General features: G+C 69.9%; 48 protein-coding genes, 1 tRNA gene and 8 pseudogenes (1 of these 57 only partly in view). 24 read left to right on the top strand and 33 right to left on the bottom strand.

From position 1 onward, the window contains the following. Both EFK10_RS39370 and EFK10_RS39365 read left to right on the top strand, forming a co-directional pair. A protein-coding gene (locus EFK10_RS39370) for an esterase-like activity of phytase family protein (RefSeq protein WP_322973460.1) crosses the window boundary here: on the top strand, positions 1-132 show its 3' end. Its footprint begins 798 nt before the window's first position; only the last 132 of its 930 coding nucleotides appear in the window; its start codon lies off the left edge, out of view; its stop codon occupies positions 130-132. 144 nt (positions 133-276) lie between these two features. After that, positions 277-4,086 carry an ABC transporter ATP-binding protein gene (locus EFK10_RS39365; RefSeq protein ID WP_127360440.1) on the top strand — a complete coding sequence of 1,270 codons (3,810 nt, stop codon included), beginning with the start codon at positions 277-279 and terminating at the stop codon, positions 4,084-4,086. Positions 4,087-4,118: 32 nt separating this feature from the next. Here EFK10_RS39365 and EFK10_RS39360 read toward each other — a convergent pair whose 3' ends face one another. The 3 genes from EFK10_RS39360 to EFK10_RS39350 all read right to left on the bottom strand — a co-directional run bounded on the left by EFK10_RS39360 (position 4,119) and on the right by EFK10_RS39350 (position 6,711). After that, positions 4,119-4,754: a hypothetical protein gene (locus tag EFK10_RS39360; protein WP_127360439.1), complete on the bottom strand. Its 636-nt coding sequence runs from the start codon at positions 4,752-4,754 to the stop codon at positions 4,119-4,121. A gap of 89 nt (positions 4,755-4,843) precedes the next feature. Further along, positions 4,844-5,788 (bottom strand): hypothetical protein, encoded by a 945-nt coding sequence (locus tag EFK10_RS39355; RefSeq protein ID WP_127360438.1) that lies wholly within the window; start codon positions 5,786-5,788, stop codon positions 4,844-4,846. A 17-nt stretch (positions 5,789-5,805) separates the two neighbouring features. Beyond that, entirely contained in the window at positions 5,806-6,711 is a 906-nt protein-coding gene (locus tag EFK10_RS39350) for a LysR family transcriptional regulator (RefSeq protein ID WP_127360437.1), read from the bottom strand. A 160-nt stretch (positions 6,712-6,871) separates the two neighbouring features. Here EFK10_RS39350 and EFK10_RS39345 point away from each other — a divergent pair, with 160 nt between their 5' ends. Next, positions 6,872-7,846, top strand: coding sequence for an EamA family transporter (locus tag EFK10_RS39345; RefSeq protein WP_127360449.1), 975 nt, complete (start codon positions 6,872-6,874; stop codon positions 7,844-7,846). Here the strand turns inward: EFK10_RS39345 and EFK10_RS39340 are convergent. From EFK10_RS39340 to EFK10_RS39330, 3 genes and pseudogenes are all read right to left on the bottom strand, one after another. Then, positions 7,839-8,504, bottom strand: a pseudogene (locus EFK10_RS39340) (sugar phosphate isomerase/epimerase family protein); the annotation flags it as partial. The gene EFK10_RS39345 and the pseudogene EFK10_RS39340 overlap by 8 nt on opposite strands. Before the next feature lie 10 nt (positions 8,505-8,514). After that, positions 8,515-9,444, bottom strand: a complete 930-nt coding sequence (locus tag EFK10_RS39335) for a bifunctional helix-turn-helix transcriptional regulator/GNAT family N-acetyltransferase (protein ID WP_127360435.1) — start codon at positions 9,442-9,444, stop codon at positions 8,515-8,517. Between the two features lie 57 nt (positions 9,445-9,501). Continuing rightward, entirely contained in the window at positions 9,502-10,569 is a 1,068-nt protein-coding gene (locus EFK10_RS39330; protein WP_127360434.1) for a LacI family DNA-binding transcriptional regulator, read from the bottom strand. 228 nt (positions 10,570-10,797) lie between these two features. On the opposite strand from EFK10_RS39330, the pseudogene EFK10_RS39325 reads away from it, so the two are divergent. The 6 genes and pseudogenes from EFK10_RS39325 to EFK10_RS39300 form a co-directional block, all read left to right on the top strand. Further along, positions 10,798-11,479, top strand: a pseudogene (locus tag EFK10_RS39325) (Gfo/Idh/MocA family protein); the annotation flags it as partial. Positions 11,480-11,483: 4 nt separating this feature from the next. Then, positions 11,484-12,404: pseudogene (locus tag EFK10_RS39320) on the top strand (DUF6807 domain-containing protein). Continuing rightward, positions 12,398-13,125: pseudogene (locus EFK10_RS39315) on the top strand (cupin domain-containing protein). Before EFK10_RS39320 ends, EFK10_RS39315 begins: the two co-directional pseudogenes overlap by 7 nt. A 179-nt stretch (positions 13,126-13,304) precedes the next feature. Then, complete coding sequence (locus tag EFK10_RS39310) at positions 13,305-14,471, top strand: Gfo/Idh/MocA family protein (protein ID WP_127360433.1); 1,167 nt, start codon at positions 13,305-13,307, stop codon at positions 14,469-14,471. Next, a complete protein-coding gene (locus tag EFK10_RS39305; RefSeq protein WP_127360432.1) occupies positions 14,468-15,625 on the top strand; it encodes a dihydrodipicolinate synthase family protein in 1,158 nt (385 codons plus the stop codon). Before EFK10_RS39310 ends, EFK10_RS39305 begins: the two co-directional genes overlap by 4 nt. A 2-nt stretch (positions 15,626-15,627) precedes the next feature. Continuing rightward, positions 15,628-16,470, top strand: coding sequence for a sugar phosphate isomerase/epimerase family protein (locus tag EFK10_RS39300; protein WP_127360431.1), 843 nt, complete (start codon positions 15,628-15,630; stop codon positions 16,468-16,470). 232 nt (positions 16,471-16,702) lie between these two features. Here the strand turns inward: EFK10_RS39300 and EFK10_RS39295 are convergent, their stop codons facing one another. The 4 genes and pseudogenes from EFK10_RS39295 to EFK10_RS51400 all read right to left on the bottom strand — a co-directional run bounded on the left by EFK10_RS39295 (position 16,703) and on the right by EFK10_RS51400 (position 18,355). Next, positions 16,703-17,104: a DUF937 domain-containing protein gene (locus EFK10_RS39295; RefSeq protein ID WP_127360430.1), complete on the bottom strand. Its 402-nt coding sequence runs from the start codon at positions 17,102-17,104 to the stop codon at positions 16,703-16,705. A 90-nt stretch (positions 17,105-17,194) separates the two neighbouring features. Further along, a complete protein-coding gene (gene rbsD, locus EFK10_RS39290) occupies positions 17,195-17,584 on the bottom strand; it encodes a D-ribose pyranase (RefSeq protein WP_127360429.1) in 390 nt (129 codons plus the stop codon). Continuing rightward, positions 17,581-18,028, bottom strand: a pseudogene (locus EFK10_RS51405) (PfkB family carbohydrate kinase); the annotation flags it as partial. The pseudogene EFK10_RS51405 and the gene rbsD, both read right to left, overlap by 4 nt. Positions 18,029-18,103: 75 nt before the next feature. After that, positions 18,104-18,355 carry a LacI family DNA-binding transcriptional regulator gene (locus EFK10_RS51400; RefSeq protein WP_127360428.1) on the bottom strand — a complete coding sequence of 84 codons (252 nt, stop codon included), beginning with the start codon at positions 18,353-18,355 and terminating at the stop codon, positions 18,104-18,106. 315 nt (positions 18,356-18,670) lie between these two features. Here EFK10_RS51400 and recD2 point away from each other — a divergent pair, with 315 nt between their 5' ends. The 4 genes from recD2 to EFK10_RS39260 all read left to right on the top strand — a co-directional run bounded on the left by recD2 (position 18,671) and on the right by EFK10_RS39260 (position 24,720). After that, positions 18,671-20,872: an SF1B family DNA helicase RecD2 gene (recD2, locus tag EFK10_RS39275; RefSeq protein WP_127360427.1), complete on the top strand. Its 2,202-nt coding sequence runs from the start codon at positions 18,671-18,673 to the stop codon at positions 20,870-20,872. A 132-nt stretch (positions 20,873-21,004) separates the two neighbouring features. Continuing rightward, complete coding sequence (locus EFK10_RS39270; RefSeq protein ID WP_127360426.1) at positions 21,005-22,294, top strand: citrate synthase; 1,290 nt, start codon at positions 21,005-21,007, stop codon at positions 22,292-22,294. 727 nt (positions 22,295-23,021) lie between these two features. After that, on the top strand, positions 23,022-23,768 hold the full coding sequence (locus tag EFK10_RS39265) for an SDR family NAD(P)-dependent oxidoreductase (RefSeq protein WP_127360425.1): 747 nt from the start codon (positions 23,022-23,024) through the stop codon (positions 23,766-23,768). A 211-nt stretch (positions 23,769-23,979) separates the two neighbouring features. Beyond that, a complete protein-coding gene (locus EFK10_RS39260) occupies positions 23,980-24,720 on the top strand; it encodes a DedA family protein (RefSeq protein ID WP_240677756.1) in 741 nt (246 codons plus the stop codon). 19 nt (positions 24,721-24,739) lie between these two features. On the opposite strand, the gene EFK10_RS49060 is transcribed toward EFK10_RS39260, so the two are convergent. The 4 genes and pseudogenes from EFK10_RS49060 to EFK10_RS39245 all read right to left on the bottom strand — a co-directional run bounded on the left by EFK10_RS49060 (position 24,740) and on the right by EFK10_RS39245 (position 26,280). Next, on the bottom strand, positions 24,740-25,192 hold the full coding sequence (locus EFK10_RS49060; RefSeq protein ID WP_206305774.1) for a ketopantoate reductase family protein: 453 nt from the start codon (positions 25,190-25,192) through the stop codon (positions 24,740-24,742). Then, positions 25,084-25,625 (bottom strand): annotated as a pseudogene (locus EFK10_RS53615) (ketopantoate reductase family protein). Before EFK10_RS53615 ends, EFK10_RS49060 begins: the two are co-directional and overlap by 109 nt. A gap of 117 nt (positions 25,626-25,742) precedes the next feature. Continuing rightward, positions 25,743-26,174: a hypothetical protein gene (locus EFK10_RS53610; protein WP_407647236.1), complete on the bottom strand. Its 432-nt coding sequence runs from the start codon at positions 26,172-26,174 to the stop codon at positions 25,743-25,745. Then, positions 26,077-26,280: a MarR family transcriptional regulator gene (locus EFK10_RS39245; RefSeq protein ID WP_127360424.1), complete on the bottom strand. Its 204-nt coding sequence runs from the start codon at positions 26,278-26,280 to the stop codon at positions 26,077-26,079. Before EFK10_RS39245 ends, EFK10_RS53610 begins: the two co-directional genes overlap by 98 nt. A gap of 398 nt (positions 26,281-26,678) precedes the next feature. Between EFK10_RS39245 and EFK10_RS39240 the strand changes: the two genes are divergently transcribed. Next, a complete protein-coding gene (locus tag EFK10_RS39240) occupies positions 26,679-28,718 on the top strand; it encodes a M3 family metallopeptidase (RefSeq protein WP_127360423.1) in 2,040 nt (679 codons plus the stop codon). A gap of 151 nt (positions 28,719-28,869) precedes the next feature. After that, positions 28,870-28,953, top strand: a pseudogene (locus EFK10_RS53605) (nuclear transport factor 2 family protein); the annotation flags it as partial. A 63-nt stretch (positions 28,954-29,016) separates the two neighbouring features. Here EFK10_RS53605 and EFK10_RS39230 read toward each other — a convergent pair. The 3 genes from EFK10_RS39230 to recQ form a co-directional block, all read right to left on the bottom strand. Beyond that, positions 29,017-30,126 (bottom strand): winged helix DNA-binding domain-containing protein, encoded by a 1,110-nt coding sequence (locus tag EFK10_RS39230; protein WP_127360422.1) that lies wholly within the window; start codon positions 30,124-30,126, stop codon positions 29,017-29,019. Positions 30,127-30,149: 23 nt separating this feature from the next. Continuing rightward, a complete protein-coding gene (locus EFK10_RS39225; RefSeq protein WP_127360421.1) occupies positions 30,150-30,356 on the bottom strand; it encodes a hypothetical protein in 207 nt (68 codons plus the stop codon). 255 nt (positions 30,357-30,611) lie between these two features. Next, positions 30,612-32,429 (bottom strand): DNA helicase RecQ, encoded by a 1,818-nt coding sequence (gene recQ, locus EFK10_RS39220; RefSeq protein ID WP_127360420.1) that lies wholly within the window; start codon positions 32,427-32,429, stop codon positions 30,612-30,614. A 117-nt stretch (positions 32,430-32,546) separates the two neighbouring features. On the opposite strand from recQ, the gene EFK10_RS39215 reads away from it, so the two are divergent. Further along, positions 32,547-33,593: a cytochrome c oxidase assembly protein gene (locus EFK10_RS39215; RefSeq protein ID WP_240677755.1), complete on the top strand. Its 1,047-nt coding sequence runs from the start codon at positions 32,547-32,549 to the stop codon at positions 33,591-33,593. A 37-nt stretch (positions 33,594-33,630) separates the two neighbouring features. On the opposite strand, the gene EFK10_RS39210 is transcribed toward EFK10_RS39215, so the two are convergent. Next, positions 33,631-33,816 (bottom strand): hypothetical protein, encoded by a 186-nt coding sequence (locus EFK10_RS39210; protein ID WP_127360419.1) that lies wholly within the window; start codon positions 33,814-33,816, stop codon positions 33,631-33,633. Between the two features lie 86 nt (positions 33,817-33,902). On the opposite strand from EFK10_RS39210, the gene EFK10_RS39205 reads away from it, so the two are divergent. Then, a complete protein-coding gene (locus tag EFK10_RS39205; RefSeq protein ID WP_127360418.1) occupies positions 33,903-36,644 on the top strand; it encodes an MGH1-like glycoside hydrolase domain-containing protein in 2,742 nt (913 codons plus the stop codon). Continuing rightward, on the top strand, positions 36,641-38,116 hold the full coding sequence (locus EFK10_RS39200; RefSeq protein ID WP_127360417.1) for an alpha-amylase family protein: 1,476 nt from the start codon (positions 36,641-36,643) through the stop codon (positions 38,114-38,116). The genes EFK10_RS39205 and EFK10_RS39200 overlap by 4 nt, the downstream gene beginning before the upstream one ends. Positions 38,117-38,136: 20 nt before the next feature. Here the strand turns inward: EFK10_RS39200 and EFK10_RS39195 are convergent. Together EFK10_RS39195 and EFK10_RS52390 are read right to left on the bottom strand one after the other, a co-directional pair. Next, a pseudogene (locus EFK10_RS39195) lies at positions 38,137-38,651 on the bottom strand (ATP-binding protein). Between the two features lie 92 nt (positions 38,652-38,743). Beyond that, entirely contained in the window at positions 38,744-38,878 is a 135-nt protein-coding gene (locus EFK10_RS52390) for a hypothetical protein (RefSeq protein WP_265737594.1), read from the bottom strand. Between the two features lie 85 nt (positions 38,879-38,963). Between EFK10_RS52390 and EFK10_RS39185 the strand changes: the two genes are divergently transcribed. Then, positions 38,964-39,878 (top strand): LysR family transcriptional regulator, encoded by a 915-nt coding sequence (locus tag EFK10_RS39185; protein WP_127360416.1) that lies wholly within the window; start codon positions 38,964-38,966, stop codon positions 39,876-39,878. A gap of 114 nt (positions 39,879-39,992) precedes the next feature. Further along, entirely contained in the window at positions 39,993-41,174 is a 1,182-nt protein-coding gene (locus EFK10_RS39180; RefSeq protein ID WP_127360415.1) for an NAD-dependent formate dehydrogenase, read from the top strand. A 404-nt stretch (positions 41,175-41,578) separates the two neighbouring features. Here the strand turns inward: EFK10_RS39180 and EFK10_RS39175 are convergent, their stop codons facing one another. From EFK10_RS39175 to EFK10_RS39120, 12 genes are all read right to left on the bottom strand, one after another. Next, positions 41,579-43,036: a purple acid phosphatase family protein gene (locus tag EFK10_RS39175; protein WP_240677754.1), complete on the bottom strand. Its 1,458-nt coding sequence runs from the start codon at positions 43,034-43,036 to the stop codon at positions 41,579-41,581. Positions 43,037-43,608: 572 nt separating this feature from the next. Beyond that, the gene (locus EFK10_RS39170; protein ID WP_127360413.1) at positions 43,609-44,142 is read right to left on the bottom strand and encodes an alpha/beta fold hydrolase; all 534 of its coding nucleotides are present in this window, start codon (positions 44,140-44,142) and stop codon (positions 43,609-43,611) included. Further along, a complete protein-coding gene (locus EFK10_RS39165; protein WP_240677753.1) occupies positions 44,139-44,483 on the bottom strand; it encodes an alpha/beta fold hydrolase in 345 nt (114 codons plus the stop codon). Before EFK10_RS39165 ends, EFK10_RS39170 begins: the two co-directional genes overlap by 4 nt. Positions 44,484-44,737: 254 nt before the next feature. Further along, positions 44,738-45,184 (bottom strand): hypothetical protein, encoded by a 447-nt coding sequence (locus EFK10_RS39160; protein ID WP_127360412.1) that lies wholly within the window; start codon positions 45,182-45,184, stop codon positions 44,738-44,740. Positions 45,185-45,492: 308 nt separating this feature from the next. Continuing rightward, the gene (locus EFK10_RS49045; RefSeq protein WP_206305771.1) at positions 45,493-45,705 is read right to left on the bottom strand and encodes a DNA glycosylase AlkZ-like family protein; all 213 of its coding nucleotides are present in this window, start codon (positions 45,703-45,705) and stop codon (positions 45,493-45,495) included. Positions 45,706-45,942: 237 nt separating this feature from the next. Next, positions 45,943-46,578, bottom strand: coding sequence for an LLM class flavin-dependent oxidoreductase (locus EFK10_RS39150; RefSeq protein WP_164836323.1), 636 nt, complete (start codon positions 46,576-46,578; stop codon positions 45,943-45,945). A 50-nt stretch (positions 46,579-46,628) separates the two neighbouring features. Beyond that, positions 46,629-47,066, bottom strand: a complete 438-nt coding sequence (locus EFK10_RS39145) for a nuclear transport factor 2 family protein (RefSeq protein WP_164836322.1) — start codon at positions 47,064-47,066, stop codon at positions 46,629-46,631. Next, on the bottom strand, positions 47,060-47,605 hold the full coding sequence (locus tag EFK10_RS39140; RefSeq protein ID WP_240677752.1) for a VOC family protein: 546 nt from the start codon (positions 47,603-47,605) through the stop codon (positions 47,060-47,062). Before EFK10_RS39140 ends, EFK10_RS39145 begins: the two co-directional genes overlap by 7 nt. Before the next feature lie 287 nt (positions 47,606-47,892). Beyond that, a complete protein-coding gene (locus EFK10_RS39135; RefSeq protein WP_127360409.1) occupies positions 47,893-49,434 on the bottom strand; it encodes an acetolactate synthase large subunit in 1,542 nt (513 codons plus the stop codon). Between the two features lie 50 nt (positions 49,435-49,484). Then, positions 49,485-50,123 (bottom strand): TetR/AcrR family transcriptional regulator, encoded by a 639-nt coding sequence (locus tag EFK10_RS39130; RefSeq protein WP_127360408.1) that lies wholly within the window; start codon positions 50,121-50,123, stop codon positions 49,485-49,487. A 191-nt stretch (positions 50,124-50,314) separates the two neighbouring features. Next, positions 50,315-51,181, bottom strand: a complete 867-nt coding sequence (locus tag EFK10_RS39125; protein WP_127360407.1) for a fumarylacetoacetate hydrolase family protein — start codon at positions 51,179-51,181, stop codon at positions 50,315-50,317. 4 nt (positions 51,182-51,185) lie between these two features. Continuing rightward, positions 51,186-51,497 (bottom strand): hypothetical protein, encoded by a 312-nt coding sequence (locus tag EFK10_RS39120; protein ID WP_127360406.1) that lies wholly within the window; start codon positions 51,495-51,497, stop codon positions 51,186-51,188. 540 nt (positions 51,498-52,037) lie between these two features. Between EFK10_RS39120 and EFK10_RS39110 the strand changes: the two genes are divergently transcribed. Then, positions 52,038-53,096, top strand: coding sequence for a sulfite oxidase (locus EFK10_RS39110; protein WP_240677757.1), 1,059 nt, complete (start codon positions 52,038-52,040; stop codon positions 53,094-53,096). Between the two features lie 509 nt (positions 53,097-53,605). Continuing rightward, entirely contained in the window at positions 53,606-54,301 is a 696-nt protein-coding gene (locus tag EFK10_RS39105) for a tyrosine-type recombinase/integrase (RefSeq protein ID WP_240677751.1), read from the top strand. A 201-nt stretch (positions 54,302-54,502) separates the two neighbouring features. Here EFK10_RS39105 and EFK10_RS39100 read toward each other — a convergent pair. Continuing rightward, a tRNA-Arg gene (locus EFK10_RS39100) sits at positions 54,503-54,575 on the bottom strand. A 298-nt stretch (positions 54,576-54,873) separates the two neighbouring features. Between EFK10_RS39100 and EFK10_RS39095 the strand changes: the two genes are divergently transcribed. Further along, positions 54,874-56,463, top strand: coding sequence for a dynamin family protein (locus EFK10_RS39095; RefSeq protein WP_127360405.1), 1,590 nt, complete (start codon positions 54,874-54,876; stop codon positions 56,461-56,463). Beyond that, the coding region (locus EFK10_RS39090) for a GTPase (RefSeq protein WP_206305768.1) at positions 56,454-57,465 on the top strand (1,012 nt) is incomplete at its 3' end. The genes EFK10_RS39095 and EFK10_RS39090, both read left to right, overlap by 10 nt.

The following is a 57,465-nucleotide window of genomic DNA, read 5'->3' as shown; positions in this document are numbered from 1 at the left end:
GGCCTCGCCGTCACCGGCCACACCCCGGGCGGCGGCCTGCGCCTGCTGCTGGTCAGCGACGACAACCAGAACGCCGTCCAGATCACCCGGCTGTACTCGCTGACCGCCCGTCTGCCCCGCCGCCTGTCCTAGGTCCCAAAGTTATCCACAGGCCTAGGTCCATGGACCGGCCGCTGTCGGACCTCTGCCCTAGCTTTGTTGCAGCAGGATGAAATCCGCACGCCAGCGCGTTGCCACATGCTGCGGTGACAGGCGTACAGAGCGGGGAGGTTCCGGGTGGCGGGGACGGGCAGTGACGGGAAACAGAGCGGCTGGCTGAGGCGGCTCATCGGCTACTGCTGGCATTACCGGCGCAATGTGCTGCTGGCGCTTGGGGCGTCGCTCGGCGGCATGGCGGTGACCGCCCTAGTGCCGCTGGTGCCCAAGGTGATCATCGACGATGTGATCCTCGCGCACGACCGGCCGCTCGCGCCCTGGGCCTTCGCGCTGCTGGCGGCCGCCCTCGTGGTCTACGGGCTCACCTATGTGCGGCGCTTCTACGGCGGCCGGCTCGCCCTCGACGTGCAGCACGACCTGCGCACCGACATGTTCCGCTCGCTGACGCGGCTGGACGGGGCCCGGCAGGACGAGCTCAACACCGGGCAGATCGTCGGCCGCGCGACCAGCGACCTGCAGCTGATCCAGGGGCTGCTGTGGATGTGGCCGGTCATGCTGGGCAATTTGCTGCTCTTCGTGATGTCGCTCGTCGTGATGCTCGTCCTGTCGCCGCTGCTCACCCTGATAGCGCTGGCCGTCGCCCCCGCCCTGTGGTTCCTGGCCGACCGCAGCCGCGACAAGCTCTTCCCCGCCACCTGGTACGCGCAGGGCCAGGCGGCCGCCGTCGCCGGGATCGTCGAGGGATCGGTCACCGGGGTTCGGGTCGTGAAGGGCTTCGGGCAGGAGCAGCAGGAGATGACGAAGCTGGAGGGCGTCAGCGGCAAGCTGTTCGCCGGCCGGCTGCGCACCATCCGGCTGAACGCCCGCTACAGCCCGGCCCTGCAGGCCGTCCCGGCGCTCGGCCAGGTCGGGATGCTGGCCCTGGGCGGCTGGATGGCGACACGCGGCCAGATCAGCCTGGGCACCTTCGTCGCCTTCTCGACGTATCTTGCCCAGCTCACCGGGCCCGTACGGATGCTCACGATGATGCTGACCCTCGGACAACAGGCCAGGGCCGGCGTCGAGCGGGTTCTCGAACTGATCGACACCGAGCCCACGCTGGCCGAGGGGTCGCGGGAGCTGCCGCGCGAGGCCCCGGCGACGGTCGAGTTCGACCATGTCAGCTTCGGCTACGACCCCGAGCGACCCGTGCTCGACGACTTCTCCCTGCGGATCGAACCCGGCGAGACCGTCGCCGTCGTCGGCGCCTCCGGCAGCGGCAAGTCGACGGTCTCTCTGCTGCTGCCGCGCTTCTACGATGCCACGGGCGGCGCGGTGAAGGTCGGTGGCGAGGACGTCCGCGAGCTGACTTTCGATTCGCTGCGCGACGCCACAGGGCTGGTGCCCGAGGACAGCTTCCTCTTCTCGGACACCGTCCGCGCCAACATCGCGTACGGCCACCCGGACGCCACGGACGAGCAGATCCTCACCGCCACCCGGCACGCGCAGGCCCACGAGTTCATCACCGCCCTGCCCGACGGGTACGAGACCGTCGTCGGCGAGCAGGGACTCACTCTCTCCGGCGGCCAGCGGCAGCGCATCGCCCTGGCCCGCGCCATCCTCACCGACCCGCGCCTGCTGCTCCTCGACGACGCCACCTCCGCCGTCGACGCGCAGGTCGAGGCCGACATTCATGACGCCCTGCGCGAGGTCATGGCCGGTCGCACCACCCTCCTGATCGCCCACCGCCGCTCCACCCTGGCCCTGGCGGACCGGATAGCCGTCATGGAGGCGGGACGGCTGGTGGACTTCGGCACCCATGAGGAGCTGGAGGCGCGCTGCTCGCTCTACCGGCGGCTGCTCACCGACCCGGACGAGCTGGGCGCGGACGTCGTGACCCACGACCCGGCAGGTCTGGTCGCCTTCCGGGACGGCGAGGCATCAGCGACCGGACTGGCCGTCGCCCCGGCCACGACGGACGGCGGCATCACCCCCGAGCTGTGGCCGCGCGACCGCCGCGAGGCACATGCCGACCAGGACCGAGGCCAGGGGACGGCTGCTGCCGCGGCCGCGACCGGCGGACCCGGCGGGATGGCAGCCGCCATGGCCGGCATGCCCGCCACACCTGAGCTGCTGGCCAAGGTCGCCGCGCTGCCGCCGGCCGCCGACACCCCGGAGGTGGACGCAGATGCGGCCCGCACCGCTGACCAGGACTTCGGCCTGCGCAGCCTGCTGAGCGGCTTCCGCCAGCCCCTGCTGTTCAGCCTGCTCCTGGTCGCCGCCGACGCCCTCGCCGGGCTGCTGCTGCCGGTCCTGATCCGGCACGGCATCGACTCCGGAGTACGGCAGGCCGCGCTGGGCGCGGTCTGGGCCGCATCCCTCCTGGGCCTGCTCATCGTCATCGGTCAGTGGGCTGCGCAGTGGGGTTCCACCCGGCTCACCGGCCGCACCGGCGAACGCGTCCTCTACACCCTCCGCGTCAAGATCTTCGCTCACCTGCACCGGCTCGGACTCGACTACTACGAGCGTGAGTTGAGCGGCCGCATCATGACCCGGATGACCACCGATGTGGACGCCCTGTCGACCTTCCTGCAGACCGGCCTCGTCACCGCCCTGGTCAGCCTGCTGACCTTCTTCGGCATCCTCGTCGCGCTGCTCGCCATCGACATCCAGCTCGCGCTGATGGTCTTCGCGACCCTGCCCGTCCTCCTCGCCGCCACCTGGGTTTTCCGCCGCAAGTCCCGGCAGGCGTACGAACTCGCCCGCGAACGGGTGAGCATCGTCAACGCCGACCTGCAGGAGCACGTCGCCGGGCTGCGCATCGTGCAGGCCTTCCGCCGCGAGGAGGGCGGCGCCGAGCGATTCGCAGGACGCAGCGACGCCTACCGGCAGGCCCGCCTCCGGGGGCAGTTCCTGATCTCGGTCTACTTCCCCTTCGTCCAGTTCCTGTCCAGCGCCGCCGGTGCCCTGGTGCTGATCGTCGGCGCCAACCGGGTCGGCGCCGGCACCCTCACTGCGGGCGCCCTGGTCGCCTATCTGCTCTACATCGACCTGTTCTTCTCCCCCGTGCAGCAGCTCTCCCAGGTCTTCGACGGGTACCAGCAGGCATCGGTATCCCTCGGCCGGATACGCGAACTGCTGCACACCCCGACCACGACCCCGATCGCCGCAGAGCCGGACGAAGTCGGTGAGCTGCGCGGCGAGATCGCCTTCGACGACGTCCACTTCCGGTACGCCGAGGACGGCGCCGAGGCCCTGTCCGGGGTCAACCTCCGCATACCCGCCGGGCAGACCGTCGCCTTCGTCGGGGAGACCGGCGCGGGCAAGTCCACCCTCGTGAAGCTGGTCGCCCGTTTCTACGACCCGACCCAGGGCGCGGTCCGCGTGGACGGCCACGACGTGCGGGACCTGGACCTCACCGGATTCCGGCGCCGGCTCGGCGTCGTACCGCAGGAGCCGTACCTCTTCGCCGGGACGGTGCGCGATGCGATCGCGTACGGGCGGATGGACGCGACCGACGCGGAGGTCGAGGCAGCCGCGCGGGCGGTCGGCGCCCACGAGATGATCGCGACGCTCGACGGTGGCTATCTCCACACCGTCGCCGAACGCGGCCGCAATCTCTCCGCCGGGCAACGGCAGTTGATCGCCCTCGCCCGCGCGGAGCTCGTCGACCCGGGCATCCTGCTGCTCGACGAGGCCACGGCCGCCCTCGACCTCGCCACCGAGGGCCTGGTTAACCAGGCCGCCGACCGCCTGGCGTCGCGCCGCACGACGCTCGTCGTCGCCCACCGGCTCACCACGGCCGCCCGGGCCGACCGTGTCGTCGTCCTCGACCACGGCCGCGTCGTCGAGGACGGCACGCACGAGGAACTGCTGGCGCGCGAAGGCCGGTACGCCTCGCTCTGGCGGGCCTTCGTCGGCGAGGACGAGAGCAGCGAGGCGGTCGCCTAGGCGGGGCCCCGCCGCCGTAGGTCCTGGGCCGGTCAGAGCCGGCGGGCGCAGCCCACGCCCGCCGGTCCGAGGCCGACGTAGAGCGCCGTCCCAGTCGGGCAGGCGGAGCGCTTCCAGGTGACCGCGACGATCCGGTACTGCGGCTTGTGCTGGTGGGAGCCGTCGCAGGAGGTCTCCCGCACCTCGCCCTCGCGGGAGGTGTAGACGCAGTCGCCGGTGACGGTGCGCGGGCCGCCGCCTGCGCCGGGGTCGCCGGGATGCGGGGGGCCGAGGTTGCGCATGCAGGCGTAGCCCTGGGGGCTGCCGGCGGAGACGGTGAGGACGAAGTCGGTGTTCGCCGGGCAGCGGTCACCCGCCCGGGCGACGGCGGCCGGGGCGGAGGGAGTGGGCGAGGCGGGCAGCAGCCCGTACAGCCGGGACACCACGCGGGCGGTCGCCGCCGGGTCGGAGCAGTCGGTCTCCCGGTACGCGCCGACCGGATCCGCAGTCGCGCACTCGCCCCTGGCCAGGAAGACCCCGTCGTCCGTGGTACGTGAAGGGCTGCCCGTAAGCTTGGTGGCGCCCCCGGTGTCGTCGGTGCCGTCGGAGGCCGGTGTGCAGGCGGTCAGCAGCAGCGCGGCCAACCCCGCCGTCCCCAGCAGCTGCCCGGAAACCGCATATATGCGCATGACCGTCCCCCATTGCATCCCCAGGAGCAAAATGCGCGGCTGCGCCCCTTTCGCGAGGATAGGGGACGCGGCCGGGCCCCGTCACGTGATCAGAGCAGGCCCCCGGCGACGCCGACCACGGCCGCGTAGTGCTGCGCCTGGATGCAGCGGATGTTCTCGTCCCCGGTCGGCACGGCGTTCACTGCCGCCTGCCCCGGACTGATCAGCAGAGCCGCGCCCGTGGGCCTGCAGCCGGACAGGATGTACCCGAAGCGCCGCTCCCCAGCCCGCACCGGATGCGCGGCGAGTTGCTTGCGTACGGTGGCTGGGCCACGACCGGACAACTGGGCGAGGAACGCGTCCAGTTCGCTCGCCCGGGTGACCTCGGTGCCGCCGCCGTCCCCGCCGCCCTTCACCGTGTCCTTCGGCACCGTGTCCAGATGGGTGAAGGCCACGGTCGTACCCGGCCCCGGCGGATCGGCCTCCTCGCTCGCCTCCTGCGCGAAGCGCGGGTGGTCCGGCAGGCTGCCGCGCGGCACCTCGAAGAGCGTCACCACGTGATTCGCCACGAAGCACTCGCCGGGAGGCTTGGGCTGCGCCACCCCGAGGTGCAGTCGCTTGCCCGCGTCGAGACGCAGAACGGCGTCCGTCGCCGTGCTGCAGCCCGTGGTCCTGGACCAGCCCACCAACACGCTGCGCGAGAAGTCGGTCCTCGCCGCCTTGGCCGTGATCTGCTGAGCGATCTCCGGCGCGGATCTCGCGAAGTAGCCCGGGAATCTGGCCAGATCACCCTCGCTGCCGAGCACCGTATGCACATCGGGCACCCCGCGCGTCGTTGCCGCCAGATGAACCAGGCGGAAGGCTACCCGCGAGGAGGAGGAAGAGGGGCCGCCACCGGCGCCGTCAAGGGGGGGCGCGCCGGTGGCGGACTGCTGCCGGCCGCAGGCGGCGGAGAGGGTTGTCAGCGACGCAGCCAGCAGCGCGACCAACACCACCCTGCGGAGACTCACCAGCAGCATGGCGGTTGGACGGGGGCGGCTCCTGGTCGGTTCCATGTACCCATGGTCGGATATCAGCCGGTTTCCGGCGCCCAGTGAGCGCGCAACACGCGGACGGTCTCGGTGATTGCCGGGCGCCTCGCCGCTCCCGTACGCCATACGGCGTAGAGCCGCCGCACCGGCATCGGGTCGAGTCGCACCGCCGCGACCCCCTCCGGCACCACCCCGCGCCCGAGCCTCGGCACGAGCGCGATGCCCAGCCCCGCGGCCACCAGCGCCAACTGGGTCCGGTACTCCGCCACCTGGAAGGCCAGCTCCGGCTCCGAACCGGACTCGCGCAACGTACGCACCAGCCAGTCGTGGCACACCGTCCCCGGCGGCTGGCAGATCCAGCGCTCGTCGGCCAGATCCTCCCGTACGACCGACTCGCGCGCCGCCAGCCGGTGTCCGGCCGGGACCAGCACATCGCACCGGTCGTCGCCGATCACCGCCCGCTCCAGGCCTTCGGGGGCAGGCAGCGGGGCGATGTCCCAGTCGTGGGCCACGGCCAGGTCCACCACGCCCCGCGCCACCAGGTCCACCGACAGATGCGGGTCGACCTCCACCAGCCGCAGCTCCAGCGTGGGATGAGCGGCCGTCAGCTCGGCCAGCACCCCGGGCAGCAGCCCGCACGCCGCCGTTGGGAAGGCGGCCACCGTCAGCCGCCCGGCGGGCCGGCCGCGCTGCTCCTCAAGCGCCACCTCCGCCTCCTCCACCAGCGACATCAGCTGCTGCGCGGTCGCGACCAGCAGCTGCGCGGCGTCGGTCAGTGCGACCCCGCGCCCGTGCCGCTCCAGCAGCCGGGTCCGGGTTTCGCGCTCCAGCTTGGAGATCTGCTGCGAGACGGCGGACGGCGTGTATCCCAGTGCGGCCGCGGCGGCGCCCACCGATCCGTGAGCATGCACCGCGTGCAGGGCACGCAACCGGGCCAGATCCAGCATCGGCTCATCACCACCAGGTAGACCATGTAGACCGTGTAGATCATGTAGACCGTGAAGCAGACCATGTAGCAGACCTGAATCCGACGATGAAGAAGACATCGCTGGTGCTAAACACTACGCGGCCCCGAAGCTGAGTCACATGCGACCGCCAGCCGCCGCCATGCGCCCCTCCCACCTAGCCCTCGCCGTCCTCGTCGCCGCCCTTTGGGGCGTCAACTTCGTCGTCATCGACGTCGGACTCGAGCACTTCCCGCCGCTGCTCTTCTGCGCCCTGCGCTTCCTCGTCGCCGCCGTGCCCGCCGTCTTCTTCGTCCGCCGCCCCAAGGTGGCGCTGCGCTGGGTCGTCTCCGTCGGACTCACTCTCGGCGTCGCCAAATTCGGCCTGCTCTTCATCGGGATGAACCAGGGGATGCCCGCTGGGCTGTCCTCCCTCGTCCTGCAGATCCAGGCCGTCTTCACCGCCCTGCTGGCGATCACCCTGCTGGGTGAACGCCCTGGCCGCGCCCGCCTCGTCGGCATGGCCGTCGCCTTCGGCGGAATCGTCCTCGCCGCCATTGACGAAGGCGCCTCGGGCCCGCTCGGGGCCTTCGCCCTGGTCATCGCAGCCGCCGCCTTCTGGGGCGTGTCCAACATCCTCACCCGCAAGGCCTCCCCGCCCGACGCGCTGAGCTGGATGGTCTGGGTCAGCCTTGTCCCCCCGCTGCCCCTGTTCGTCCTCTCCCTGCTCTTCGAGGGCCCCGGCGCCGACCTCGACGCCCTGCGCGCCCTCGACTGGAGCGGCGCCGGCGCCATCGTCTACGTCGCCTGGGTCACCACGGTCTTCGGCTTCGGCGTCTGGGGCTTCCTGCTGCGTACGTACGACGCCTCCGCCGTCGCCCCCTTCTCGCTCCTCGTCCCCGTCTTCGGTATGTCGTCCGCCGCCCTGCTGCTCGGTGAGTCCGTCAGCCCGCTCCGCTGGGGCGCGGCCGTCCTTCTCGTCGGCGGTGTGGCGGTCACGTCCCTCACGCCGAGTCGTCGAGCAGCCGCAGCAGATACTCCCGCCCAGGCCCCAGCAGTTCCGGCAGCTCCCGGGCCTGCGGGTACCACCGCTTCTCGTACTCCCAGCACAGCCAGCCGTCCCAGCCCGCTCGGCTGAGCACCTCCACCGTGTCCGCCAGCGGTAGCGCCCCTGCCCCCAGCGGCAGGGGCGTCGTGTCCTCGGCGGAGGCGATGTCCTTGACCTGTACGTAGCCGAGGTAGGGGGCCAGCGCCTTGTACGACGACGCCGGTTGCTCGCCGCCGAGCCAGGTGTGCATCACATCCCACAGCGCACCCGCGTTGTGGTGCCCCACCAGCCCTAGGACCCGGGCCACGTCGGCGCCGGTGCGGTGCGAGTCATGCGTCTCCAGCAGCACCCGTACGCCCCGGTCCGCGGCATGCTCCGCCCCTGCTGCCAGCCTGCGCGCCGCGACGACGTCCCTCTCCGGACCCTCACCGCCCGGGAACACCCTGACGTACGAACTCCCCAGGTCGGCGGCGAGGTCCACATGCGCGCGGAGGTCGGCGAGCACCGGCTCGTCCGCGCCGGGCGCCGCCACCTTCGCGTACGACGCGATGCCCGCGACCTCGACGCCTGCCGTGTGGAATTGGTCGGCCACCTCGGCTCTGTGATCCGCCGTCAAGCCGATGTGCACCGGCTCCTCGTCCGCCGCCGCCCGCAACTCCACACCGTGGAAGCCGTGGTCGGCGGCGAGCCGCACCACCTCCGGAACGGGCAGGCCTGGCACACCGAGAGTCGAGAACGCGAGCTTCATCCTTCGGACGCTACAACAGCAACCGCCAGTCCTGACCCACCAAGTCCCTGCCGAAGCTGTGGTGCGGCTCCTGCCTCACCAGCTCGAAACCGGCCCCCTGATAGATCCTCCGGGCCGCCACCAGCACGTCATTGGTCCACAGCACCAGCTCCCGGTACCCGGTGGCCCGCGCGAAGTCGACGCACTGGTCCACCAGCCGCCTGCCGATCCCATGGCCCCGAGCGCCCGGTTCGACCAGCAGCAGCCGCAGCCTCGCCGCCCCCGGCGCCTCGTCCTTCACGCACATGACCCAGCCGACGGGCTCGCCGTTCAACTCGGCCACCCACGCCGCCTCGTGCTCCGCGTCGAACCCGACCGCGAAATCGGCCAGGATGCGGGCGACCAGCGCCTCGTACTCCTCGTTCCAGCCGAACTCGGCCGCGTACACTTGCGCGTTGCGCTGGATCACCCAGCCCAGATCCCCGGCGCGCGGCCCGCGCAGCCGGACCTCCGCCCGGGGCTCCTGCCCGTCGCCCAGCACCTCCCGCACCGTGCGCATCGCCTCGGTCAGCCGCCGCCGGTCCTCCGCCGCCACGCCGCTCAGCATCTCCCCGACCGCCTCCCGCGCCCGCTCCTCCAGCAGCGCCGCCGCCTCCCGCCCCGCGGCCGTCAGCTCCACCCGCTGCCGCCGCACGTCCCGGTCCGACGGGGCCCGGCTCACCAGCCCCCGCTCCTCGAACTTCGCCAGCATCCTGCTCAGCTGCCCCGCGTCCACCGACAGCTCCGCCCGCAGGTCGGCGGCGTCCGTGCGGCCGGTGTGCGCCAGCTCGTAGAGGACGCGCGCCTCGGTCAGCGTGTACGGCGTGTGCAGCCGGCGGCTGTAGTCCAGCGCGCCGATGCGGTTCGTGTAGAACCGGTTGAACGCGCGGATCTCCTGCGCGGGGTTCGTCTCCGTCTGCACCTGGCACCTCCGAATACCTTTGACTCCGTCAAAGGTATTCCTCCCGGCCGGGCCCCGCTAGCGTCCCGTGCGCGGCGCGCCCGTGGACGCCCGCACCATCAACTCCGTACGGATCGTGGCCAGGCTGCCCGGGGGCGGCGCCTGGCGGCCCATGACGAGCCGGCCCGCGCGGGCGCCCGCCTCGTGCAGGGGAATCCGTACGGTGGTGAGCGCGGGCACGGCATCGACGCTGAACGGAAGATCGTCGAAGCCGGCCACCGACACGTCCTCCGGAATCCGCAGCCCCTGGTCCCGCAGCGCGGCGCAGACGCCCAGCGCCACGGTGTCGTTCGCGGCGACGACCGCAGTGAGCCCGGGCTCGCGGCGCAGAAGTTCGAGGGCGGCGTCGTAGCCGGAGGAGCGGTCGTAGTCGCCGTGCACCGTGAGGCGTTCGAGCTCCTCGGGGGAGCCGCCGAGCCCGGCCGCGGTGAGCGCCGCGCGGTGGCCCTCCAGGCGGTGCCGGGTGGTGGTCCGCTCGGCCGGGCCGGTGACGTAGCCGATCGTGCGGTGGCCGAGGGCCAGCAGATGCTCGGTGAGCCGCTGCGCGCCGCCACGGTTGTCGAAGGCCACGGTTATGACGGCCTCCGCCAGCGGTGACAACGGCGGCCGCCCGCACAGCACGATCCGCGTCCCGGACGCCGCGAGCCGGGCCAGCCGCACGGCGACGGCCTCCGTGTGCTCGGTGCCCTCGACCGCGCCGCCGGTCAGTACGACGCCTGCGGCCCGCTGCCGCTCCAGCAGGGTCAGGTAGTTGAGCTCGGCCTCGGCGGAGCCGCCCGTGTTGCAGACGACGGCGAGCTTGCCGCCGCCCGGCACATCGTTGTCGCTGATCTCGCCCTGGACGGCGCTCGCGATGAGGCCGAAAAAGGGGTCGGCGACATCGTTGACCAGCACGCCGACCAGGTCGGAGGTCGAGGCGGCCAGGGCCCGCGCGTGCCCGTTCACCACGTAGTCCAGGTCCTCGACGGCCCGGAGTACCCGCTCCTTCGTACTGCCCGCCACGGGATAGTTGCCGTTCAGCACGCGGGACACGGTCGCGGCCGACACTCCGGCGCGCGCCGCGACATCGGCCAGGGTCACTGCCATCGGTTCTGATTCCTCCGGGTCGGTCTCACCCCCGGGCCCTCCGCCCGTATAGCGGCACATGCTCTCACCCAGGGCTCGCCCGGTCGATCTCCGTGTGAGCGGCCCGGCGGCTGGGCCTTGTCGGACGGGCCTACCGCGCCTAGGGTCAGTCTACGTGCAAGCGCTTACTGCCGAGGTCGAGGAGCCGCCCGTGCCCGCCGCAGACCCCGCCCCCGCCTCCGCGCCGCCGTGGTCGGCACCGGCGCCATCGTCGCCGGATCCCACATCCCGGCGCTGCGCGCCCACGGCGACCGGGTCGAACTCATCGCCGCCGTCGACGTCGACACCGACCGGCTCAAGGCCTTCTGCGAGACGGCCGGCCCCGACGTCACCGGGTACTCCACTCTCGATGCCATGCTCGCCGCCGAGCGCCCCGACCTCGTCCTCATCGGCACCCCGCCCGCCTTCCACCGCGACCAGACCGTGGCCGCGCTGGGCGCCGGGGGGGGGGCTGTGCGAAAAGCCGCCCTGCCTCTCGCTCCAGGAATACGACGAGGGTGAGTCGCATCCAAATCGACTGCGCCGAAGCGACCCTGGAACTCACCCACCTCTACGGCCATAACAACCACCACTGGCGTTCCCGGCCCCCACCGACACCGGGCGCGTGGACCGCCGGCGCACCCCGGCCAGCGACGTCCCGAGCTCGCACGTCGCCCAGATAGGTGAATTTCTCGACGCCATGGCCGAGGGCCGCCGCCCCCGCGCCTCCGGCCCGGACGGCCGGACCAGCCTGGAGTTCGTGTCCGCGCTCTACAAGTCCGCCTTCACCGGACAGCCCGTGTTCGCCGGCGAGATCGGCCCCGGCGACCCGTACTGCAGCCACCTGCACGGCGGCCACCCGCAGTGGGCCCCAAGGGGACCGGAGAGAAGACCGGCTGGGCGGCCCGATCACCGTCACGCACGTCCACGGCGACCGCATCCGCGTCGCGTCCGGCGGCACCGAGCTGCTGGCCTACGTCTACCGGCCCGACCCCGATCCGTACGAGTCCCGCAAGCCCTACGCCCACCCACTGCGCACCCTCGCCGGGCACGTCGTCACCGGCTACCGCCCCAACGACCACCGCTGGCACAAGGGCCTGCAGATGACCGCCAGCCACCTGTCCGGGCAGAACTTCTGGGGTGGCAACTCCTACCTCGGCCCCGACCGGGGCTACCAGCGGGTCGGAGCGGGTCGGCTCGATGCGGCACGACGGCTTCGAGACACTCGACGTCACGCGGGACCGCCTGAGCTTCACCGAACGCCTCAGCTGGCTCTCCCACCACGGCGAGTACTGGTGCGACGAACGCCGCGAGATCGCCGCCCACTCCGTCGAAGCCGCCGCAGGTGCCGGGGCCCTTGACTGGTCCATCCACCTCACCAACGTCCGCGCCGAGCCGCTGCGCTTCGGCAGCCCCACCACCGCCGGCCGCGAACTGGCCGGCTACACCGGTCTCCACTGGCGCGGCCCCCGCGACTTCAACCAGGGCACCGTCCTCGCCGACGGCGGCCTCACCGGCGAGGCCGACACCATGGGGCACCAAGCCCCCTGGCTCTCCTTCAGCACGCTCCACGACGAGGTCGACGCCTTTTCGACCCTCGTCTTCGCGCACGCCCCGGAAAACGCGGACGCGATCCACGAATCCCACTGTTCGTACGCGAACAGCCCACGCCCACCGTCGCCTTCTCCTGGGCTTCCTACGACGAGTTCGAGCTGCCGCCCGGCGAGTCCTTCGCGTACCGCTATCGAGTGATCATCGCCGACGGCGCCTGGAACGCCGGGCGCACGGAACGCCACCTCAAGGGCATCCCGTGGTGACCCCGCCACTGCCCGGCGCCATCGGCCTCTCCCACCTGCGTCCGTACGAATGGGAAGCCGCCGACGGCCTCTGCGGTGGCAGCCCGCACATGCATCTCGCCTGTACGGAGGCGTACGTCGTGACCGGCGGCCGCGGCGCCATCCAGACCCTGACCGTCGCCGACGGCCACCGCGACACTCCGCTGGAACCCGGTGCCCTGGTCTGGTTCACCCCCGGCACCGTCCACCGCATGGTGCAGGGCGACGACCTCCGTGTCACCGTACTCATGGAGAACTCCGGCCTTCCCGAAGCAGGCGACGCCGTCTTCACCTTCCCGGCCGCCGTCCTCGCCAACCCGGACGACTACGCCCGCGCCGCCGCACCCCGGTCGACGAGCGGGCCGCCCGCCGCCGCCGCGACCTGGCCATGGAGGGCTACCTCCCCCTCCGCGAGGCCTCGGCGGCCGGCGACCCCAAGCCCCTTCTCGACTTCCACCACGCCGCCGCCCGCCCCGTGGCCCCCAAGGCCCGGACCTGGCAAGCCCCTTGGCGCGCCGGCCCTCTCGCCGCCGCCCACCGCACCGGGGAACACCTCACGGCTCTCGCCTTCGCCGACCAGACCCACCTCACCGAGGCGACCGTCACCGCGACAACCCCCTCCCGCCGCTCCGGCTACGGCATGCGCGGCCGACGCGACGAGTACGCCCTCGACGGCACGACGCTTCCGTACGGCGGCGAGTAGCGGCACTGCCCCGGACCAGGGAACCCCAGGCGCCCCGGGCCACCCGCGAAGCGGCAAGCGCTTACGTCACCCCGCCCGCACCCTTGTCGAACTCATTCGACTCCAGCTACGCTGAGCAGCGAGAAAGCGCTTGCTATTGGGAATCGTACGCGCGGCCGGTCGATCGAGAGGAACCCCACGTGACACGCAAGACAGTGCGGATCGCCATGAACGGCGTGACCGGCCGCATGGGATACCGCCAGCACCTCGTCCGTTCGATCCTCGCGATCCGCGAGGAGGGCGGGCTCGACCTGGGCGACGGCACGACGCTGTGGCCGGAGCCGATCCTCCTCGGCCGCCGCGAACACGCCCTTCGCGCGCTCGCGGACAAGCACGCACTCGACCCGTCCCTGGTCTCCACCGACCTGGACGCCGTCCTCGCCGACCCGACCGTCGACATCTACTTCGACGCCCAGGTAACCGCCGCCCGCGAGAACGCGATCCGCAAGGCCATCGCCGCCGGCAAGCACATCTACACGGAGAAGCCCATTGCCACCGGCCTCGACGGCGCCCTCGACCTCGCCCGCCTCGCCACCGCCGCAGGCATCAAGCACGGGGTCGTGCAGGACAAGCTCTTCCTCCCCGGCCTCCTCAAGCTCAGGCGGCTCATCGACGGCGGGTTCTTCGGGCAGATCCTTTCCATCCGCGGTGAGTTCGGCTACTGGGTCTTCGAGGGCGACTGGCAGTCCGCCCAGCGCCCGTCCTGGAACTACCGCGCCGAGGGCGGCGGGGGCATCGTCGTCGACATGTTCCCGCACTGGGAGTATGTGCTGAACGAGCTGTTCGGCCGGATCCGCACCGTGCAGGCGCTCACCGCCACGCACATCCCGCAGCGCTGGGACGAGCAGGGCAAGCCGTACGACGCGACCGCCGACGACTCCGCGTACGGCATCTTCGAGCTCGAGGGCGGCGCGGTCGCCCAGATCAACTCCTCCTGGGCCGTCCGCGTCAACCGCGACGAGCTCGTCGAGTTCCAGGTCGACGGCACGCACGGCTCGGCCGTGGCCGGCCTGCGCAACTGCCGCGTGCAGCACCGCTCCGCCACCCCCAAGCCGGTCTGGAACCCGGACATTCCGGCGACCGAGGCGTTCCGCGACCAGTGGCAGGAGGTCCCGGACAACACCGGGGACGAGGGCTTCACGAACGGCTTCAAGGCGCAATGGGAGCTCTTCCTGCGCCACGTCCACCGGGACGAGCCCTACACCTGGGACCTGCTGACCGGTGCCCGCGGCGTACAGCTCGCCGAACTGGGCCTGAAGTCCTCCGCCGAGGGCAGCCGCCTCGATGTACCGGAGCTGTCCCTGTGACCGCGAAACCGCTCCTCCTCCCCGACACGCAGGGCGAGCTGTACGCGTACAAACCGCGCACCGCCCCCGTCACGTATGGAGCCGAAGGCGCACTCCGCAGCCGCATCGTCTATTCGGCCGCCCACGTCGTCGCCGACCCCTTCCGCAGCGCCCCCGACGTGCCGGCGGCCGTGGACTGGGACGCCACCCTGGCCTTCCGCCGCCACCTCTGGTCGCACGGCCTGGGCGTGGCTGAGGCGATGGACACCGCGCAGCGCGGCATGGGCCTGGACTGGGCGGGCGCGGCCGAGTTGATCCGCCGCTCGTCCGCCGAGGCGAGGGCGGTCGGCGGCCGCATCGCCTGCGGTGTCGGCACCGACCAGCTCAGCGCACCGGCGACCACCCTCACCGAGGTCATCAAGGCCTACGAGGAACAGCTCGCCGTCGTCGAGGAGTCCGGCTCGCAGGCCATCCTCATGGCGAGCCGCGCCCTCGCCGCGCTCGCCAGGGGCCCCGAGGACTACCTGGAGGTCTACGGCCACCTCCTGCGCCGGTCCGCCGAGCCGGTGATCCTGCACTGGCTGGGCCCGATGTTCGACCCGGCGCTCACGGGCTACTGGGGCAGCGAAGACCTGGATGCGGCGACCGACACCTTCCTGGAGGTCGTCGCAGCCCACCCGGACAAGGTCGACGGCATCAAGATCTCCCTCCTCGACGCCGAGCGCGAGATCGACGTCCGCCGCCGCCTGCCCAGGGGTGTGCGCTGCTATACCGGGGACGACTTCAACTACCCCGAGCTGATTGCGGGCGACGAGCAGGGCTTCAGCCACGCCCTGCTCGGCATCTTCGATCCCCTGGCCCCCCTCGCCGCGGAGGCGGTGCGCACGCTCGACACCGGTGACAAGGACGGCTTCCGGGCCTTGCTCGACCCCACCGTCGAGCTGTCCCGGCACCTGTTCGGCACCCCCACCCGCTACTACAAGACAGGCGTCGTCTTCCTCGCCTGGCTGTCCGGCCATCAGTCGCACTTCACGATGGTCGGTGGTCTGCAATCGGCACGCTCCCTCCCGCACCTGGCCCGGGCCTACGAACTCGCCGACCGCATCGGCCTGTTCCCCGACCCGGTGCTCGCCGAATCCCGAGTCCGCAATCTCCTCTCCGTATACGGAGTGTGACAGTGACCACTGACAACGCGGGTCCGACTCGGCTCAGCGTCAACCAGGAGACGGTCAGGCAGCTCTCCATCCCCGCCCTGGTCCAGGGCGTCACCGCCCTCGGCATCACCGGCATCGGCCTGTGGCGCGCCCCCGTCCAGGAGTACGGCGTCGAGGCGGCGGCGAAGCTGGTGCGCGACGCCGGTCTGACCGTGACCTCGCTCTGCCGGGGCGGCTTCTTCACCGCCGCCGACCCGGACGATCGCAAGGCGGCCCTGGCGGACAACCGCACCGCCATCGAGGAGGCCGCCACCCTCGGCACCGACACCCTGGTCCTGGTCTCCGGCGGCCTGCCGGCCGGTGACCGCGACATCGCCGCCGCGCGCGCGCGCGTCGCCGACGCCATCACGGAACTCGCGCCGTACGCGGGCGAGCGCGGCGTACGGCTGGCGATCGAGCCGCTACACCCGATGTACGCCTCGGACCGGTGCGTGATCTCCACGCTCGGCCAGGCGCTGGACATCGCCGAGCGCTTCCCGGCCGAGCAGGTGGGCGTGGTCGTGGACACGTACCACATCTGGTGGGACGACCAGGTGGGCGCGCTGATCGACCGGGCGGGGGCGGCCGGCCGGATCGCGTCCTTCCAGGTCGCGGACTGGATCACCCCGCTCCCGGAGGGGGTGCTGCTCGGCCGTGGCCAGCTCGGTGACGGCAGCATCGACCTGCGCTGGTACCGCGAACGAGTGGACGCCACCGGCTTCGACGGGGCGATCGAAGTGGAGATCTTCAACCCCAGGTTGTGGGCGAAAGAGGGCACCGAGGCGCTCGCCGAGATCGCCGACAGATACGTCCGGCACGTTTTCTGAGAAGTTTTTCAAATTTCTTTCGCGAACCGTGCAACCTTCTTGCGTGGACGTGGGTCGTACATGTCATCAGGCCCCGGAGGGGGCTCGCAGGGGCCTGATGATGGGGGGAAACGCGGTGGCCGGAGGGGGGCTCGGGGCACCGTAAGGGGAGGGAACGCTTAAGGGGTCCGGCTTGCCGGACCCCTTTCGCCTGCCCTGGGGAAGCAGGGCAGGGGACGCAGCGGGACAGGGCCTACGCGCGGGCGCGCCGGGCCAGCACGGTCGCCGTCACCGGGACGACGATCTCCAGCGCCCCCGCGACCGCCTCCACCGGCAGCCCCTGCCGCTTGGCCACCGCCTTCGCCGCCGGGTCGGCCACCTTGCCGAGCACCGCGGCCACCAGACCACCCCCGGCCGAGACGGCACCGTGGTGCGGTTCGGGCTCCATGGCGGCCTGGGCGATGGCCTGGCAGAGCTCGGCCGTGCCGCCGGGGGTCAGGGAGTCGTCGGTCAGTACACCGGTCAGCGAGGCGACCGAGCCGTTCACGACGTGCCGCGCGGTGTCGGCGTCGCTATGGAGCAGCCCGGCGATCTCCTGGAGCCGGTCGTCACCCAGCTCGTCCAGCACCTCGTCCTTCAGCGGTCGGTCGGTCATGTTCCGGACGGTACGCGCCAAACGCCCGCTCGTCCTGCCGACCGGCCCCGTAAGGATGTACGAGGCCGGTCGCCAGGCCCACGGCTCGCCTCAGAACGGCACGCCGCAGCGGAGGATGACGTTCGCGTACGGCCGCGCCTCACCGGTTCGTACGACGAGCCGGGCGGCCCGGGTGCGGGCTTTGAACTCCTCGTGCGGGACGAGCTCCAGTTCCGGGAAGCGGTCGTCCAGGAGCGCGGCCGCGCCGGGGTTGGCGTCCCGGATCTCCGTGGCGGCGACGGCGCCCTCCACGACCAGCTCGTCGAGCAGGCCCTCGAAGACCTCGGCGAAGGACGGCGTCCCGGCCCGGAAGGCCAGGTCGACGACGATCGGGCCTTCGGGGATGGGCAGCCCCGCGTCGCAGACCACCACCAGATCGGTGTGGCCGAGTACGGCCAGCGCCCCGCTGAGGTGGCGGTTGAGGATTCCGGCCTTCTTCACAGAGCTGCTACCTCTTCCAGGGTAGGGAAGGACTCCTGGGCCCCGGCATTGGTGACGGCCGCCCCGACCCGTACGGCGAAGCGCACCGCTGTCTCCAGGTCGTCGCCCGCGCCCAGCCGCCAGGCCAGGGCGCCGGTGAAGGCGTCTCCCGCGCCGGTCGTGTCGACGGCCTTCACCGGGAGGCTGGGGATACGTACGTTGCCGGCCGGATCCGCGACCAGCGCCCCGGCCGCGCCCAGGGTGACGTCCGGGGGCGTGGACAGGTCCAGGAATCGGGCGGTGGCCGCTGGCGGCCTGGAAGTCGCCCTGGCCGATGTGGTCGTCGGGCAGCGGCAGTGCGTGTTCCTGCAGCGCGTCGCGGAATGACTCGACGCGCTCGCTGCCGGTGGTGGTCGCCGCCGGGCCCGCGATGATGGCGAGCCGCCGGTGGCCGAGCGCGTACAGGTGCGCGACCAGATCCTGGCCGGCGTCGCCGCCGTCGGTACGGACCACCGGCACCTCGGGGCCGACGCCGGGGATTCAGCGGTCGACGAAGACCATGGCCTCGACGGAGCGGGCCAGCTCGGTGAAGAACGGGTTGAGTACGTCGCTGATCACCAGCCCGAGCGTGCGGGTCTGGTCGGTGCGCGGCGAGCGCGCGACCGCGTTCGGCCGGTAGCCGAGCTCCGTGACCGCTGCCAGCACCCGGGTGCGGGTGTCGGGGCGGACCGACGGGTGGTCGTTCAGGACGCGGGAGACCGTCGCGACCGAGACACCCGCGCGGGATGCCACGTCCTAGATGCTCGCCACCGTCCACCTCATTGTGGAATCGATTACATGGCAGAGGGCAAGACCCAGAAACCTGATCGTTACCTTGCCGTGCCTTTCCGCGGGGAGTTATCCACAGGCTCCGAGCGGGTTGTCGGCGCTCGGCGGTACCTTCGGATCAGTTCTTTCGACGCGGGCGCGTGGGGGAGGAGGTCCTGACAGTGGGGGAGTTCAAGATGGTCGTCCTCGAGGGTGTTTTCGAGCGGATGCCACGTCGCCAAACCAACGTGGCCTGCGCCACCGGGGGGTGGTGAGGTGGATCAGTCTCAGCGGCCTTCGTTGGTCGAATTGACTGGCGTCCTCGAGCGGATCACGTACGCGAACGAGGACAACGGCTACACGGTCGCGCGGGTCGACACCGGCCGGGGCGGCGGCGACCTGTTGACCGTCGTCGGCGCACTGCTCGGCGCCCAGCCGGGCGAATCCCTTCGCATGGAGGGCCGTTGGGGCTCCCATCCGCAGTACGGCAAGCAGTTCACCGTCGAGAACTACACGACGGTGCTGCCCGCCACCATCCAGGGAATTCGCCGGTATCTCGGCTCCGGGCTCATCAAGGGCATCGGCCCCCGCATCGCCGACCGGATCGTGGAGCACTTCGGCACCGACACCCTCGATGTGATCGAGGGCGAGCCCAAGCGCCTCATAGAGGTCCCAGGGCTCGGCCCCAAGCGCACCAAGCTCATCGGCGCGGCCTGGGAGGAGCAGAAGGCCATCAAGGAGGTCATGGTCTTCCTTCAGGGGGTGGGGGTCTCCACCTCCATTGCGGTCCGGATCTACAAGAACTACGGCGACTCGTCGATCTCAGTGGTGAAGAACCAGCCCTACCGGCTGGCCGCCGATGTCTGGGGCATCGGCTTCCTCACCGCCGACCGGATCGCCCAGGCCGTCGGCATACCGCACGACAGCCCCGAGCGGGTGAAGGCCGGGCTGCAGTACGCCCTCTCGCAGGCGACCGACAGTGGGAACTGCTTCCTGCCTGAGGAGCGGCTGCTCGCCGACGCCGTGAAGCTGCTGCAGGTCGACGCGGGGCTGGTGATCGACTGTCTGGCCGAACTGGCCGACGAGGAGGGTGTGGTCCGCGAGGCCGTCCCCGATCCGGAGGGCGGCGACCCGATCCGAGCCGTCTACCTGGTGCCGTTCCACCGGGCCGAGATCTCGCTGGCCGGCTCGCTGCTGCGGCTGCTGCGCGGTACCGAGGACCGGATGCCGGCCTTCCGGGACGTCGAGTGGGACAAGGCGCTGGTCTGGCTCGCCGACCGCACGGGGGCCGATCTGGCGCCCGAGCAGCAGCAGGCGGTGCGGCTCGCCCTGACCGAGAAGGTCGCCGTACTCACCGGCGGGCCCGGCTGCGGCAAGTCCTTCACCGTGAAGTCGGTGGTGGCCCTGGCCCAGGCGAAGAAGGCCAAGGTGGTGCTGGCCGCGCCCACCGGGCGGGCCGCCAAGCGGCTGGCGGAGCTGACCGGGGCCGAGGCCTCCACCGTGCACCGGCTGCTGGAGCTGAAGCCGGGCGGGGACGCCGCGTACGACCGGGACCGGCCGCTGGACGCCGATCTGGTGGTGGTCGACGAGGCCTCGATGCTGGACCTGCTGCTCGCGAACAAGCTGGTCAAGGCGGTGCCGCCCGGCGCCCATCTGCTCTTCGTCGGGGATGTGGACCAGCTGCCCAGCGTCGGTGCCGGCGAGGTGCTGCGGGATCTGCTCGCCGAGGGCGGTCCGGTCCCGGCGGTCCGGCTCACCCGGATCTTCCGCCAGGCCCAGCAGTCCGGTGTGGTCACCAACGCCCACCGGATCAACTCGGGGCTCCACCCGGTCACCCAGGGCCTGCCGGACTTCTTCCTCTTCGCCGAGGAGGACTCGGAGGAGGCAGGCCGGCTCACCGTGGACGTCGTGGCCCGCCGCATCCCGCAGAAGTTCGGCCTCGACCCGCGCCGGGACGTCCAGGTCCTGGCCCCCATGCACCGCGGCCCGGCCGGCGCCGGCGTGCTGAACGGGCTGCTCCAGCAAGCCGTCACCCCCGCCCGCCCCGATCTGCCCGAGCGGCGCTTCGGAGGCCGGGTCTTCCGCGTCGGCGACAAGGTCACCCAGATCAGGAACAACTATGACAAAGGGGCGAACGGCGTCTTCAACGGCACGGTCGGGGTCGTCACCTCGCTGGACACCGTCGAGCAGAAGCTGACCGTGCGTACCGACGAGGACGAGGAGATTCCGTACGACTTCGACGAGCTGGACGAACTGGCACACGCCTACGCTGTGACCATCCACCGTTCTCAGGGCAGCGAGTACCCGGCGGTGGTGATTCCGGTCACCACCGGGGCCTGGATGATGCTCCAGCGCAACCTGCTTTACACGGCCGTCACGCGGGCGAAACGCCTGGTCGTACTGGTCGGCTCGCGCAAGGCCATCGGCCAGGCGGTCCGTACGGTGTCGGCGGGTCGCCGATTCACCGCTCTCGACCATCGTCTATCCGGAGCGGCAAAATAGGCACTGGGTGCCAGCTATCGGCCCTATGGACGACCCCGAGTGCACGAGGCCGCGCCAAATGGGGGACAGTAGGGGTAGTCAGGGCACCTCGAAACCTCGATGAAGAGGCCACGACGTCGGTGAGGGAATGACGTGAGCGACAACTCTGTAGTACTGCGGTACGGGGACAACGAGCACCGCTACCCGGTGATCGAAGGAACCGTCGGCGACAACGGCTTCGACATCGGCAAGCTGCGCGCCGACACCGGTCTGGTCACCCTGGACAGCGGCTACGGCAACACCGCGGCCTACAAGTCCGCGATCACCTACCTCGACGGCGAGCAGGGCATCCTGCGGTATCGGGGCTACCCGATCGAGCAGATCGCCGAGCGTGGCTCCTTCCTGGAGACCGCCTACCTGCTGATCAACGGCGAGCTCCCCACTGTGGACGAGCTCTCCGCCTTCCGTGGCGACATCACCCAGCACACGCTGCTGCACGAGGACGTCAAACGGTTCTTCCAGGGCTTCCCACGCGACGCCCACCCGATGGCCATGCTGTCCTCGGTCGTCAGCGCGCTGTCCACCTTCTACCAGGACAGCCACAACCCGTTCGACGAGAAGCAGCGCTACCTCTCCACGATCCGCCTGCTTGCCAAGCTTCCGACGATCGCGGCCTACGCGTACAAGAAGTCCATCGGCCACCCCTTCGTCTACCCGCGCAACGATCTCGGCTACGTCGAGAACTTTCTGCGCATGACGTTCGCGGTGCCGGCCGAGGAGTACGAGCTCAACCCGGTAGTCGTCGACGCCCTGGACAAGCTGCTCATCCTGCACGCGGACCACGAGCAGAACTGCTCGACCTCCACCGTGCGCCTGGTCGGTTCCTCGCAGGCCAACCTCTTCGCCTCCATTTCGGCGGGCATCAACGCGCTGTGGGGCCCCCTGCACGGCGGCGCCAACCAGAGCGTCCTGGAGATGCTCGAGGGCATCCAGGCCGCCGGCGGCGATGTCGACTCCTTCATCCGCAAGGTGAAGAACAAGGAGGACGGCGTCCGTCTGATGGGCTTCGGCCACCGCGTCTACAAGAGCTTCGACCCCCGCGCGAAGATCATCAAGTCGGCCGCGCACGATGTCCTCTCCGCGCTCGGCAAGTCCGACGAGCTCCTTGACATCGCCCTCAAGCTCGAGGAGCACGCGCTGAGCGATGAGTACTTCATCCAGCGCAACCTCTACCCGAACGTGGACTTCTACACCGGCCTGATCTACCGGGCCATGGGCTTCCCGAGCACCATGTTCACCGTGCTCTTCGCGCTTGGCCGGCTCCCCGGCTGGATCGCCCAGTGGCACGAGATGATCAAGGAGCCCGGCTCCCGCATCGGCCGCCCGCGCCAGATCTACACCGGCGTCGAGATCCGCGACTTCGTCCCGGTCGAGGGTCGCTGACACCTGCGATGCGCTGAGGGCTCCGGAGCCTTGACACCTGCGGTTCCGGGCAGGCGTGTGAGCCAAAGCGGAGCGGCCGCTGTCGAAATGAGGGTCCTCCCCCAGCCTCCGGCCGGTGGGGGCAGCTCCCAGCCGCCAGGCTGGGGGAGGACCGACCCCCACCCAGCGGAAGCGCTGGGGGAGGGAACGCGCGGAGATCGCGAGGAACGAGCGATCGGGCACGATCGACCTCCCCCAGACTTCGTCTGGGGGAGGGTCCCCCCGGACGAAGCCTGGAACGCCTCCACAGTGGCTCAGCGCAGCGGAGGCGAACCTCGCCTCCGAAATAAAGAGAAGCGCCCCGCGCCCAATCCCCCCACGGGTTGGACACGGGGCGCCCCTCGTTCCCCGGAGCGGCTCCCCCCACGGGGCCGTACCGGGCGTTCTTTGGGTGCGCTCGCTTTGACCGGGATCAAAGCGTCCGGGAGGGCCGCTCAAAGCTCTCCGGGCGCTTCGCCCCGGGCAACACGACCGGGCTGTCCCCCAAAGACAACCCGCTCATCATCTCACCGAGTCCGCCGGGAGCCCGGTGTCTCGCTGGGATAGACCTGCCTCTAGACCAAAAGGTTACGTTCCAGCCAGTGTGATCTGCATCTCTGTGGTCATTTCGGGCCCGATACCGACCCCCAGTGAAGGCCTGTGGGCGGCGTCCCGTAGCGTGCTGTCCCTCTTTGAGGGGCGGAGAGTGATGTCGGAGAACGCGAGTACGGGCCGGAACGTCGTTGTCACCGGCGGAGGGACGGGCATCGGGCGGGCGGTGGCCACCCGGTTCGCGGAGGCGGGCAGCCATGTCACCATCGTCGGCCGCCGTCGTGAGGTCCTCCAGGCCACAGCCGAAGAACTACGTACCAAATACGACCTTGACGTGACTCCGGTGGCCTGCGATCTCGCTGATCCCGATGACGTCGAGGCCGCGCTGACCCGCCTGCCGCGCCGTATCGATGTCCTGGTCAACAACGCGGGCAGCCGCGAACTGGCGGTCGGCGCCGGCCCGCACGGCGTGCTCGCCCGCTGGCGCGGTGACTTCGAGCGCAATGTCCTGACCGCCGTGCTGGTGACCGAGTCCGCCCGGGACCGTTTCCCCGAGGGTGGCCGGGTGATCACGGTGACCTCGGTGGCGGCGCTGCGCGGCGGCGGTTCGTACGGGGCCTCCAAGGCCGCCCTGCATGCCTGGAACCACTCGCTGGCCGCCCAGCTCGGCCCGCAGGGCGTGACCTGCAACATCGTCGCCCCTGGCACGGTGGCCGGCACCGAGTTCTTCGGCGCGCGGCTCAATGACGCGGAGCTGACCCGGCGGGCCGGCCGCACCCTGATCGGGCGGGTGGGGCGTCCGGCCGATGTCGCGGCGGCCGTGATCTTCCTGGCCTCTCCGGAGGCCGGCTTCATCACCGGCGAGATCCTGCAGTGCAACGGCGGCGAACTGCTCGGCCGCTGACCGCCGCCGACTTACGGCCGCTCCACGCGCCGTACTCTCTGTAGTCCCTGGGGACGAGCAGGCCCGGCCGCGCTGTCCCCTGAGGATGACGGAACCTTGGGAAACCCCTGGGAATGCCCCTAATCCTGGTGGAATCCCATTGCTCATCCCCTCCTGCCCCTGCCAGCGTTGACGGGGATGGACGCGCGAACAGGGGAAGAGGGGTGGCGACGTGGACGTTGCAACATTCGTGTCGTCATTCGACTTCACGGCGGGCCTGGACGCGTACCTGCGCGACGGCCACGTGATCCTTGCGTACGCGGTGCTGGCGGCCACCACCGCGCCCCCGTTGGTGCCCAATGCGGCTCTGCTGGTCACCGGCGGGGTGTTGGCGGCCGAGGGCCGGCTGAGCATCGCGCTGGTGCTGCTGGTCGTGGCCGGCAGCGCTCTGGCCGGTGACCTGTTGATCCACCGTGCCGGGCGGGCGGTCAGCGGCCGGGTCCTCACCAGGCTCTACCGGCGGCCCCGGCGTCGCGCTCTCCTCGACTGGGCCGGCACCCGAATACAGCGGCATGGCGTGCCCTTCGTGGTCGGGGTGCGCTTCCTGCCCAGTGGGCGGCTCTTCGGCGGGTTGGCGGCCGGAATCATGCGCTATCCGGCCCGGCGCTATGCGATCGGCGCGGGCCTGGCCGAGGCGGTCTGGGCGACGTACTCGGTGGGGCTCGGCTACTTCGGGGGGCTCGCCACCTCCAATTCGCTGTACGCGGTCGGGCTCGGACTGGGTGTCTCGGCACTGGTCGCGGCCCTGGGCACGCTCGTCCAGTGGATCTCCCGGCGGCGCGGAGGAGGCGCGCAGAGCGCCGAGCTGGTGGTGGCCGCGGGCGGTGGGGCAGTGGTGCCCGGCATTCCCGGCCAGCCCGCGGAGGGGCAGGCCGTACAGCCCGAGAAGGTGGGCGGCGGGCAGTCGGTCTGACGGCCATCCCGGGCATGGCTCAGCGTATGGACTGGTCCAGAGCGCGCAGCAGGGTCAGCAGTGCCGTGTTGAGCGGCGTCGGTATGCCGTGCCGCTTGCCGGCCCGCACGACCACGCCGGTGATGTGCTCATGCTCCAACGGCCGCCCGGCGAGCCGGTCGTAGAGCATCGAGGTGCCGCCGCCGGCCGGATTCATCGCGTACAGGTCGAGAGTTTTGCGGACATCCCGCTCGCCGATCTCGGCGCCCTCCGCGCGCGCCACGGCGACGGCCTCGCTCAGTACCTCGGAGGCGAGCCGGGCCATGTCCGGCTCGGTGAAGACGTCCACGCGGCGCTCGGTGAGCGGATTCGCCGCCAGATTGCTCAAGAGCTTGCGCCAGGCGGTGAAGTCACCGGTGGTGTGCACGTCGATGCCGCTGCCGTCGAACAGCGCGGCGAAGCGGTCGGCGAGCCCGCCCTCGGGGACCAGCATGACGTTGCCGACGTGGTGGGTGATCCGCCGGGTGCGATGCGCTCGGCGGATATGTAGATTACGACGAGGAGCACTTCGGTGTCTTCAGGCAGGAGCGGCGCCACGCGCTCGACGTGGCCCACGCCGTTCTGCAGCACGGCCACGCGGGTGTGCGGGCCGACCAGCCGGCGCAGCCATCCGGCGGCGGTTACGGTGTCCTGGGCCTTGGTCGTGACCAGTACCCAGTGCGCGGGGCTCTCCCGCTCCGGCCGCGTGGCGATGTGCACGGGGGAGTGGAGCACCTCGCCGTCGGTCTCGACCGCGAGCTGTCGATGGGTGTGCGCACGCACAGCGTCACGTCGTGTCCGGCGAGCTGTGCGCGGGCAGCGGTGAAGCCGCCGATCCCACCCGCGCCGATCACTGCGAGGCTTGTGGCCGCGGCAGTGTCGCTCATGGAGTCGACCATAGTTCCGGGGTCGGACAATCCGGGGTCCCGGCCGTGTGGGTTTCGACAGTTGTAACGTCAGGCGGCCGTGCCGTCCGGCAGTTGTGAGCTCAGGCAATCGTGAGGTCAGGCCAGGACCGCCGGGCCGGTGTCCACATGCGGGGCGAGGTAGCCGTACAGCGCCTTCTTCAGCTCGGCGATGTACGCGTCCCGCTCCGTGCCCTCGTGCGCCAGCACCAGGGCGAGCCCGGCCTTGAACACGCCGAAGGCCATCGCGGCGATGCGGGACCGCTCGGCGGCGGAGCCACCTGGTGGGCGCCGCGCGGGCTGCGCTCTCTGAATGATCGCTTCGGCCTCAGTGAGGGCGGCGGGGGGACGGCGGAGGTCCCGCGCCGCGAGACGGAGCGGGACCCCGAGCCCGTGAGTTCTGCCTGATCTCCTCGCTTCTTTCGATCGACCGTCAGTCGGGATCCCGGCGGCCGCGGTTACCTGGCCGCCGGGAGCTCCACGTGCGGATCGTGTCCGCGTACCAGAAGGGCTTGCCGCCCTCGACCACATCGGGCGAGGGAAGGTGTCCGTGCTTTCGGTAGGAGCGCACGGTGTCGACCTGCACCCTGATGTGCGCGGCGATCTCGGCGTATGACCACAGTGTCCGATCGGTCATCTCGAGTGCCTCCCTGTGAAACGGCTGTCGGAGCGTCAGCTTCATGGGGACAAACGACACGCTTTGTGGGCCGAACGGGCCTGTTGATCATCTGTTACGCGGATCCCGCGTAACAGTGACAAAAGTAGCGATCCCTGTACGCGGGCGCCCCCTGCCGCCCTCGCGCAGGGGGTAGCCGGAGCCGTCGAATTCGACTTCCTCGTCGACCAGTTCTGGTGATCCACGACGAGGACGACGACCTGATCCCGGCCGAGCAGCACGCCGGCTCGCCGCCGCCTACGGCAGCCGGTCCTGGCTGCTCACCACCCGGGGAGCCCCAGCGCGGTGGCCAGGCGCCCCAGCGACAGCCCCTCCAAAACCGCACGACCGTGCGGCCGCGCAGACGTAGGGTCGATCGCGTGACGCCGACAAACGCGACGAACCCCTTCTTCAGCCCGAGCACGCTCCCGTACGGACTCCCACCCTTCGCGGAGATCCGCGAGGAGCACTATCCGCCTGCCTTCGAGCGCGGCATGGCCGAGGAGCTGGCCGAGGCCCAGGCTGTGGCGGCGAACGAGGACCCGCCGACGTACGAGAACACCATCGAGGCGCTGGAGCGCTCGGGGACGCTGCTGCGACGGGTCTCGCAGGTGTTCTTCAACCAGGCGTCGTCGGACACCAACCCGGAGGTGCAGGAGATCGAGGCCGGGATCAGCACCCGGCTCGCGGCCCACCGAGACGCGATCCACCTCGACCCGGCGCTCTACGGCCGCATCCGCGCGCTCTACGACACCCGGCACGAACTCGGCCTGGACGCCGAGTCCCTGCGGCTGCTGGAGCGGTACCACACCCGGTTCGAGCGGGCCGGCGCCCGGCTCCCGGAGGCCGGCCGGCAGCGGCTGCGCGAGCTGAACGCGGAGATCGCCGCCGCCTCCACCACCTTCGAGCAGAACCTCTTCGCCGACACCAAGTCCGCCGCCCTCGTACTCGACAGCGCCGACGAGTTGGCGGGGCTCTCCCCGGGCGCCATCACCGCCGCCGCCGAGAACGGCCGCGCCCTCGGCCAGGACGGCAAGTACGTCCTCAGCCTCAAGAACTTCTCCAACCAGCAGGAACTGGCGGCCCTGGACCGCCGCGACGTACGCGAGCGCCTCCTCGCCGCCTCCCTCGGACGCGGCCTCAGCGGACCCGCCAGCAACCGCGAGCTGGTCGTGAAGCTGGCAACGCTGCGCGCCGAACGAGCCGCCCTCCTCGGCCACGACAGCCACGCCGCCTACATCGTCGCCGACCAGACCGCCGGCACCACCGAGGCCGTCACCGAGATGCTCACCCGCCTGGTCCCGCCCGCCGTCGCCAACGCCGAACGTGAGGCCGCCGCGCTGGCCGCCGCATCCGGCCTGGACGAGATCGCCGCATGGGACTGGGCGTACTGGTCGGAGAAGGTCCGCAGGGCCGAGTACGACATCGACTCCGCAGCCATGCGCCCCTACTTCGAGCTCGACCGGGTGCTCAAGGACGGCGTCTTCCACGCGGCCGGGCTGCTCTACGGGCTGAGCTTCACCGAACGCCCCGACCTCACCGGCTACCACCCCGACGTCCGGGTCTTCGAGGTCTTCGAGGAGGACGGCTCCCCGCTCGGCCTCTACCTGGGCGACTTCCACGCCCGTGCCTCCAAGCGCGGTGGCGCCTGGATGAACAACCTCGTCGACCAGTCAGGGCTGTTCGGCGAGCGCCCGGTCGTGGTGAACAACCTCAACATCGCCGAGCCCGCGCCCGGCGAGCCGACGCTGCTGACCTTCGACGAGGTCAGCACCCTCTTCCACGAGTTCGGGCACGCTCTGCACGGCCTGTTCTCCGACGTCCGGTACCCCTTCTTCTCCGGCACCGCCGTTCCGCGCGACTTCGTCGAATACCCCTCCCAGGTCAACGAGATGTGGACGGTCTGGCCCGAGATTCTGGCCAACTACGCCCGCCACCACGAGACCGGCGATCCCATGCCGCAGGAGCTGGTGGACCGGATGGAGGCCGCCGACCGTTTCGGCCAGGGCTTCCGTACGGTCGAGTACCTGGCCGCGACCCTGCTCGACTGGGCCTGGCACACCATCCCGGCAGGGGCCGACCCCGGCGACGCCGAGGCCTTCGAGGCCGCCGCGCTGAAAAAGGCGGGCGTGGCGCTGCCCGCGATCCCGCCGCGCTACCGGTCCACGTACTTCGCGCACATCTTCTCCCATGGCTACAGCGCCGGTTACTACTCCTACATCTGGAGCGAGGTGCTGGACGCCGACACCGTCGAGTGGTTCAAGGAGAACGGCGGTCTGCGGCGCGAGAACGGCGACACCTTCCGTCGCGAGCTGCTCTCCAAGGGCGGCAGCGTCGACTCGCTCACCGCCTTCGAGGCCTTCCGGGGCCGGGCGCCGCGCATCGAGCCGCTGCTGGCCCGCCGGGGGCTCACGGGCTGAGCGGCCCTCCAGCCTCGCTGCAGCCGGGTTTGACAGCGTGGGCGGCAGCGGACCGCGGAGTCAGACGGAGGGAGTCACGGTGTCCCAGGAAAGCGTGATCAAGGTCAGCGGAGACCTTTACGCGGAGGTGCAGACGTTCTACGCGCGGCAGATGCGACGGGTGGACGCCCTGGACATCGAGGGGTTCGCCGCGACCTTCACCAAGGACGGCGTCGTGGTGCACGCCGGCGGCCGGCGCCAGGAGGGCCGGGAGGAGATGCTGGCCGGGATCCGTATGCGTACGCCGTCGGACGCCGGGTCAGACGAAACGGATGTCGTACGTCTTCGCGCCGGCCGCCGCGAAGGCCAGCAGCCGGCCGCCCTCGTCGGCCACGGCCTCACGTTCCTGCCGGGACAGAGAGGCGAAGGGCTCGATGACCAGGTCCGCGGTGTCGCGCTGCTGGGAGATTCGCCACAGGCCGCGGACGAAGCCGTCGACGAGGATGACCGACCTGATCAGGCCGTTGCGGGTGAAGACCAGCCTGCGCTGCTCCTCGGTGAGGATGCGGGCGCGGTCGGCGTGCGAGAGCAGGATGTTGTCGAACTCCGGCAGGAAACGCACCGGCACGGGCACATCCGGGTCGGGCAGCGGGGCGTCGGGGAGGTCCCACAACTCCAGGCCGTTCTCGTCGCGGAAGGTCCGCAGGTGGGGCAGCCGCTTGACCACCGCCCCCAGGCGGGTCAGGCCGGACCAGGCCTGAATGTCCTTGACCGTGGCCGGCCCGAAGGCCGCCAGATAGCGTTCGACCATCCGGTCCGGCGCGGTATCCACGGCCGTCGGGCGGCCCAGCCAGGACTCGGCCGTGGTGTGCGTGGCCTGGCCGCTCTCGCCCCACAGCCCGCGCGGCGGCACCTGGACCAGCGGCACCAGGTTCCGTACGGCGTTGGCGAGGGCGAAGGGGTCCCGGTCGGGCCAGCGCTCGGCGAGCAGCACGCCCAGCCGGCCCCAGGACAGCGCCTCCTTCTCCACCAGCCGGCGGCCCAGCACGGCGACCTCGGCCAGGTCGAGGCCGTCGAGCCGGCGGCCGAAGGTGCCGTTCAGGGCGCGTTCCAGGGCCGCGTCCAGGACCGGGCGCAGCGCGAGGCAGTCCTGGGCGGTGACCAGGTGGATGGTGCCGCGCATGAGCACCACGCGGACGACCTCGCGGCTCCTGACCAGAGCGGCGAGGTCGTCCAGGCGGAAGCCGTCGACCCGGGTCCACAGCCCGAGATACGGCGGATTGGGCGCCTGGGCCTGCATGCCCACCAGGTGCTCGATGGCACCGGCGGCGGACAGCGGCGCGCGCTCCAGGAGCAGTTGCCGCTCCAGGAGCGCCCGGTTGAGCGTACGGCGGTCCAGCACGCGTCCGCCCGGTGATGCTGTTGTCATGTGTCCGAGTTCTCCGCGTTCTCTCAGGAGAGCTTGACCAGCACGGTGCCGCTGTACTTGCGGTTCAGCAGGCCGAGGAACGCCTCGGGGAGTTCCTTGACGCCGCCCTCGGCCACCGTGTGGGGGAAGACGATGCGATTGTCCCGCAGCCAGGTGCCGAAGCGCGCGTTCCAGCCCTCGATCTGGTCGGGGTTGTGCAGCGTGGCGAAGCCGCGCAGGGTCAGGTCCACGGCCGCTGGGATCTCCTCGGGGTGCTCGCCCAGCCGGCGCTTCCGAGCCCTGGAGCGCGAGTTCGTTTCGTAACAGGTGGGTTGTGGGAGAACGTTCCGCTGGGGTCCCCCCCGGCCGAAGGCTGGGGGTGGGGGCACTCCCCCAGCCTTCGGCCGGGGGGACCCCCACCCAAAGGAAGCTTTGGGGGAGGCTGGCACAACCCACCCGCACTCGGCAACGGTGCGCACTCCGACGGCGGGTGGCCGGGGCGGCGGCTACGCCGAGAGCGCGTCCAGGATCTGCTGACCGTACTTGGCCAATTTGTTCTCACCGACGCCGCTCACCGCGCCCAGATCGTCAAGCGTGGCGGGCGGCGCGGTCGCGATCTCCCGCAGCGTGGCGTCGTGGAAGATCACATACGCGGGCACGCCCTGCTCCTTCGCCGTGGCGGCACGCCAGGACCGCAGCAGCTCGAAGACCGAAAGGGCCTCCTCGGGCAGGTCGACGGGGGTGGAACGGTGCGAACCGCCGCCGGCCTTGGCGGCCTTGGCCGCCTTCGCCGCAGGCTCCGGCTCGCGGCGCAGCTGCACGGGGTGACGGCCGCCGAGTACCTCGGCACTGCCGTCCGTCAGGACGAGCGTGCCGTATTCACCCTCGACCGCCAGCAGGCCCTGGGCGAGCAACTGCCGAACCACGCCCCGCCATTCGCCTTCTTTCAGCTCGGTCCCGATCCCGAAGACGGACAGGGCGTCGTGATCGAACTGGATGACCTTCGCGGTCTTCTTTCCCAGCAGGATGTCGATGATCTGCCCCGCCCCGAACTTCTGCCCGCGCTCCCGCTTCAGCCGAACCACCGTCGACAGCAGCTTCTGCGCGGCGACCGTGCCGTCCCAGGACTCGGGCGGCGTGAGGCAGGTGTCGCAGTTGCCGCAGGGCCCCGACTCCTGGCCGAAGTAGGCGAGCAGCCGCACTCGCCGGCACTCCACGGTCTCGCAGAGCGCCAGCATGGATTCGAGATGGGCGGCGAGCCGCCGCCGGTGGGCGTCGTCGCCCTCCGACGTGTCGATCATCTTGCGCTGCTGGACGACGTCCTGGAGCCCGTACGCGAGCCACGCGGTGGACGGCAGCCCGTCGCGCCCGGCACGCCCGGTCTCCTGGTAGTACCCCTCGATCGACTTCGGCAGATCCAGGTGTGCCACGAACCGCACGTCCGGCTTGTCGATGCCCATCCCGAAGGCGATGGTCGCGACGACGATCAGCCCGTCCTCGCGCAGGAAGCGCGCCTGGTTCGCCGCCCGGGTCCGCGCGTCCAGCCCCGCGTGATAGGGCACGGCGTCGATGCCGCTCTTCACCAGGAACTCGGCGGTCTTGTCCACCGAGGCCCGCGACAGGCAGTAGACGATGCCCGCGTCGCCCGGGTGCTCCGTACGCAGCAGTTGCAGGAGCTGCCGCCGGGGCTCGTCCTTGGGCGCGATCCGGTACTGGATGTTGGGCCGGTCGAAGCTCGCCACGAAGTGCCGCGCGTCCTGCAGCTTCAGCCGTGCCGCGATCTCGGTGTGCGTTGCCTCCGTCGCGGTCGCCGTCAGCGCGATCCGGGGCACCTCGGGCCAGCGCTCGTGCAGCTCGGACAGGGCGAGGTAGTCCGGCCGGAAGTCGTGACCCCACTGGGCCACGCAGTGTGCCTCGTCGATCGCGAAGAGCGACACCTTGCCCCGGTCGAGCAGCCGCAGCGTCGCCTCGACCCGCAGCCGCTCGGGCGCGAGGTAGAGCAGATCCAGCTCACCGGCCAGGAATTCGGCCTCCACCAGCCGCCGCTCGTCGAGGTCCTGCGTGGAGTTGAGGAACCCGGCCCGCACCCCGAGCGCCCGCAGCGCGTCCACCTGGTCCTGCATGAGCGCGATCAGGGGCGACACGACCACCCCGACGCCGTCCCGCACCAGTGCCGGAATCTGGTAGCAGAGTGATTTCCCGCCACCCGTCGGCATCAGCACGAGCGCGTCGCCGCCGGCCACGACGTGCTCGATGATCTCCTGCTGCTCGCCGCGGAAGGCGTCGTAGCCGAATACGCGGTGCAACACGTCGAGCGCAGTCATCCGGGCAGTCTACGGTGCCGGTGCCGTTCGTTTCCCGTGAACCCGATCCGTTCTGTCCTGATCCGTTCTGTAAGGTCGTTGACCTACGAGTGCCAGAGGAAGAGAGCGTGAGGCAGGGTGGCCGGATTCCTGGCCCACGGCGGGCAGCAGGCCGCGGCGCAGTCGTTGCCGGAGCTGACCGGTGGACGCTTTCCGGTCTCCTGGGAGTGGGACTTCGCGGCGGTCGCCTTCGTGGTCGTGCTCGGTGGGGCGTATGGGTGGGCCGTTCTGCGGCTGCGTCGGCGCGGTGAGAGGTGGCCGGTCGCCAGGACGGCGGCCTTCGGGATCCTCGGGCTGGGCACGATCGTCTTCGCGACGATGTCCGCTCTGGCCGTCTATGACCGGATTCTGTTCTGGCCTGCGGCGGTTCAGAACATCCTCCTTGACCTGATCGCCCCGATCGGCCTGGCGCTCGGCGATCCGCTGTCGCTGGCGTACCGCGCTCTGCCGTCCTCGTCGGCGCAGCGGCTGCGCGGGGCGATGACCGGCCGCGTGGTCCGTGCGCTGACCTTTCCGCTGGTGAGTTCCGCCCTGGTGATCGCGACCGAGCTGGGCATCTACTTCACCCCCTACTTCGGGGCGGCGCTGCGCCACAGCGCGCTGCACGAAGTCATGTACCTGCACCTGCTCCTGGCGGGCTGCCTCTTCGTCCTGCCGATGCTCTCGCGCGAGGAGATGCTGCCTTCCTGGTGCAGTCACCCCGTCCGGGCGGCCCTGGTCTTCCTCGACGGCATCTTCGACGCCATCCCCGGCGTCGTGGTGATGACCAGCGGCACGCTCATCGCCGGCAGCTGGTACCGGTCCCAGGCGCGGACCTGGGGCCCCGACGTGCAGCTGGACCAGATGATCGGCGGCGGCGCGATGATCTCCATCGCCGAGCTGGTGGGGCTGGTGTTCCTCATCGCCGTCTTCGCCGAGTGGGTGCGCGCGGAGCGGGTGAAGACGGCCGAGCTGGACCGGCGGCTGGACGCCGAGCAGGTGCGGGCTGCCCCGCGAGCGCAGTCGTCGCCGGTGGCCGAGCCGGATCGCGTACGTCCCTGGTGGGAGACCGACACCGGCGTGGTCGGGCAGCGCATACGCGGATCCTCCGGCCGGCCGGATGAGACGGCACCCCCGCGCACGTAGGAATTCACCGCCCCTCCCGGGCCGGCCCCGGGGAGCTTCAGCAGGGGCAGAATCCGATCGTCAGGGTGACGCGGCGCGCGACCGGCTCGTACTGGGGCTGGGTACGGGGACCGTGGGCCTGGTCGAGGTCGTGGCTGGTCCAGGACCGTACGGTCAGGTCGAGGAAGGGGCTTGCGGTGATGACGAGGGCTGGGCCCCTGGCCGGCTCAGCCCTGGCAGTCACCGGGCCAGTACCGCCGCGGGGTGCTGGCCGGGTGGTTCGCCGTAGCCTGGGTGGGTGTACCGGGCGGCTGGGAGGGGCGGGCGACAGTGACGACCAGAGGACCGCAGGAGGACGCCGAGCGGCGACGGCTGGCCGAGGCCGACGCGTCAGGGGTCCCGTGGCGCCGGTGGGGCCCGTATCTGAGCGAGCGGCAGTGGGGGACGGTCCGCGAGGACTACAGCCACGACGGGGACGCCTGGTCGTACTTCACTCACGACCAGGCACGCTCGCGGGCGTACCGGTGGGGCGAGGACGGCATCGCCGGCATCAGCGACGACAAGCAGCGGCTGTGCTTCGCGCTGGCGCTGTGGAACGGCCGCGACCCGTTGCTGAAGGAGCGGATGTTCGGGCTGACCAACGCCGAGGGCAACCACGGCGAGGACGTCAAGGAGTACTACTTCTACCTCGACAACACGCCCACCCATTCGTACATGAAGTACCTCTACAAGTATCCGCAGGCGGAATTCCCGTACGACGACCTCGTGGCGACCAACAAAGCGCGCGGCCGGGGCGACTTCGAGTACGAGCTGCTCGACACGGGCATCTTCGACGAGGACCGATACTTCGACGTGTTCGTCGAGTACGCCAAGGCCGGCCCCGAGGACCTGCTCGTCGAGATCACCGTGCACAACCGCGGCGCCGACGAGGCCGAGCTGCACCTGCTGCCCACCCTGTGGTTCCGGCACACCTGGTCATGGGCCGGCGGCGCCGCCACCCCGAGCCTGCGGCAGGTCCCGGTGCCGGGCGTACCGGGCTCGGTCGTCATCCGTGCCGACCACGAGGAACTGGGCCCCCGCTGGCTGTACTGCGACGCCGACGCGGCGGCGCTGTTCACCGACAACGAGACGAACAACGAGCGGATCTTCGCAAGTCCCAACACCACCCCCTACGTCAAGGACGGCATCGACCGCCACGTCGTCCACGGCGAGACCGGCACCGTCAACCCGGAACGCACCGGCACCAAAGCCGCCGTCCACCACACGCTCACCCTCGCCGGCGGCGCGAGCACCACCCTGCGGCTGCGCCTGACCGACACCGAGCTCACCGACCCCTGGGGGCCGCAACACGACCGGGTGATGGCGGAACGCCGGGCCGAGGCCGACGCCTTCTACGACGGCATCGCCGAGCCCGGCATGAGCGAGGACGAGCGGCGGCTCGTCCGGCAGGCGATGGCGGGGATGCTCTGGAGCAAGCAGTACTACTACTTCGACGTCGAGCGCTGGCTGGCCGAACACGGCCTCGACCCGCTCGCCTCCGACCCCCGGGTCCGCAACAGCAACTGGTACCACATGGTCAACGACGAGATCATGTCGATGCCCGACACCTGGGAGTACCCGTGGTTCGCGGCATGGGATCTCGCCTTCCACGCCATCGCACTGTCCATGGTCGACCTCACCTTCGCCAAGGGCCAGCTCGACCTGCTGCTGCGCCGCCTCTATCTGCACCCCAACGGCCAGATCCCGGCGTATGAATGGAACTTCGGCGACGTCAATCCGCCGGTGCACGCCTGGGCCATCCTCTTCGTCTACGAGCTCGAGAAGCACCGCACAGGCCGGGGCGACCGAGCCTTCCTGGAGAACGCCTTCCAGAAGCTGATGAAGAACTTCACCTGGTGGCTCAACCGCAAGGACGCCGACGGGAACAACGTCTTCCAGGGCGGCTTCCTCGGGCTGGACAACATCGGCGTCTTCGACCGCAGCGCCCCGCTCCCGACCGGCGGCCACCTCGACCAGGCCGACGGCACCGCCTGGATGGCGCTGTACTGCCAGAACCTGCTGGAGATCGCCATCGAGCTGGCCATCGACAACCCGGTGTACGTCGAGCAGGCGCAGACGCTGTTCGAGCACTTCGCGTGGATCGCCACGGCCATGAACCGCATCGGCGCGGAGAACGACAGCCTGTGGGACGAGGAGGACGGCTTCTTCTACGACTCGCTGCGGCTGCCCGACGGCAGCGCGACCCGGCTGAAGGTGCGCTCCCTCGTCGGACTGATCCCGCTCGCCGCCACCAGCGTGATCGGCGGCTGGGCGGACCTCCGCTTCCCCGAACTGGCCGCCGGGGCACGCGAGTTCATTGAGCGCCATCCCGCTGTGGAGGCCGTCGTCTCCTCCCAGGACGCGCTGGGGCCCGGCGCCGAAGGCCGGCATCTGTTCGCCCTGTTCGGCGAGGACCGATTGCGGCGGATCCTCTCCCGGATGCTCGACGAGGACGAGTTCCTCAGCCCGCACGGCATCCGTTCCCTCTCCCGCCACCACGCCGAACACCCCTACTCCTTCGAGGTGCACGGCGAGAAGTACGAAGTCGGCTACCTGCCCGCCGAATCCGACTCCGGGATGTTCGGCGGCAACTCCAACTGGCGCGGACCGGTGTGGTTCCCCATCAACGTCCTGCTCATCCGCGCCCTCCTCAACCTCCACGCCTACCACGGCGAGAGCTTCATGATCGAGTGCCCGACCGGCTCCGGCCGGCAGCTCAACCTCTACGAGGTCGCCCGGGAGATCGCCTCCCGGCTCACCGGCACCTTCCTGCGCGACGAGGACGGCCACCGGCCGGTGCACGGCGCGCAGGCCAAGTTCGCCAAGGACCCCCACTGGCGGGACCTGCTGCTGTTCTACGAGTACTTCCACGGCGACAACGGCGCCGGAATCGGTGCCGGCCACCAGACAGGATGGACCGGCCTGGCCGCGGTCACCACGACCCTGTTCCACACCGTCAGCGCCGACGACTGGCACAGGCGCAGCCGCGAGGGCCTCCGGCCCATGGGCGCCCGAGAGGAGCCGCTCTCATGACCGGATGGCCGGACCAGCCGGTGATCTACGAGGTCAACACCCTGATCTGGCTGGGCGAGCTGAGCCGCCGACACGGCCGCCCGGTCACCCTGGGCGACGTACCCGCCGCCGCATGGGACGAGGTCGCGCTGCCTGGGATCGACGCCGTCTGGCTGATGGGCGTATGGGAACGCAGCCCGGCCGGACTCCGGATCGCCCTGCGCAATGACGCCCTTCAGGCGTCTTTCCGGGAGGCCCTGCCCGACCTGCGTCCGGAGGACATCGCCGGCTCGCCCTACTGCGTCCGCGACTATGTCGTCGCCGGCGCGCTCGGCGGACCCGGCGGGCTGGCCGCCGCCCGGGCCGAACTCGCCGCCCGAGGCGTGCGCCTGGTGCTCGACTACGTACCCAACCATGTCGCCCCGGACCATCCCTGGCCGGCCGACCGCCCGGACTGCCTCATCCAGGGCGACGCGGACGACCTGGCGGAATTTCCCGACGCCTTCCTGGAAGCCGCCGGGCACATCTTCGCCCGTGGCCGCGACCCGTACTTCCCGCCCTGGCCGGACGTCGTCCAGCTGAACGCCTTCAGCGACCAGCTCCGTTCGGCCACCGTCGACACGCTTGCCTCGATCGGCGACCAGGCGGACGGCGTGCGCTGCGACATGGCCATGCTGCTCACGAACGACGTGTTCGCCAAGACCTGGGGCGACCGGGCAGGCGCCCCACCCGCCGAGGACTTCTGGGCGTACGTCATCCCCCAGGTCAGGCAACGCCACCCTGACCTGCTGCTCGTCGCCGAGGCTTACTGGGACTACGAATGGGCCCTCCAGCAGCAAGGGTTCGACCACTGCTACGACAAGCGGCTCTACGACCGCCTGCTCCACGAAGGCCCCGGCTCCGTACGTGCCCATCTCCTCGCCGACCTCACCTATCAGCGCGGACTCGTACGCTTCCTGGAGAACCACGACGAGCCCCGCGCCGCCGCCACCATGTCGCCCGAACACGAACGAGCCGCCGCCGTCGCCATCGCCACACTCCCCGGCGCGACCCTCTGGCACGAGGGCGAGTTCGAAGGCCGCCGCGTGCGGCCACCGGTCTTCCTCTCCCGCCGCCCGGACGAGCCCGCCGACGAACCACTGCGCGACTTCCACCACCAACTCCTGGCCGCCGTCCACTCCACCGGCATGCGCTCCGGCCACTGGCAGCTCCTCGACCCCACCGGCTGGCCGGACAATCCCACCCACCAGAACCTCCTCGTCTGGTCCTGGACCGACGGCCCCCACCGCCACCTCGTCGTCATCAACCTCTCCGACCACCCCGCCCAAGGCCACATCCCCCTGCCCTGGAACGACCTCCCCCGCTGCCCCCACCGCCTGACCGACCTCCTTGCCGGGACCATCTACGAGCGCAGCGGCGACGACCTGGCCGCCCCGGGGCTGTTCGTAGCCCTGGACGCCTGGGGCTGGCACCTTCTCTCACTTGAGACTTGACGTTTCTGCCAGGGTCGGCCTCAGTCGAATCGGATGTGCCTGGCCCCGGTCCAAGCCCGCCGCAGGCACCCCCGCAGAGCTCCGTCCGTATTCGCCGCGAGAGCCAAGCCGGCCGACGCGGCGATGCGGTCGGCGACCTGCGGGACCGTGAGCCGATCGGTCCACACATGCTCCGCGAACTCCGGCGCCCGCAGGCGCTCCAGGCACAGATCGAGCTTCGACACGGCGAAGCTCTCCCGGCGCGAGGGCGCGTCCTTTCCCACGACGACCTGCACCACATGTCCGAAGCCGCGCTCACGCATCCGCCTCAGAACAGTCGTACCGCCGCCAGGGTCATGTCCAGCACCTCATAGACACCCTGTCGCCACGCCGGCAGGTCCTGGAAGTCGCCGCGCAGGGACGGCGGCGTCATCCGGTGCAGGTCGAAGCCGACGTGCTCGGGGTCGCAGACGACGCTGCCCCGGAGCCGCCGATGGAGCCCGTAGGCGGTCTGGGTCTTGCCGCCGCCGAAGGGGCCGTTGATCCACAGAAGCATGCGCCGTCTCCGTCCGCATCCGCCCGCCCTCCCGCCCGGTCATCGAGGGCTTCCGCGAGTGGGCCCACCGGCTGCCCGAGACCATCGGCCTCTTACTGATCCACGTCGCGATCGCCGACATCGACGGCCTGTACGCCTTCGTCATCGACCGGCTCACCGAACGCCGCGAGGTCGCCGACGTACAGACCGCGATGGTCTACGAGCACGTCCAGTGCCGCCGCATCCACGCGCCCGCGACGCCGGCGAAGCGCGGCGGTGACGACACCTCCCGCCCCCCTGGACGCTGATCGGGAAGCCGGACAGGGTGAGGGCATGTTGCTACGTCAGCTGGAATACCTGGTCGCCCTCGCCCGCGAGCGCCACTTCGCCCGTGCCGCGGCCGCCTGCTACGTCTCGCAACCGTCGCTGTCCGCCGCCATCCGCAAACTCGAGCACGAACTCGACGTACCGATAGTGCGGCGCGGCCGCCGCTTCGAGGGGCTGACCCCGGAGGGCGAGCGGGTGCTGGCCTGGGCGCACCGCATACTGGCCGAACGGGACGCGCTGCGCCAGGAGTTGTCCGCGATGCGCGGCGGACTGACCGGCACGCTGCGCATCGGCGCCATCCCCACGGCACTGACCGCCGCGTCGCTGCTGACCACGCCGTTCTGCGAGCGGCATCCGCGGGCCCGCGTCAGCCTGGACTCGCTGTCGTCGGCCGAGATCACGCACCGACTGGCCGAGTTCGAACTCGATGTGGCGATGACGTACCTGGACGACGACACGCTCCACCACGTACGCAAGATCCCGCTGTACGAGGAGCGGTACGTGCTGCTGACCCGCGAACCGACCGGGCCCACGGCCGCCTGGGCGCAGGTGGCCACTCTGCCGCTGTGCCTGCTGTCGCCCCGGATGCGCAACCGGCGGATCATCGACGAGTGCTTCGCGGCCGACGGGGCGAAGGCGGCCCCGGCGGTGGAGTCGGACACCGTGGCCGGGCTCTACGCCCACCTGGCGGCGGGACGGTGGTCGAGCGTGATCTCGCATGCCTGGCTGCACATGTTCGGCGTGCCGGAGGGGATGCGGGTGGTGCCGCTGGAGGGCCCGGCGCACGGGCCGAGGGTGGGGCTGGTCGTCGCGGACCACGAGCCGCAGTCCGTACTCGCGGCGGCGCTGCTGGAAGTGGCCCGGGAGACGCGGGTGCGGGACGCGCTCGACGACCTGCTGAACACCTACCTCGGCAAATGATAGAAGCGGTCTATCCCGGCATAGCAACTTTCGCTTTGACCAGGGGAATTCACCGCGAGGATTGTTGAAGGCACCTTCCCGTAAGCGCATGACAACGGATGAGGAGCCGCAATCATGGCCAAGGTCCTGTGCGTTCTGTACGACGACCCCACCGACGGATACCCGACCACCTACGCCCGCGACGACCTGCCGCGCATCGACCACTACCCCGGCGGCCAGACCACCCCCACCCCCGCCGGCACCGACTTCACCCCGGGCCACCTGCTCGGCAGCGTCACCGGTGAACTGGGCCTGCGTACCTTCCTGGAGAGCCGCGGCCACACCCTCGTCGTCACTTCGGACAAGGACGACCCCGACGGCACCGGCCGGACGGTCTTCGACCGCGAACTCCCCGACGCCGACATCGTCATCTCCCAGCCCTTCTGGCCCGCCTACCTCACCCCCGAGCGCATCGCTGCCGCCAAGAACCTCAAGCTCGCCGTCACCGCCGGCATCGGCTCCGACCACGTCGACCTGGACGCGGCCATCGCGCACGGCATCACCGTCGCCGAGGTCACGTACTGCAACAGCATCAGCGTCGCCGAGCACGTCGTGATGATGACGCTCTCGCTCGTACGGAACTACCTGCCGTCCCATCAGGTCGTCCTGGACGGCGGCTGGAACATCGCCGACTGCGTGGCCCGCTCCTACGACCTCGAGGGCATGCACGTCGGCACCGTCGCGGCCGGCCGCATCGGGCTCGCCGTCCTGCGCCGCCTCGCGCCCTTCGACGTCAAGCTGCACTACACCGACCGCCACCGGCTGCCGGAGGCCACCGAGCGCGAGCTGGGGCTGACCTGGCACGACAGCGCCGAGGCCATGGCCCCGCACTGCGACGTCATCACCATCAACGCCCCCCTCCACCCCGAGACCGAGGGCCTCTTCGGCGACAAACTGATCGCCACCATGAAGCGCGGCGCCTACCTCATCAACACCGCCCGCGCCAAGATCGTCGACCGCGACGCCGTCGACCGCGCCCTGCGCAGCGGCCAGCTCGCCGGCTACGCGGGCGACGTCTGGTACCCCCAGCCCGCCCCGGCCGACCACCCGTGGCGCACCATGCCCCACCACGGCATGACCCCCCACATCTCCGGCTCCTCCCTCTCCGCCCAGGCCCGCTACGCCGCCGGCACCAGGGAAATCCTCGAGTCCTGGTTCGACGGCAAGCCCATCCGCGACGAATACCTCATCGTCGACGGCGGCGCCCTGGCCGGCACCGGCGCCCACTCCTACTCCACGGCGACGCCCACGTCCTGACCCCGACAGCGGAGACCGTGCGGGTTCGTGAGGTTCATCGCGGGCCATGCCGGGCAGCCCTGGTCTTGCCTGTCCAGGTCGTTCGTACGGTGGCGCGCTCCACCTGGACAGGCCAGACCAGGCCCACTCCACTGCGTGTGGGACGACGGCAGACGGGATGGCAGCGGGGAGCGCTGTGGTTCCTGCCGAGATCCAACGCGAACGCTGCCGGTCAACCATGTGCCGACAACCAGCGGGGCGGGTGACGATCGTAGGGATGGATCAAAGCGTCATTGCTCATGTCCATCGGGGTGGCGAAGGCTTCGGCGAGAGGGTGCAGCGCGACACCGTCTTCAACCCGAACGACTATTGCCGGCCGTAGCCGAGCCTGCCGGCGTGGCAGCGATCCACGGCCCGGCGTACGGTCAGCGCCCCCCGTCGGACCGCTTGCGGTGCAGGGAGAACTGCTCGTAGACGGACAGGTCGCCGTTCGGCTTGTTCACGTTGTAGTAGGTCACGTGCATGCGCGTCGTGTCGCCGGGGTGCCGACCGGGGTCGACGGTGAACGCCGCGAAGCCGTATGGGTGGTCCTCGTCACGCGTGCCCATCCAGATCGCCTGCTCCTTGACGTAGCCGGCCGGAGTGAGGACCTTTCCGGTGCCGTCCTTGAAAAACGACTGGTAGTTCGTGCCTGACACGCCTCCACCGCCGAGCACCATGTGCACGGTGCCCATCGAGGTGTCGATGTCGTCCGTCGCCTGCGAGACCGGATTGGGGGTGAGGGTCTCGCTGCCCGTGACGACGCCGCGCACGGCGAGCGATCGCTCGTAGTTGTGCTCGTGGCCGCACACCACCAGGTCGACGCCGTACTTGTCGAAGAGCGGCCCGTAATTCTGCCGCAGTCCCATGTCGGAGCCACTGGCGTCGGAGGAGCTGATCATGACCTGGTGCATCGCGACGACCACCCAGTCGATCTCCTTCGAGGACCGGGCGGCCTTCAATTCCTTTTCGAGGAAAGCAAGTTGGCGGCCGCCGGAGTAACCGTTGATGTAGTAGTCACTCGCCTGCTGGAGGACGTAGTCGTCGTTCTGCAGCACGATCACCCGGACCGAGCCGGCGGTGAACGCGTACCACAGGCCGGCGAGTTCAGGGTCGGTCTCGGTCGACGGCAGTGTGAAGTACGCCTGGAACGCATCCATCCCGATCGGACCGTTGCCGGACTCGATCTCGTGATTGCCGGCTGCGGGCATCCAGGGGCGGAAGCGGGCCGAACGGGTGTTGTTGGTGAAGAAGTTGTTCCAGGTGCGCACGCGGTCGACATCCCTGTTGGCGTAGCACAGGTCGCCGTTGAGCAGGTGAAACAGCGGCGCGACCTGCTCGATGCCGGTCACGATGTCCTTGCTGGCGGGCGTGGAGTTGTTGTCGATCGTGGCCGTGCCGTCGGCCGACCACGACACCTGCGGCGCCGCCTGGTCGCCGAAGCTGGTGAAGGTGAGGGGGGCCCGCCCGCGCGGGGCCGTGCGGAAGGTGCCGCTGTCGGGCGTGGCACCGTCGTGGGAGACGACGTACACGTAGTCGGTGCTGGGGGAGAGCCGGTTCACGGCGGCGTGGTGGACGTACACCGTGCGTGCGGACTTTCCGTCGACGTAGGTGCGGGTCGTAGCCTCGACGCTCTTGCCCACGCCGCCATCCATCGTGCCGTAGCGCACGATCGGCCGCGTCACCAGCCCGTCGGTGAGCCAGGAGACGATCATCTGGCTGCTCGGGTCCGCCCCGAAGGTCAGGTGCAGGCCCTGCACGGGCGACGCCCCGGTGGTGCTGGGCGCCGTGTGGAGTGCGACGGTGCTGTTCGGCGTTGCCGCTGCCGCGGTGCCGGCGCCCAAGAGCGCGGTCGCGGCGGCTCCAGTGCCCGCCGTACCCAAGAGCCCCAAGGCGTGCCGGCGGCTGAGTCCGCCGGTTGTGGTCGATTCGTTCGACGTGCTGGATCTGTCAGATGCGCTGGACGTGTTGGTCGGTGTGTCCACCGTTTTCCTTCCCAAGTACTTCGGAGGTCGTGCGCACCTTCGCGCCTTGCGGCGGCCAACCGGTGAATTCTGTTTGACCCTTTTCCCATCACAAGGCGGCTCGTTGGCTCGCGGGCACGGTCATATACGACCCCGAAACTGCAAAAACGGCGGCAGATGTACCGATCAGCGGCAAGTAATCAGTCGAGGCACGTCACAGGATGTCCATACTTCATGTCAAAGCAGTGCACCCGGCGAAATAACACGTATGAGGTCGGGTGCGCCTGATTTTGGGTCACGGTGCTCGACTTGGGCCAAGCAGGTAGCGCGGCTGCCGTATGAGGTCGATAGCTCCCGCGAAGTCGCGAACTTAGAGGCTCTTGGCGAGCACGATCATCCTCTCTGCCCATTCCGGGCCTCTCCGATGGCCCATCAAAAGCCGCGGGCTGTACTCACGAAGAGTCATCCGGCCCGCTGTGCACCGCTGGCGACCACGCTCGCGGTGCCGGGATTGGCGGCGGCTCATCTGACGGCTGAGCCCGATCGGGCGGGACCGGCCCGCCGCACGGTCGCCCCTGGTCGCCGGGCTTGCGGTCGGCGGCGAGAAACGCGGTGACCAGAGCCGTGAACTGTTCGGGCTCTTCGACCCACGGCCGGTGCCCGGAGCATCTGAGTACCTCCAGGCGGCTGTTCGGATAGCACGCTGCCACCGCCCGCGCGGGTGCGGTGCCGATCATGCCGTCCGCCGCACCGGCCAGGACCAGAACCGGCGCCGGCACGGCGGCCAGCCGCGCGATCCGCTTGGCGAGCGTCTCGCCGGTCGCGGATCCCGCATAGAAGGCCTCGCGCAGCCACGGATGTGCTGGAGTGTGCTCGGTGCGGTATTCGGCCTGCCCGGACTCGTCCCAACGGTGCCAGAAGAAGGGCGTGATCCTCCGTTGCAGGGCGGCCAGTTCGGCACCCGTGTGCCGGCCTTCTGTGATCAACCGGTCAGCCTCGGCGGCGTCGCCGTACCCAGGGCTCGGCCGAGCGGCCCGCCCGTAGTTCGGCGAGCTGGTCTTCGTCCGGCTCGCGGCCCGCCCGGCCGACGGGAGCCACCAGCACCGCGTGGCGGATCCGGCCTGGGAACGCCGCCCAAGTACTCCTGGGCGGTGAGACAGCCGACCGAGTGGGCCAGGACGTCGAACCGGTCCAGCCCAAGGTGCTCACGGAGCGCCTCCACGTCCTTGGCCTGCTCGACGAAGGAGACCGTCCCCCGGTCCTCGGGCACGGCCAAGCGGCCGACTGCGCGGGCGTCCAGCATGACCAGCTGCCGACGCCGGGCCAAGCCGCCCAAGTCTGCAGTGAGTCTGATCTAGCGAGCGGACTGAACTATGTCACTACCCCCGGGACAGCCGGGACACCTGCGTCCGGGGCTGTCCCGGCTGTTTGTGCAGGTCAAAGAGACACCGAGACAGCAGGACACCCGGGGCATGCAGAGGGATACGAGGTAGTAGTCAACGACTACTACCTCGTATCCACTGTCTCGTTCACCCCTACCCCATCGGGTTCACCCATCGGTGGCCCGGTGCGGACGGGCGGTCAGAGGCTGGCGGCAATGTTGGCGGTGGCGCCGAGAAGGACATTCACCTTGGCACCGGCTTGGACCACATCGGGATCGGCACTGATCAGGGTGTAGTGAAGGTCCTGCAGGGTGGGCGTCAGCTGCGTTGCCACAATGACGTTGACGGACGGCAGGCAGGACTGGACCTGGAGCTGTGCGGTGGTCGCCTGCGCTGCGGACGCCGCAACCTGGGCCGCCACGATGTTGGACGTGGCCAGCGCCGTTGCGGTGACCTGCAGTTGGGCGTTCAGCTGAGTCGTCAGTGCCACGCAGGCAGCAGAGTTCGCAGGGCCCACCCCGGTGTGGTGGGCGGTCACCGGCTTGGATCCGGCGGTGGCGGCGGTGGCCGGGGTCGCGGCCATGCCCATCGCGGCGACTGCCGCTGCAGTGGTGACAGCGGCCGCGTAATGCTTGAGGGATATCATTTTTGTGCTGCTTTCTTGTCGGTGCTGGCTGGGTCTGCCGGTCGCGCAGGGCTGACCGGTTACGGTGTGCGCCGTGACCCCAGCCAGCCTCCTGTCCCGCCCGCACGCAAGCTCATCGGGCCGCCTGCAGCCCGTGACACAGCGTGTCCAGCACCGGGCTGAGTCCGGAAAAGCGCAGGTCACAGTACCGGGGGCCGGTATCGAAGACACTCGTTTCCATGGTTACGGTGAATGAGTGATCCAAGACGTTGGGTAGTCGCCCCATCGGGGGTCCGGGTCCGGGTCCGCAGCAGAGCGGCAGAGAGTCCTCAGGCGAAGGTGACGGTGTGAGTGACGTCCGGGTCGGTGGCCCGCAGCAGGAGTCCGGCCTCCGACTCGAGCGCCGCGCGGTCGGCGCGAGAGAGCCGGGCGAAAGGCGTGACGGCAAGGACGGCGGAGCCGCGGGTGCGCTCGATGCGCCAGGTGCCGCCGACGAAGCCGTCGATGAGGATCGTGCCGCGGATGATGCCGTGGACAGTCATGACGCGGACGGTGCCCGTCGGCGAGGATCCGGGAGCGGTCGGCGTGTGAGAGCAGCAGATTGTCGAACTCGGCGACGAAGCGCGGCGTGTCCGGGTCCCTATACGAGAATGACTCGGCTACCCGGCAGTCTGTTCGCCGTCGAAGTGCGTGGCGGAGACCGTATACCCACCGCATGTACCAGCTGACCAGCCACGACATCGGCACCCGACCCAGTGGGACCCGCTGGAGCCTCCCGCTTACGCACGTGGTTGCAAGCCGGCGAGGATCTCGCGCGCCGCGGGAACGACTTCGGTGGCGAACCGTGCGATCTGCTGCGGGCTTTCTGTCGCCGGCACGAAGTTCACCGTGTCGAAGCGCTCCTCGGTGACGAATGCGGCGATGATCTGTGCCCAGACGTCGGGTGTGGTCCGGATGGGAGCACTTCCCGGGCCCGTTCGGGGGCGCTCCGAGGTCCTTACGTGGTCGGTCACGGTACCGACGAGCTGGATGACGCGGCGAATATCGCCAGGGCTGCGCCCTGCAGCGCGGGCTGCCGCGTCAATGCGCTCCTGGGCGGCCGGCTTGGTCTCGTACGGCGTGGACAGGGGTGCGATCCAGCCATCGGCGACACGCCCGAGCAGGTCGAGCATTCGAGGGCCTGCCGCGCCGAGCCAGACGCCGATGGAATGGGCGGGCGAGGGCCCCGGTTGCACATCCCGCAGCTGGTACTGCTCACCGGTGAAGCTGATGGACCGGCCGGGAACCCACAGAATACGAAGGATCGTGATGGCTTCGTCGACAGCGGTGACGACCTGCCCCGGGGTGAGGCCCGGCCCCCCGAGGCCGGTGATCTTGGGCTGCGGTGAGCCATCGGCACGACCATTGGTGCACACCAGTGATAACGGGTGTGCACCAATGGCCCTCGTGCTACTAGTAGGGGTGCCTATCTGCTGCCTGCGATGACGGTGACCTCTCGCCGGGAGAGCCGCCAGCGCCTGTCCTGCCCACGCCGAAAGCTGTCGCGCACGTGACTCAGCGCTGAGAGGTGGGGCCCATCTTGTCCCTGCGTCCCCAGGACGTAGAGCTGTAGCTGGCTCTCTGCCTCCGCTCGTTCTGGTCCCAGGACCCGGAAGGACGTAGGGACCGTGATGTGCATCGTGCGCCGTTCGACGTCGGCCTCCCGCGCGGCCATCGCGGCGACGATCTGCTCGGTCCCGACGCATCGCTCGGTACCCAGCGCCAGTTCGGCATCCGCGGTGAGCAACTCCGTGGCCAGCGTTGCCCGCCCCTGGTCGACCACCTGATAGAACCGTGACGCCACCTCGAGGCAGGCAACCCGGACGGCCTGTTCTTCCGGCGAGGGCGCGACACCGACTACCACGTCGGTGCCTTCAGCACGGCCTCGGATTCTCCGGCCTGCAACTGCGCCGCCATCTCGTCGGGGTCGAACACGACGCCCACGGGGTTCTTGCGGAACGATTCCGACTCAAGGAAGGCCGTGTCCTTTTCGACAGTGTCGAAATTGTCAACCTGCAGTTCGATCTGGTTGGAGTCCGGGTCCCTGTAGTACAAGGACGTTGTCGGTCCATGGTTGATCGCGATCGCCGGCAGGATCGACAGATCTTTCAACCGCCGGTAGTTGCCGATCAGATCTGCCAGGGACTCGTAGGTGAACGCGATGTGTGCGAGGCCGTGAGGGGGCAATTCCGCCAGGTCCGCGGGCGAGAGCTTGCTTGCGGGGCCGGTCGGAGTGTCCACCAGGCCCTCTGAGGTGCCGGCCACCCGCTTCGCGATCTCCGCCGTAGCCCCTGGGTCGGAAAGCGCGATGCGGTGGTGCTCGTCGTCGTAGCTGAGGAACGCCAGGGCCTGGTTCTCGTGCGCGACTCTCGCGTCCAGCACCTTCAGGTACCAGTCCTTCATGGACGACAGCTGTGAGGTGAAGAGGACCACATGGGCCAGCTTCGCTGGTGACGCCATCTGTCTGCTCCTGTCAACTAGCGGCCAGTGATTCTGTTGCCATCCTCCTACTGACTTGATTTCAAGTCAAGACGGCCCAGGCGGCGCCGGATCCGGACGGCGTCGCGCTCCTGCAGGCGGGATGCCGCGTTGCCGACCGGCCCGGCTCGCAGCCCAGCGACGCTTCGGCTGTGGCCGCCACCTGCCACATCGAGGGCGCCGTTGCCGCCTGATTCAGCGGGATGCCGGAGTCAGAAGATGGTGTCGATGAGATGCGGGCCGGGCTCGCTGAAGGCGCGGGTCAATTCGTCGGCGAGTTCTTCGGCGGTGGTCGCACGGGCGGCGGGCACGCCCATGCCTTCGGCGATCCGCACGAAGTCCAGGTTCGGGTGCGACAGGTCGAGCAGCCTCTCGGAGTTCGGGCCCGCAGCAGCGGCGCCGACCCGCTCCAGCTCCAGCCGGAGGATGGCGTAGGACCGATTGTTGAGCAGAACCGTGGTGACGTTGAGTTCTTCCCGCGCTTGTGTCCACAGCGCGGAGATCGTGTACATGGCGCTGCCGTCGGACTGCAATGCGATAACCGGGCGGTCGGGCGCGGCGACTGCGGCCCCGGTGGCGACGGGTAGGCCCTGTCCGATAGCGCCGCCGGTCAGTGTGAGTACGTCGTGCCGGGGTGCGCCGACTGTGGCTGCGGGCAACAGCCAACCGGAGGTGTTGGCTTCGTCAGAGATGATCGCTCTTTCCGGCAGCACCGCACCGATGACGTTGACCCAGTTTTCTGCCGTAAGCGGACCGCTCGGCATCTCGGGCCTGAATGCGTGCTGGAGGATCGGCTCGATGCCCGGAGCGACCCGGTCCGCGAGCGCTTCGAGAGCGGCTACGACGTCCTGGCCGACTTCAGCCAGGGTGTGCACCTGTGCGCCTTCGGGTACCAGTTCGCTCGGTTTGCCTGGATAGGCGAAGAACGACACGGGTGGCTTGGTCCCGGCGACGATGAGGTGCTTGATCCCGTTGAGCTGGCCTTCGGCCTGTTCGGCGAAGTAGGCGAGCCGCTCGACGGCGGGCAAGTCCGCCCCGCGCTCAAGTCGTGCGGGGAAGGTTTCCAGGAGCGGACGGGCCCCTGTGCCGGCGGCGATGCGGCTGATCGCCCGCAATCCGCGCTCGCGGCAGGCCGGGCCGCCCGCCAGCAGCGCGGCCGGTTCACCGGTGCCCAGGATTTCGGCAATTGCCTTCACAGTGGATTCGGGGACCGATTGTGGTCCGGTGGGGAGGACCGGTTCTGCTCCCTCGCCGCCGCCGTTCCGGGACACGTCCGCGGGGAGGATCAGCGTGGCCACCTGCCCGGGCGGGACCTGCGATGCGGCGACGGCGGCCGCCGCGTCTGTGGCGACGTCGGCTGTGTCGGTCGACTGGCGGACCCAGCCCTGTAGCGTGCCGGCGACCGCCTTGATGTCGGATTCCAGCGGAGCGTCGTACTTCTTGTGATACGTCGCGTGGTCGCCGACGATGTTGACGATCGGGGTGTGTGCACGTCGGGCATTGTGGAGGTTCGCCAGCCCGTTGCCCAGCCCCGGGCCAAGGTGCAGAAGCGTCGCCGCGGGCTTTTCCGCTATTCGTGCGTAACCGTCGGCTGCGCCCGTCACGACACCCTCGAACAAACCCAGTACCCCGCGCATTTCGGGTACCGAATCGAGGGCGGCGACGAAGTGCATTTCCGAAGTGCCGGGGTTCGCGAAGCAGACGTTGACGTCCGATCTGGTGAGCGTGCGGATCAGTGACTGTGCGCCGTTCATGTCACTCCTGGTGTTCATGTACGTCGGGTCGGGGTGCGCATCGCACCCCATTAGGCGGTTGAATCGAGTTCGTCGACGATGGCGCCGATGCTTGGGTATACCGGTTGCACAGTCCGCAGCACGGCCACCGTTGCGGTATAAATGAGTTGTTCGAGTTCTGCGACCTCAAGGTCGCAGTCATGGGTGAGCCAGTCGAGCGTCGCCTCATCCAGCATTCCCATCAGGCCCCGTACGGCGATGCGCAACTGGGCCGGCGGCTCAGCACGGAGGCTCAGGACGTCAAATACGAACTCGGCACCGGCTCGGCGTCCGCGCTCGTACAACTCGTCGACGTCGGGGTCGTTACCGCCCGCCCGCATCATGGCAAGCATGGTATGGAAGTGGTCGCGCCGGTACTCGATCTGCCGCCGGTACAGCCCCCGAAGGCGTTCTTCCCCCGTATTCTCGTTCTCGCGTGGCTTGTGCAATTCCTGAATTTCGCTCAGCACCTGCTGCAGAACGGCCAGGTAAAGACCACGCTTTCCCTTGAAGTGGTAGGAGAGAAGTCCGTGCGCGACGCCTGCCTCTTGGGCGATATCGCTGATGTAAATTTCGTCGTAGGGCTTGCGCGCGAATAGTTCGGCTGCGACGGCGACGAGCGCTGCCCGACTTTGTCCGCGGGGTGGTGCGGTCCGTTTAACGGAACTCATTGCAGACTACCTATCCTCACTATTCCAAGTGACCGCTCGGCCGCTACAGCTTATCGCTACGCCGGAACGGTCGACTTGGACTCTTAGTATCGTGCTGACTCCATGCCCGGAACTGCCTGGCGGAACACCGGGCCAAGAGGAATCCGGCGCCGCCTGCGAGGGACGCTACCCGTCACCGCGAGAAGGGAGTCTCAGGGGCGGCGGGAGTCGCGCGCCGAGCTCGCCACAGTGTTGCGCAGAAGGCCGATGCCCTCAATAGCGACGTCGATCGTGTCTCCTGGCCGCAGGTAGGTCTTGGAGGCGAGTCCGACTCCGGCAGGCGTTCCCGTGAGGATCACGTCGCCACAGACCACCGGCGCTGCAGCGGAGATGGCTGCGATAATCTCGGCTATGGAGAACAACATCCGGCCTGTTCGGCTCCTCTGACGCAACCCGCCGTTGACGTGGGTCGTGATCGTGAGGTCGAGAGACGGTGTGAACTCGTCCGGGGTCACGACGGCCGGCCCAAATGGCTTGAATGTGGGAAAGCTCTTGCTCCGCCGGACGGCCTCTGCATCGACGACCGCCTCGTGGTCCATGCCCTGAAACTGGATGTCGCGGGCAGACACGTCGTTGGCCGCGGTTAGACCACCCACGTGCTTCCATGCCTCCCCGACGGGGATGTCTTTCCCCCCGACACCGATGAGGACCGCGAGTTCGGCCTCGTAGTCGACCTGTTCCGCGGCCTCAATGGGCAGCAAAATCTGTGACCCAGGATCCGCGAGTACGGCGGGATTCACCGAAATCCTGAGAAATGATGGCGAGGCCGGCATTTGAATGCCGGCCTCCAAAACGTGGTCGCGGTAGTTGGCTCCGACGACATAGATGTTCTTGGGACGGGAAATCGGGTTGAGCAGCTCGATCGAGCCTGTACCCATGCGCCCTGAAACCCTTGCCGTCCGCGCTACTTCGACGCCGTCCGCCAGCAGTGCCTCGATATCTCGATGCGGCAGGTCGAGTAGCAGTAGATCGTCTCCCTCACCGCGAGCCAGACCCAGCGTGGTGCGATACAGGCGCATGATGTCACCGGCTTCCCGCGAGGACCATTAGGGTGCGCACGGACAGGCGCCAGAGGGCGTCGCCGCCGCATGCAAGGATGTCCTGGATGCGACTCAGCCCCCGAGGTTTGGGCATCCGCATGTTGCGATCGCTCCCCAGTACGTGGGGCTGAAGAATATAATTCGATTTGGCAGGGGTGGCGTCGGTAAGCCGGGAGGAACGCTCGAGCATCATGCTCGAGTTCAGGTGCATGCGGTCCCGATCGAGCATCTTGAGACGCCAGTCACGCATTACCGGTACCTGTGATGGGTGAAGGATGACGCGCGTCAGTTCCATTGCTGAAGTCATGGCCATCGCCTTTCCGAGGAGGGCGGCTGTCTCCAACTCTATGGCCTGAACTGAATTCAAGTCAAGTCGCTGCGGGTCCGGTATGAGCCTGCGGACCGGATCTGGCTCGTCGTCCTGTCCCGGCTGGTCCCGCGCGAGCGCTGGCGCCTGGTGTTCGCGGTCACCCCCCCACCACCCTGCTGGCCTGGCACCGGCAGTTCGTCGCCCGAAAGTGGACGTACGCACGGGGCCAACGCCCCGGTAGGCCCTCCACCGCACACGCGGTCAGGCACACCTGGGGCCACCGGCGCATACAAGGCGAACTGGCCTGCGGCTACCCGATCGCCCCTTCGATCATCTGGGAGGTCCTGCACATGGGATGGGTCTGTGTCGTGGCCGCCTCGCTCCTTGCCCATGACTCGCTCTCCTTCTGGGTGCCGAGCAATGCGCATTCTCCGGCTGTCGCCGAGTCCGAGCGGGATCGGAAGTGCCGCTTGCGAGGAGTTCGAGCATAGTAGCTACATGGGCATATGGGACAAGAGGGACGATATGGTCGTGCACGAGTCTGAGCCGTACAACGCCGAACCACCTCCTGGCGCGCTCGTAGATCAAGTCACCCCCCTGGACACCTTCTACGGCCGCAATCACGGATCGTTCCCCCAGATGGATACGGGGAGTTGGCGGCTGAGGGTGGACGGCCTGGTCGATCGCACACTGGAGTTGTCGCTGGACGAACTGCAGCGCCGCTTCCCCGGGCAGACGCTGGTGGCGACACTGCAGTGCGCGGGCAACCGCCGCGCCGATCTCATAGAGTTCCGCGACATACCGGGCCAGGTCCCCTGGGGCCCCGGAGCCATCTCCACCGCACGCTGGAGCGGGGTGGCCCTGGCGGATGTGCTGGCCGAAGCCGGACTGTCGGCGGAAGCGGCCCACATCGCCTTTGCCGGCGCCGACGTGTCACAGGACGCCGACCCACCACAGCCCTTCGGTGCCTCCATCCCGGCGGCGAAAGCCACCTCCAGCGAGGTGCTCTTGGCCTGGGCAATGAACGATCAGGCCCTGCCCACCGCGCACGGCGCCCCCCTGCGCGTGGTCGTTCCGGGCTGGATCGGCGCCCGCAGCGTCAAATGGCTCCAGCGCATCACCGCACAGGCCGAACCGACCGACAACTACTTCCAAACCGAGTACAGCATCCTGCCTCCCGAAGCCGACCCTCACAAGGCCGGACCGGGCGACGGCATCATCCTTGGCCCAGTCGCCATCCACTGCGCCATCCTGCGGCCCGGCAAAGGCGCCCAGCTGCCTACCGGCCCGACCGAGGTCACGGGCTTCGCCTTTGCCGGGGACGAGCGAACCGTGGCGCGCGTGGACGTGTCCCCCGACGGCGGCAGCACTTATGTCCATGCCGAACTGGACGCACCGGAGAATCCATGGACGTGGCAGCACTGGCGCGCCACGCTCACCCTCCCCCCAGGTGAGACGGAGCTCATCGCCCGCGCCTGGGACTCCACCGCAGCCGTACAGCCTGAATCGCCGGCGACCGTCTGGAACCCCAGGGGGTACGCCAACAACTCCTGGGCCCGCCTCCACGTCACATGCCACGCTTAGTGGCACAGCCCGACAGCCCGGCCTGGTCAGCCGACGGCACCACAGGGTCTCCAGCCGAATCGGCTGGAGACCCTGTTTGGAAGATCCCGTATGCGGGCGGCGGCTGACCTGGGAAGTAAGCTCCCCAAAGCCCGGGTCCTGGTCGGCTCGCCGATCTGTACCGCGGGCAGCCCCGCCGACGGCATTAAGCGCCCCAAGGCAGCCCCCACCCCCGGCCAGCTCTCCCTGCTGGACGAGGGCCCGATCGCCGACGCCGCGTGGGAGAGGACAAGGGCGACCGCCTACGACATCCTGCGGGCGACCGAGGTCCACGGTTTCGACGCCGTGGTGTGCGAGAACGTGCCTCGCTTCGCGACCGCGTGGCCGCTGTTCCACTGGTGGTTGCAAAGCATTCAAGCGCAATCGCAGGATCCTGAACGTCGCCATGGAGTACGCGGTGAAACACGGCATCTTGCGCGCGAATCCCTAGCCGAAGGGGGAGAGGCGCCACCCCGAAGACATCGTCGGCGGTGGACAAGCGGTCTCTCATCAACCCCACCCATGCCGCTGGTCTGCTGGGCTGGATCCGGCACCGTCCCCGCGGTGGCCGCCGGCTGCATGCGTTCTTCGCAATGATCTACTACACCGGTGCCAGGCCGGAGGAAGTCGTCGCCATGCACGTCCTGGACGTCCGGTTGCCGGACCTGGACGACGAAGACCAATGGGGCGAATTGCTGTTCCACACGGCACAGCCCGAGGTGGGCAAACGTTGGACGGACACCGGGGCCGTCCACGAGGAACGAGGACTGAAGGGGCGGGCCAAGGACGACACCCGCGTAGTGCAGTGTCGTCCCGCTCTGACGAAGATCCTGCGCCATCAGATCGAGGCGGAGAAGCTGATGCCCGGCGACCTTCTCTTCCCGGGGGAGAAGGAGGCCATGCTCTCCGGCTCGGTCTTCCGCCGGGCCTGGCGGTCCGCGCGGACCGAAGTCCTCACCGCGGACGAGTTCGCCTCACCCCTGGGCAAGCGCGTGTACGACCTGCGCCATACCTGTCTGACGACGTGGCTGAACAACGGGGTCCCGCCCGCCCAGGTCGCGGAGTGGGCCGGCAACAGCGTTCCTGTGCTGCTTGCCACGTACGCTCGCTGCATCTCCGGTCAGCTCAAGGACCACCAGCAGCGCATCGAGGCCGGCGGGGTGCTCCTCGACCTGGAGGGGGAGTAGCTGATCCCCACGAAACTTCGACACGTATTCGTCGTGGCCACCCGCAGAAACCCCGTGACAGCCGGACAGCGCCGGACCGGTCCCCAACTGTCTCGGGGGCGGTGCGGCGCTTACGCGTCCGCTACGCCATGCCCGATACAATGCCCCTGACCAGCAAAAAGGCCCTCCGGGGTGGAGGGCCTCATGGTCGTGCAGTCTGGGTGCCCCCGGCAGGACTCGAACCTGCGGCCAAGTGCTTAGAAGGCACCTGCTCTATCCACTGAGCTACGGGGGCTGGACCGTGGCCGCGGCCGTTGACCTTGCCGGGGACAAGGATAAGGCGCTGCGGATGTGCGGCCGGTTGCTTCGCCTGCCCAACACGATGTGTAGGTTCGGTGAAGCGGTCTGATAATCGCAGGCAGGTACGAACGGCGCACCGGTTTTGGCACCCCAGACGGCGGCTGTTGTGTACTCGTTATGCCGGTGTCTCATCCGGCACTTCTGTCCCCATTTGCCGCATCTTTGCGGGTTGAAAGACGTGAAGTGAGCGGAATAGGCTTCAAAATCCCATCAAAATGGGTCATTCTTCCCTCGTGGCGATCTTGGACGTACAGCCCGAGCTGCTAGACGCGTTGTCCGCGCTGCGCGACCGTGTCGAGGCCGCGTGCTTCCCCTTTCCGCTTGCCGGGGCGGCCCGGGCCTGGCGGACGAGGGAGGAGGTGCTGGCGCAGCTCGACGACTATCTGGTGCCCCGGCTGCGGGCGCCTGAAGCGCCGTTGCTGGCGGTGGTCGGGGGGTCGACAGGGGCGGGGAAGTCGACGCTGGTGAATTCGCTGATCGGGCGGCGGGTCAGCGAGGCGGGGGTGCTGCGGCCGACGACGCGGACGCCGGTGCTGGTGTGCCATCCGGAGGACCGGGCGTGGTTCGCGGATCCGCGGATTCTGCCGGGGCTGGCGAGGGCGTGGGCGCCGCGGCCGAGGAGCGAGGAGGACGCCGAGGGGACGGAGGAGCCGGGGGAGGGGCGGCTGTGGCTGCGGCTGGAGACGGACGAGACGCTGCCGCGCGGGCTGGGGCTGCTGGACGCCCCGGACATCGACTCGCTCGTCACCCGGAATCGTGAACTGGCCGCCGAGCTGATCTGCGCCGCCGACATCTGGATCCTGGTCACCACCGCCTCGCGGTACGCGGACGCGCTGCCGTGGCATCTGCTGCGTACGGCCAAGGAGTACGACGTCACCCTGGCCACCGTCCTGGACCGGGTGCCGCACCAGATCGCCGAGGAGGTGTCCCGGCACTACGCGGCACTGCTGGCCAAGGCCGGGCTCGGGGACGTACCGCGGTTCACGGTGCCGGAGCTGCCGGAGTCGGCCGGGGGCGGGGGACTGTTGCCGCACACCGCGGTGGCGGCGATCGGGAACTGGCTGGCGCACTGCGCGGAGGATCCGGCGGCGCGGCATCAGGCGGCCCGGCGTACGGCGTCCGGGGTGCTGGAGTCGCTGCGTACCCGCATGCCGGAGCTGGCCGGGGCGTCGGCGGCGCAGCATGCGGCGGCGCAGCGGCTGGCGCGGTACGTGGACGAGGCGTACGACGCGGCCGCGGTACGGATCCGGGGGGCCGTCGTCGACGGGGTGCCGCTGGCGGGGGAAGCGCTGGCGTGCTGGCGGCAGTATCCGGAGTGCGGGGCCGAGGCGGTGCGGTCGGCGCTGGAGGAGGGGCTGGCGGCGCTGCTGCGTACGGAGGTGGCGGCCGCCGAGGAGCGGACCCTGTGCGGCTGGCGGCGCGACCGGGCCGGGGTGGTACTGGCGGAGGCCGGGGAAGGGGCCGGGCCTGCGGTCGGCGACGCGGTCGGGCAGTGGCGACGGGGGCTCAGCAGGCTTTCGTACGACGTGTGTTCGCGTGACGACAGTGTGGATCCGGACGACGCCGCCGCGCTGCTGGCCGTCGCCGTGCTCGGCGGCCGCCGGGGCGTGGCCGCGGGGGAGCGGCTCGCCGAACTGTTCGGCGCCCAGGCGGCGCTGCGGGTACGGGACCGGGCCATGGACGCGCTCGACGCGGCCGTCGACGGTCTGTTGCGGGGGGAGCGCGAGCGGCGGCTCGGCCCGGTCGACGTACTCGATGTGACCTCGCGGCAGCAGGCGGAGCTGATCGCCGCGCTGTCGGTACTGCGGAAGGAATGCGCATGACGATGACGGATAGCGCGCTCGGGGCACGCCTGGACGCGCTCGGCGAACTGCTCGGGCTGTCCCGCACCCGGGTCAGCCCGGACGCGCTGGCCGAGACCGGCGAGCTGCTCGATCGGGTCGCGGAGCGGCGCCGGCTCTCGCCGGACCACACGGTGGTCGCGCTGGCCGGGGCGACCGGCAGCGGCAAGTCCACCCTCTTCAACGCGCTGGCCGGGCTGCAGCTGTCGGAGACCGGGGTGCGCCGGCCGACCACGTCCGCACCGGTGGCCTGCGCCTGGGATCCGGAGGGCGCGGCCGGGCTGCTGGACCGCCTCGGCATCGCGCCGAAGGCCCGGTACATGCGCCGCAGCGCACTGGACTTCGGGGAGGGCGCGCCGGACGGCTTCTTCGACGGGCTCGTACTGATCGACCTGCCGGACCACGACTCGGCGGCGGTCGATCACCGCGAGCAGGTCGACCGGCTGCTGAAGCTGGTGGACGTGGTGGTGTGGGTGCTGGACCCGGAGAAGTATGCCGACGCCGCGCTGCACGAGCGCTATCTGCGGCCGCTCGCCGGCTACGCCGATGTGACGCTGATCGTGCTCAACCAGATCGACCGGCTGCCCGGCGACTCAGGCGACCAGGTCCTCGACGACCTGCGGCGGCTGCTCGACGAGGACGGCCTGGCGGTCGGCGAGCACGGCGAGGCGGGCGCGACGGTGCTGGCCACCTCCGCGCTCACCGGGGACGGGATGGCCGATCTGCGGGCGGCCATCACGCAGATCGTGGCCGAGCGCGATGCCGCGAACCGCCGGCTGGCGGCGGATGTGGACCGTACGGCGGCGCGGCTGCGGCCGGTGTACGTGCCGAAGAACGCGGTGAGCGGGAGCGGGCTCACCGACCGGGCCCGGGAGGAGTTCGCCGGGCGGCTGGCGGCGGCGGTGGGCGCGGTGGCGGCCGGCCAGGCGGCCGAACGGGAGTGGGCGTGGGCGGCCGCCGACGCCTGCGGCCCGGTGTGGCGGC

This window comes from Streptomyces soli (assembly GCF_003999195.1).
GTDB lineage: Bacteria > Actinomycetota > Actinomycetes > Streptomycetales > Streptomycetaceae > Actinacidiphila > Actinacidiphila soli.
Note: the sequence above shows the minus strand (reverse complement) of the source record. Positions and strands in the feature narration are given on the sequence as shown.

Excerpts from the sequence above, each read along its gene's own strand:
- EFK10_RS39360 (WP_127360439.1), bottom strand. The coding sequence starts at position 4,754 with ATGCGCATATATGCGGTTTCCGGGCAGCTGCTGGGGACGGCGGGGTTG.
- EFK10_RS39355 (WP_127360438.1), bottom strand. The coding sequence starts at position 5,788 with ATGGAACCGACCAGGAGCCGCCCCCGTCCAACCGCCATGCTGCTGGTG.
- EFK10_RS39350 (WP_127360437.1), bottom strand. The coding sequence starts at position 6,711 with ATGCTGGATCTGGCCCGGTTGCGTGCCCTGCACGCGGTGCATGCTCAC.
- EFK10_RS39345 (WP_127360449.1), top strand. The coding sequence starts at position 6,872 with ATGCGCCCCTCCCACCTAGCCCTCGCCGTCCTCGTCGCCGCCCTTTGG.
- EFK10_RS39330 (WP_127360434.1), bottom strand. The coding sequence starts at position 10,569 with ATGGCAGTGACCCTGGCCGATGTCGCGGCGCGCGCCGGAGTGTCGGCC.
- EFK10_RS39295 (WP_127360430.1), bottom strand. The coding sequence starts at position 17,104 with ATGACCGACCGACCGCTGAAGGACGAGGTGCTGGACGAGCTGGGTGAC.
- EFK10_RS39265 (WP_127360425.1), top strand. The coding sequence starts at position 23,022 with ATGTCGGAGAACGCGAGTACGGGCCGGAACGTCGTTGTCACCGGCGGA.
- EFK10_RS49060 (WP_206305774.1), bottom strand. The coding sequence starts at position 25,192 with ATGCTGGTCCCCGAGGGCGGGCTCGCCGACCGCTTCGCCGCGCTGTTC.
- EFK10_RS53610 (WP_407647236.1), bottom strand. The coding sequence starts at position 26,174 with ATGTGGTCGAGGGCGGCAAGCCCTTCTGGTACGCGGACACGATCCGCA.
- EFK10_RS39245 (WP_127360424.1), bottom strand. The coding sequence starts at position 26,280 with ATGACCGATCGGACACTGTGGTCATACGCCGAGATCGCCGCGCACATC.
- EFK10_RS39230 (WP_127360422.1), bottom strand. The coding sequence starts at position 30,126 with ATGACAACAGCATCACCGGGCGGACGCGTGCTGGACCGCCGTACGCTC.
- recQ (WP_127360420.1), bottom strand. The coding sequence starts at position 32,429 with ATGACTGCGCTCGACGTGTTGCACCGCGTATTCGGCTACGACGCCTTC.
- EFK10_RS39200 (WP_127360417.1), top strand. The coding sequence starts at position 36,641 with ATGACCGGATGGCCGGACCAGCCGGTGATCTACGAGGTCAACACCCTG.
- EFK10_RS39185 (WP_127360416.1), top strand. The coding sequence starts at position 38,964 with ATGTTGCTACGTCAGCTGGAATACCTGGTCGCCCTCGCCCGCGAGCGC.
- EFK10_RS39180 (WP_127360415.1), top strand. The coding sequence starts at position 39,993 with ATGGCCAAGGTCCTGTGCGTTCTGTACGACGACCCCACCGACGGATAC.
- EFK10_RS39160 (WP_127360412.1), bottom strand. The coding sequence starts at position 45,184 with ATGATATCCCTCAAGCATTACGCGGCCGCTGTCACCACTGCAGCGGCA.
- EFK10_RS49045 (WP_206305771.1), bottom strand. The coding sequence starts at position 45,705 with ATGACTGTCCACGGCATCATCCGCGGCACGATCCTCATCGACGGCTTC.
- EFK10_RS39140 (WP_240677752.1), bottom strand. The coding sequence starts at position 47,605 with ATGAAGGACTGGTACCTGAAGGTGCTGGACGCGAGAGTCGCGCACGAG.
- EFK10_RS39135 (WP_127360409.1), bottom strand. The coding sequence starts at position 49,434 with ATGAACGGCGCACAGTCACTGATCCGCACGCTCACCAGATCGGACGTC.
- EFK10_RS39130 (WP_127360408.1), bottom strand. The coding sequence starts at position 50,123 with ATGAGTTCCGTTAAACGGACCGCACCACCCCGCGGACAAAGTCGGGCA.
- EFK10_RS39125 (WP_127360407.1), bottom strand. The coding sequence starts at position 51,181 with ATGCGCCTGTATCGCACCACGCTGGGTCTGGCTCGCGGTGAGGGAGAC.
- EFK10_RS39120 (WP_127360406.1), bottom strand. The coding sequence starts at position 51,497 with ATGGAACTGACGCGCGTCATCCTTCACCCATCACAGGTACCGGTAATG.
- EFK10_RS39110 (WP_240677757.1), top strand. The coding sequence starts at position 52,038 with ATGGTCGTGCACGAGTCTGAGCCGTACAACGCCGAACCACCTCCTGGC.